Here is a 57,671-nt window from a genome sequence, read left to right as displayed (position 1 = left end):
GATTGCGCCTGGACTCCTTGTTCGGTCGCCTGTTTGGCGTGCTGCTGCTGGCGATTGTCCTGGCGCATCTGTTGGCCTTTGCCTGGTTTTTCCATTACGACCAACCGCCACCTCCCGGGCCGCCGCCTGGAATGAGCCAGCAAGGCGACGGTACCCCGCGCTTCGAGCCGCCCCCCAACCGCCGTTCACGCCCCTGGTTCGGCGGCCCGGTGGTGCCGCTGACGTTTCAATTCGTGTGCCTGATCATCGCGGCCTGGTACGGCGCCAAGCTTCTGACCCGACCGATCCAGCGCCTGAGCGATGCCGCCGAGCGCCTGAGTGAGAATCTCGACAGCCCGCCGCTGGAGGAAAACGGCCCTCGTGAGGCACGGCAGGCGGCCCATACGTTCAACCTGATGCAGCAACGGATCCGCGAGCAGGTGCAGCAGCGTTCGCGCATGCTCGGCGCGGTGTCCCATGACCTGCGCACACCGCTTTCGCGGCTCAAGCTGCGCCTGGAGCAGATCGATGACGTCAAGCTGCAAGGCCAGATGCGCCAGGACCTGGACGACATGATCGGCATGCTCGATGCCACCCTGACCTACTTGCACGAACAGCGCACCAGTGAAGCGCTGCAATGGATGGACGTGCAGGCCTTGGCCGAATCATTGAGCGAAAACGCCCAGGACCAGGGCTCGGATGTGCAGGTCAGCGGGACCTGCGCGCCGCTGCAGGTGCAACCGATGGCACTGCGCTCGTGCCTCAACAACCTCATCGACAATGCCCTGCGCTACGCCGGCCATGCCTTGATTACCTTGCAAGACCAGCAACACCAGGTACTGATCCGGGTCATCGACCACGGCCCCGGTATTGCTGCGGACAAGCGCGAGGCGGTGTTCGAACCCTTTTTCCGCCTGGAAGGTTCGCGCAATCGCAACTCCGGCGGTGTTGGCCTGGGCATGACCATCGCCCGGGAAGCCACCGAACGCCTGGGTGGGCAGTTGAGCCTGGAAGAAACGCCGGGCGGTGGGTTGACGGCGGTGATCTGCTTGCCTCGTCCCTAAGCCCGCTTATCTTTCCTGTGGGAGCTTGCTCGCGATGAGGCCCTGTCAGCCAACATCGATATTGACTGACATACCGCTGTCGCGAGCAAGCTCGCTCCCACAGGGGCGGCGTTGATCTGAAGGCTTTGTGGAGCCTGGGCCAGCATTGATCTGGAGGCTTGTGGAGCCTGATGGGCCAGCATTGATCTGGAGGCTTTGTGAAGCCTGATGGGTCGGCGATCACCCTGTGGCGAGGGAGCTTGCTCCCGCTGGGCTGCGCAGCAGCCCTGAAACCAGGCACTGCGGAGTATCAGGCTGACCGAGGTATTGGTTTGGGGTCGCTTCGCAACCCAGCGGGAGCAAGCTCCCTCGCCACAAGGTGCTCGGCATTCAAACTACCGCGCCTGGCTTTTGCTCCAGTCCGTCAACAGGCTGTACGCCACCGCCAGTAGGGTCGGGCCGATGAATAGGCCGATGAAACCGAAGGCGATCAACCCGCCGAACACTCCCAACAGCACAATGACCAGGGGCAGGTTGCCGCCACGGCTGATCAGGTAGGGTTTTAGCACGTTGTCCACGCCACTGATGATGAACGTGCCCCAGATGCCGAGGAACACCGCCATCCCGTATTCGCCCTTCCACACCAGCCACGCCGTGGCGGGGATCCAGACCAAGGGTGGCCCCATGGGAATCAGGCTCAGCAGGAACGTGACGATCCCCAGCACCAATGCCCCCGGCACCCCGGCGATCAGGAAACCGATCAGCGCCAGCACGGCCTGGGCCGCCGCGGTGCCGATCACGCCGTTGACCACCCGTTGCACCGTACCGGCCACCAGTTCGATGTAGTAACCGGCACGGTCGCCGATCAGACGTTCCAGCAGCCCATGGACGAACACCGCCAGACGCGGGCCATCACGATAGAAAAAGAACACGAACACGATGCTCAGGGTCAGTTCGAGTATGCCCCCGCCGATCTGCGCGCTACGTGCCAGCAGCCAGTTGCCGACCTGTCCCAGGTACGGCCTGATGGACACCATCATGGCCGCGCCCTGCTGGTCGATGCTGTTCCAGATGCCGACCAGTCGTGCGCCCACCAGCGGCACGCCCGCCAGCCAGTCGGGCGCTTCGGGTAAGCCGTCGACCTGCACATCCCTGATGAAGGCCGTGGCATCGCGCACATGGTCGGCCAGGTTGAAACCCAGCCACACCAGTGGCACCGCCACCAAGAGCATCCAGCCCACCGTCAACAAGGCCGCCGCCAGGGATTCGCGGCCATTGACCCAGCGGGTCAGCAGGCGCATCAACGGCCAACTGGCGAACGCCAGCACCGCGCCCCAGAACAGCGCCGACCAGAACGGCGCCATGACCCAGAGGCTTGCGCCGAACAACACCAGGAGCAGGATCTGCACCAACAGCCGATCGTTATTGAGCATGTAGGGTCTCGAAAAAATGAACAGGACCGAGACAGCGATGTGAATCCCGCTGCCCCGACACAGCTTAGCGCAGCAGTTCCAGGCGCAAGCCCACCGCCTCGCCGCTGGCGGCCTCCATGCGCGCCGCCCGGACGCCCTGGCCAGCCAGTGCCACACGCCAGTCCTCGGCCCGTGGACCGGCGATACCGACCCGCAGGCCCGTGTCCAGGTTCAGCGCCCGGGACAATAGACGCAACCAGGTATCGTCCGGCTCACCGGCAAGACGCGGCAAGTCCAGGACGCCGGTGTCCTTGAGCTGGCGCAACAGCGTGGCCGATGTCGGCAGCAAGTTCCCCAGCGCGGCGTTCGCCTCGAACTGCTCGACATGCAGGTAGGCCTTGCGATTGCCGCGGGTGATGGAATAAAGCGCGATCAGCGTGTTGTCCGTCGGCGGCGCCAGGCGCAGCAGCAGGAAGGCTTGGCCGTTGTCGGCGCCATAGAGCTTGGCATTGCCGAAGACATCGTTGGCCCACAGGCTGCTTTCGCCACAATCACGGGCCTGGCACCAGAACAACAGCTCGGCGCCCTGTTTCTGCAACGCTTCGCGAGCCGCGGTAAAGGCTTGGGTGGCGGAATGTTCCGGCGGCAGTTCATAGGTGACCGACGTGACATTCCCACGGGCATCGACCTGGCCGTCAAAGCGCAACTGGCCGCTGATCTTGCGGATCGAGCCCATGGGGTAGACGCGCTCCAGGTCGCTGCCTTGCCGGTAATCGACGATCTGGGCATCGGGCATGCGCGGCACGCGTTCCAGGTCGCGACTGCCCGGCACATCGGCGGCGAACGACGCCGGGCTGAGGCAGGCCAGCGCCAGCAGGACGAGTGAGTGAATGGATAATTTCATCGGATCGGCTTGGCCTGGGAAGCGTGAACGCAACGGGCGTCGTCGATGCAATGCGAAGCTGGCAAACAGAGGTCTGTCATGGTTGTCTCCCTTTCAACCCGCCCAGCCTCGACAGTTGCCCGGCGCAAGTCAAGGAACGGTGAAGAACCGATTGAAACAGTCTGCTACAAGCCCGGCACCGACTTCGTCGTTCAGGTGCAGATGATGGCCGCCGGGCAACTGCTCATGACTGAAGGGTAGACGCTCCAGCAGCTCCGGGTGTTGACCAAGCATGCCGTCGGCCGCCACCACCAGATGCGCCGGACAAGCAACCCGGGCAACGAACGCCATGGCCTGCTCTTCGGTCAGGCGCAGGGGCGATGGCAGGGTCAGGCGATTGTCGGTGCGCCAGGTGTAGCCTCCCGGCACTGGCATCAGGCCGCGCAGGGCCAGCAACTCGGCAGCCTCGCGGCTGACCGCCACCAGCCCCTTCATGCGTGCTTCGATGGCTCGGTCGAGGGTTTTGTAGACCGGCTTGCGTTTTTGCTGCAAATCCAACTGGGCTTGCAGGGCCATGCCCATGCGTTCGGCCGCGTTATCGCCTTTGGCTGTAGGAGGAATCACCCCGTCGATCAGCCCCAGGTGCGTCACCCGTTCCGGCAGGGAACCCGCCAGCACCAGCGACACAATAGCGCCCATGGAATGCCCCAACAGGGCGAAACGCTTCAAACCCAGTTGTTCGGCCACTTGCAGCACATCGTGGGCATAGTCCCACAAGGCGTAGCCGGCACCCGGCGGCCGATGCCCGGAGTGACCGTGGCCGGCCATGTCCAGGGCGATCACCCGCAGCCCTTCGAGCCTGGGTGCCAGGCGGGCGAAGCTGTTGGCGTTGTCCAGCCAACCGTGCAGGGCAATCACCGGCAGCCCGTCTTCCGGGCCGAACAAGTGAGCCGCCAGTTCGATGTGAGGCAGGCTCAGGCGGACCTCTTCGACCACACTCATGCGCTGCGCCCTTCCCAGCGCTGGAAGAGGCTCTTGAGCAGGTTCGCCGTGTCTTGTGGACGTTCGAGGGGGAACATGTGACCGCCGGGCATGCTCAGGGATTCGCCATGGAGCATGCGTCCCACCGAACGAGTGTGATGCCGCATCACCACGCGACTCTGCCGGCCGCGCACCACGGCCAATGGCACCTTGAGCTTACGGGGACGACCAGGGCTGGTGTGCGGCACGCCGCGGTAAATACTGATTTCCGTGGCCGGGTCGAAGCGCAGCCGCAGCCGATCGCCGACTGGTTGCAGGCCGTGTTGCAGATAAGCGTCGAAGCAATCCGGGTCAAAACCGCGAAACAGTGTCTTGCCGGCGAAATACTGCCGGGCCGACTCCAAGTCGGCAAACTCCTCACGTCGCCCCAAGGTCCGGCCGGCCGGGGTCAGGCGATCGATGAATCCCAGGCGCTTGGCGGCCAGGATGACCCATTGATCAGTACGGGTCAGCACTGGCGAATCGAGCATGACCACGCCGCGATACAGCTCGGGGCAGCGCAGTGCCGCGTGCAGGTGCAGCACACCGCCCAGGGAGTGGCCGACGCCCCACACTGGCGCCGGTTGCTGTTCCAGGTGATGGATCAACTCGTCAACCAGGTTGTGCCAGTTGTCATCTACCGGAAAGCGCGGGTCATGGCCGTGCAATTCCAGGTGCGCAACCTGGTACTGCGGCGCCAGCGCGGCGAACAACTTGCCGTAGGTGGCCGAGGGAAAACCATTGGCGTGGGCGAAAAAAATCTGTTGCGACATGACAGCCGATCCATTGGGGAACTGCGGCAGATTGTCCGCAGAACCCGACGGCGCGGCAATGACCGTAACTGACAGGAATGATGACAGTCGGGCTTGGGCTATAGGCTTAGGAAACTGTGAGCACATACCCCATGTGGTGAGGAAATTTGTGGGAGCAAGGCTTGCCCGCGATGGCGGCGATGCGGTCTTACAAAAAATCGAGTCGCCTGTATCGCGGGCAAGCCTTGCTCCCACAGAAAAAAATCCTCGCCTGCGGATTGCGTCCAACTAATAGCCTCAACGCGCCGGTGGTTGCTCACCCAGCGGCACCACCGCCATGGTCAGGCGCGACACGCAATTGAGCTTGCCCTCGTCATTGACCAGGCGAATGTCCCAGACCTGTGTGGTACGGCCCAGGTGAACCATCCGGGCCGTGGCCGTTACCCGTCCGCTGCGCACACCGCGCAGGTGGTTGGCATTGATCTCCAGGCCCACGCAATAGAACTTGCTGGCATCGACACAGAGGTAGGCAGCCATGGACCCGACCGTTTCGGCCAGCACCACCGAAGCACCGCCGTGCAGCAGGCCGAATGGCTGGTGGGTACGTTGATCGACGACCATGCTGGCGGTCAGGGAGTCGTCGTCGAAGGACTCGAATCGAATGTCCAGCACTTCGCTGATGGTGTTTTTACCGGCGGCGTTCAGTTGCTCGATGTTGGGGGTGGTGCGCCACAGACTCATCGTTGCCCTTCCTGTGTGGTTTTTATTGCATTCAATCCTGCACAGCACTGTGGGAGCAAGGCTTGCCCGCGATGCAGACGCTGGGGTGGATCAGCTATTACAGGCGCTTGAGCTTCATTGCTCCGGCCAGCGGCATATCGCCTTCCAGCTTGGCCAGGCCAGCCGTTTGCACTTGCTCGGGTCGTTGCAGATGGCCGTGCTGCAGCAAGCCCAGGAGGCTGCCCACCAACGGGTTGTGGCTGACCAGCAGCACATCGTCCTGGTCCTCCAGATGCCTCAGGACCTCCGTCGGCCGGGTCTCCGGCGTGAGCCAATCGACGGTAATCAGTTCAGGTTCGAAACCCAGTGCTTCGCGCACCAGTTGCGCGGTCTGCTGGGCACGCACATAAGGGCTGGCATAGATGGCCCGCAATGGCTCGCCCATCAACCGACCAGCACTGAGCAACACCTCCTCGCGGCCATGCACCGTCAAGACCCGCTCCGGATCGGGACGGGCACCATGGGGCTCGGCCTCACCGTGACGCAACACCCACAACTTCATAGCTTCGGCTCCTCGTCCCGGACCGGATGCGGCGCCGGCGCCACGGCGTGAGGCGCTTCACCTTCCGGTGTGCGCGGGGTCGGCCAGTCCGCGAACGGCCAAGGCTTCTGGTCGCTGTGAAAGGTGCCGAAACGGCCGATCTGCGCCAGGAACTGACTCAGGCTGTCGCCGAAATTCATCAGGCTCGCGCTGGGCGCGCCGTAGATCAGCCGATAGATCAATTGCACCAGCACCACGGCGCCGAGGATGAACTGCGCCACCTGCCAGACCAGCAGGTAAATCACCATCCACAGCACACGCAGCAGGATGGATTCGTATTGGGGTTGTCCTTGCGGATCGTTCATGGCTCGCTCCTGCTTGCGGTCAATAGCGGTTCAGTTGAAGCCGCTGGTGGAAATGAAATCAACGTCGGTCTTCGGTTCGCCACGCATCAACAGCTCGATCACCTGCTCCAGCGTGCGCCCTTCGAACAGGATCGCGTGCAGCCCGGCGACCAGCGGCATGTACACCCCGGCCTCCTGGGACTTGGCCTTGAGCACCTTTAGAGTATTGACCCCTTCGGCCACTTCACCCAGGCGCGACACGGCCTCGTCAAGGCTCAAGCCTTGGCCGAGGGCAAAGCCGACCTGATAGTTGCGACTCTTGGGCGAGGAACAGGTGACGATCAGGTCGCCCACCCCGGCCAGTCCCAGGAAGGTCATCGGGTTGGCGCCCTGGCTGACGGCGAAGCGGGTCATTTCCGCCAGCGCGCGGGTGATCAGCATGCTCTTGGTGTTCTCGCCCATGCCCAGCGCCACCGCCATGCCGGCGATGATGGCATAGACGTTCTTCAGCGCACCGCCCAACTCCACCCCGAAACGGTCGGCACTGGCGTAGACCCGAAAGGTGCGGCCATGCAGTGCGGCCTGGACCTGTTGGCACAGTTCCTCATCCTCACTGGCGACCACCGTGGCGGTCAGCGCGTGCTCAGCGATTTCCCGCGCCAGGTTCGGGCCGGAAATCACACCGATCCGCGCCTTGGGGGCGATTTCTTCGAGAATCTCGCTCATCAGCTTGAACGTCTGGGCTTCGATGCCCTTGGTCAGGCTCACCAACAGCTTGCCACTCAAGCGCTCGGCGTGGGGGGCCAACACCGAACGCAAGGCGCTGGACGGCAAGGCGACGAAGAACAGGTCGCTACCCTCCAGGGTGGCCTGCAAGTCAGTCACCGGCACCACTTCCGGCCGGATCTTGATGCCCTTGAGGTAACGCGGGTTCTCGCGGTTGACCCGGATGGCCTCGGCCTGTTCCGGGTCACGCATCCACTGGCGCACCGGGTGGCCATTCTCGGCCAGCAGGTTAGCCACGGCGGTACCGAAACTCCCGCCCCCCAGGACCGCAATCGGGCGCTGTTCAGTCATATGCAATCCGTTCTTCCATACCAAGTGGCAATGCGGGGCATTATACGGAGCGGCCGGATGGCGACCAGCCCCGGAAACAATTACCGACTGCTGTAGGAAGCTGACCACCAATTCCTAGGAAAATGCTGTCAACGTGAATGGAAAAGTCGTTCAGCTCAGTTAACATGCCCGTCATCCGTCCATTCTCATAGGCTGTGCCGTGTCCGTTGGCCCTTCCCGCTCAGGTTCGTCCCTGCTCTTGGCACTGATCATCAGCCCGCCAGTGCTGGCCGACGACTTGTTCGTGGACAGCCAGCCCCTGCCCCAGGTGCTAACCGCCACGCGTCTGAAGCAATCGCCAGCGGCGGTGCCAGGCAGCATGACCGTGCTCGACAGCGAGCTGATCAAGGCCAGCGGCGCCCGGGACATCAGCGAGCTGCTGCGCCTGGTGCCGGGCATGATGGTCGGCAACATCACCGGCAACCAGGCCGCCGTGAACTACCACGGCACCAACGCCAGCGAAGCGCGGCGCATGCAAGTGCTGATCGACGGCCGCTCGGTGTACCGCGCCGGCCTGGCCACGGTGGACTGGAGCGATATCCCGGTGGCCATGGAAGACATCGAGCGGATCGAAGTCTTCCGCGGCCCCAACACCGTCAGCTATGGCGCCAACGCGCTGATGGCGGTGGTCAACATCATCACCCGCGCCCCGGCCGACAGCCATGGCACCCGACTGAAAATCACCCGGGGCCAGCGTGGCATCAGTGACTGGTACGCCAGCCAGGGCAGCGGCTGGGAAGGCGGCAACCTGCGGCTGTCGCTGTCCGGCCAGGAAGACGATGGCTTCGACATCGACCGCAACGGCGCCGATTACCGCGACAGCCGCCGCCTGAACCGCTTCAACCTGTCCGTCAGCCAGACCCTGGACGAACGGCAGAGCATCGACTGGCAATTGAACGCCAAGGACGGGACCAACCAGCGGCCTTACACCTACCGCCCCGTGTTCGCCGGGATTACTGCCGCTGGGGACAACTCCGACGTCATCGCCAAGGACTACGCCGGCTCACTGCGCTGGAACCTGGACCTGGACCCCAATCACAGCCTTTATGTGCAGGGCTCGATCCAGCACTGGGATCGCCAGCAGACCTGGCGCGCCTGTGACGCCGAAGTGTCCTTCAGCCCGCAACTGGCTGACCTGTGGCAACTCAACCCCAACTACGCCGAGAAGCTGGCGCGCAATATCCCCAGCTACATCGGCAGCGGTGCGCCAGCCGGCACCCCGCAGGAACAGGCACTGGCCAACCAGGTGCTCGACCAGTGGCGCAACGGCGCCTCGCAAACCCTGTGCGGCGACATCGACCAGAGCGCCCGGGAATCGCGCTACGACTTGGAGATCCAGGACACCCTGAGCCTGTCCGACAGCCTGCGACTGGTCACCGGCGCCAATTATCGCTACGACCGGGCCGACTCGGAGACGTACTTCAACGGCACCCTCGACGACACCACTTGGCGCCTGTTCGGCCAGCTTGAATGGCGAGCCACCGAGCATTGGCTGTTGCAGGGCGGCGCGATGTTCGAAGACACCCAACTGACCGGCAGCTCGCTGACCCCACGGGTCGCGGTCAACTACTTGATCACCCCTCGCCACGGCCTGCGGGCGGTGTACTCCGAAGCCGTGCGCTCGCCGGACATGTTCGAGAACAACGTCAACTGGAGTTATCAGGTCACCAACCTGCAGCCTGCCGCCTTCGGCCAGAGCAGCGCTCGTTACTTCGTCCAGACCCGCGGCCCGGGCAACCTTGAGCAAGAGCACATGCGCTCCCGGGAACTGGGCTACAACGGTTACTTCGTGGACCTGGGCCTGGCGGTCGATGTGAAACTGTTCCATGACGAAATCACCGGCATGATCAGCGAGCCGCTGCGCAACAATCAGTACATCGCCAGCAACGCCAACGAATCACAGTTCTCCGGGGTCGAGACCCAGTTCGACTGGCGCATGACCAGCGCCGACCGTTTGCGCCTGACCTATGCTTATGTAGACGCCCAGGCCAGCAACCCCCTCGACGAACAACTGACCGCCCGCAACAGCGGTTCGGCCGGCTGGCTACGGGATTGGGGCCAGGGCTGGAACAGTGCGCTGTTCTACTACGCCGCCAACGACCTCAACGGTTATCGCTTCGAACGGGTGGACACCCGCCTCGCCCGGCGCATCCCCCTGGGCAAGGCCAGCCTGGAACTGGCGGGCGTGCTGCAACAGCGCCTGGACAACCAGCCCATGACCTTCGTCGACAACCGCTACGACTCCCGCCATGTGGTGTACTTCAGCGCGGAGCTGTCGTTCTAGATGTCCCGCCACTCACCCCGCAAGACGCCATTTCATGGCCGCCTGACGCTGGCCTTGTGCCTGGTGTTTGCCGGCTGGCTGGCAACCCTCCAGGCCCGGGCCGCCGAGATCCTGTTGACCGGTGCCGAGGACAGCCCCGGCGTGCAGTCTTTCACCCAGGCCCTGAAAAACCTGCGTCCCGAAGACAGCGTGCGGTTTACGCCGCTGGCCGACCTGCCGGCGCCGGCCAAGTTGCCCGGCAACGTGCGCCTGATCCTGCTTGACCTGCCCAGCCTGGAGTGGCGCCTGCAAGACGCACGGGGCCCGGCCACCCTGGTCCTGCGCATCAGCCGCCAGCAAGCCCGCGACCGCCTGGGCGATGCGACGCCCGCGCACCTGAGCCTGCTGTGGAGCGATCCACCGATGGCGCGGCAGCTGCGGCTGATCCGCACCATCCTGCCGCAAGTGCGACGGGTCGGCGTGTTGTACGACGCCCACAGTGAGTTCCTGCTCAAGGACCTCCAACAGGCCGCAGCACCGCTGGGCCTGGTCATCGTCAGCGAACGTTGGGACGACACCAGCGACAGCCGTCCCCTGCAAAACCTGCTGGGCCAAAGCGATGTGCTGCTGGGCCTGGATGACCCCGATTTGTACAACCCCAAGACCGTGAAAAACCTGTTGCTCAGCAGCTACGCCCGGCAACGCGCGCTGATCGGGCCCAGCGCCGCATTCGTCAAGGCCGGCAGCCTGGCCAGCACCTACAGCGACCAACACGACTGGCTGGCGATTCTCGACGACCTGCTCGACCGCCCCGCCACGACCTGGCCGCGCACGCTGTACCCGGACCGCTTCAAAGTCCTGGGCAACCGGCAGGTCTCCCGCTCGCTGGGGATCGAACCGATTGACGCCGAATCCGTCGCGGCAACGTTGGCCGAAGGAGAACACCGCCCATGACCTTGCGTCGCCGTTGGGACATCAACACCCGCACCCAGCTCATCGCCCTCGGCCCGGCGTTGCTGCTGACCTTGCTGCTGATCAGTTTCTTTACCTTCGTGCGGATCCAGGACTTGCGCCAGGAGCTCAATCACACTGGGCAACTGATCGCCAACCAACTGGCCCCAGCCACGGAGTACGGGGTGATTTCCGGCAACAAAGAGGTACTGGAAAGCCTGCTCACCGCAACCCTGGCAACCCCGCACGTGCGCTTCCTGGAAGTCCAGGACAGCGCCGACAAGGTCCTGGTGTACGTCGAACAACCCGAGCAGGTCCACAGCCGCGCCCAGCAGATCGAAGTGTTCCAGGCCCCGGTGCGCCTGCAGCGCATCGCCCTGAACAATGATTTCCTGCAAGGCAACAGCACCGCCATGGAGGCGTCGGGAGAAGATTACCTGGGCCGCGTGATCGTCGGCATGTCCAGCGACGCCTTCAGCCAGCGGCAACAGGAGATCCTGTTCAAGGCCGCGATCCTGGCGTTGTTCGCCCTGCTGTTCACCTTCCTGGTGGCGCGTCGGCTGGCGACCAACCTGTCTCGGCCGATCCGCGACATCGGTAACGCGGTCAAGGCCATCCAGCAAGGCGACTACAGCACCCCGCTGCCCATCGTCGATGACGCCGAACTGGGGGCCTTGTCGCGGCACATCAACAACCTGGCCAGTGGCTTGGAACAGGCCAGCCGCGAACAGCAGCAGGCCATGGCGCAGTTGATCAAGACCCGCGAAGAAGCGGAAAAAGCCAACAGCGCCAAGTCCGAGTTCCTGGCGATGATGAGCCATGAGCTGCGCACGCCCATGAACGGCGTGCTGGGCATGTTGCAGTTGCTGGAAACCACCCGCATGACCGACGAACAGCACGAATACACGGCGCTGGCCTCGGAATCCACCGAACACCTGTTGAAGGTGATCAACGATATCCTCGACTTCTCGCGCATCGAACGCTCGGCCCTGGAACTGGAGCACATCCCGTTCAACCTCGCCGAACTGGTGGGCAGTTGCGCGCAGTCTTTCCAGCACAGCGCCGCGCAGCGCAAGCTGGGCCTGGACCTGCGGGTCCCGGACGACATGCAGGCCTTGCAGGTCCAGGGCGATCCGACACGGATCCGGCAGATCCTGGTGAACCTGATCGGCAACGCGCTGAAATTCACCGAGCAAGGCCGTGTCACCGTGCAATGCCAGTGGCAAGCCCTGGACCACGAACTGCTGTGGTTCACCTGCACGGTGCGCGACAGTGGCATCGGCATCCCCGCCGAGAGCCTGGAGCGCATGTTCGACGCCTTCCAGCAGGCCGACAGTTCAATTTCCCGGCGCTACGGCGGCACTGGCCTGGGCCTGCCGATCGCCCGCACCCTGGCCGAACGCATGGGCGGGACGCTGCGGGCCCAGAGCGAAGAAGGCCAAGGCTCGGTGTTCACTCTCGAGATCCCGCTGGCCCTGTCGCGCCAGACACCACCGACCCTGGCGCCGCGCCTGTCCACTGGCAGCGGCAGTGGCAGTGGCGAAGGCCGCAACGTGTTGCTGGTGGAAGACAATCCGGTCAACCAGACGGTGGTCGAAGCCATGCTGCGCAGCCTGGGCTTCACCGTCAGCATCGCCACCGATGGCGCCCAGGCCGTACGTAGCGCCGAAAGCCTGATTTTCGAAGCGATCCTCATGGATTGCCGATTGCCCATCATCGATGGCTACGAAGCCACGCGGCAGATCCGCCAGTTGCCGGGCTGCGACCAGGTGCCGATCATCGCCCTGACGGCCAACGCCTTGCAGGGCGACCGCGAAGCCTGCCTCGCGGCGGGCATGAACGATTACCTGGCCAAGCCGTTCAAAAGGAACGACCTGCAACAGATTCTGCAGCGCTGGGTGAATTAGAACAGCTCGCCAGACCATCTGTGACTGGCGTGAAAGGCGAAAGTGCGGCAGTCTTAGGCACCCGAACGAGCCTCGATTGGGGCTTGAATAAAAATTTCAGTGCACAGGTGTACATTCATTTCCCGTGTGCTGTGACTTTCACTACAACGCAATAGTCTATGAGTAGGCTGTCGATTCGAGGCATGAACGCTTCGATCGGCCGGGAAGATTTGCCCCACCCTGCCGCATGGGACTATTGAGGAGCTCGCATGACCAAACAAAACGCCTTTACCCGGGAAGATCTGCTGCGCTGCAGTCGCGGTGAGCTGTTCGGCCCAGGTAACGCGCAACTGCCCGCCCCGAACATGCTGATGGTGGATCGCATCACCCATATCAGCGAAGAGGGTGGCAAGTACGGCAAAGGTGAATTGGTCGCCGAGCTGGATATCACTCCAGACCTGTGGTTCTTCGCCTGCCACTTCGAAGGTGATCCGGTGATGCCGGGCTGCCTGGGCCTGGACGCCATGTGGCAACTGGTCGGTTTTTTCCTCGGCTGGCAAGGCCTGCCGGGTCGCGGTCGCGCCCTGGGTTCGGGCGAAGTGAAGTTCTTTGGTCAGGTCCTGCCGACCGCCAAGAAAATCACCTATAACATTCATATCAAACGCGTCCTCAAGGGCAAGCTGAACATGGCCATTGCCGATGGTTCGGTTGCCGTGGACGGTCGCGAGATCTACACCGCCGAAGGCCTTCGGGTCGGCGTTTTCACCTCCACTGACAACTTCTAAGGGTTATCCGCATGCGCCGCGTCGTTATCACTGGTCTGGGCATCGTTTCGTGCCTGGGCAATGACAAAGAGACCGTCTCCGCTAACCTGCGTGCAAGTCGCCCTGGCATCCGGTTCAACCCGGAATATGCCGAAATGGGTCTGCGTAGCCAGGTTTCCGGCTCCATTGACCTTCCCCTCGAAGAACTGATCGATCGCAAGATCTACCGTTTCGTCGGCCATGCGGCGGCCTACGCCTACCTGGCCATGAAGGACGCCATCGCTGACTCCGGCCTGACCGAAGAGCAGGTTTCCAACCCGCGCACCGGCCTGATCGCCGGCTCCGGCGGCGCCTCCACCTTGAACCAGATGGAAGCGCTGGACATCCTGCGCGAAAAAGGCGTCAAGCGTGTCGGCCCGTACCGCGTCACGCGGACCATGAGCAGCACCGTTTCGGCCTGCCTGGCCACGCCGTTCAAGATCAAGGGCCTGAACTACTCCATCGCTTCTGCCTGCGCCACCAGTGCCCACTGCATTGGTACCGCCATGGAACAGATCCAGATGGGCAAGCAGGACATCGTGTTCGCCGGCGGCGGTGAAGAAGAACATTGGAGCCAGTCGTTCCTGTTCGACGCCATGGGCGCCCTGTCCAGCAAGCGTAACGACACGCCAGAAAAAGCTTCCCGTGCCTACGATGCCGACCGTGACGGCTTCGTCATCGCTGGCGGCGGCGGCATGGTCGTGGTCGAGGAGCTGGAACACGCCCTGGCCCGTGGTGCGAAGATCTACGCGGAAATCGTCGGCTACGGCGCCACGTCCGATGGCTACGACATGGTCGCGCCAAGCGGCGAAGGTGCGGTGCGCTGCATGCAGATGGCCATGTCCACCGTCGATGCACCGATCGACTACCTGAACACCCACGGCACCTCGACCCCGGTCGGCGACGTCGCGGAAATGAAGGGTGTGCGCGAAGTGTTCGGCGACAAGGCCCCGGCCATCAGCTCCACCAAGAGCCTGTCGGGTCACTCCCTGGGCGCCGCCGGCGTTCACGAAGCGATCTACTGCATGCTGATGATGGAAGGCAACTTCATGGCAGGTTCGGCCAACATCGACGAGCTGGACCCGGAAGTGGCCGACCTGCCCATCCTGACCAAGACTCGCGAAAACGCCACCATCAACACCGTGATGAGCAACAGCTTCGGCTTCGGTGGCACCAACGCCACTCTGGTGATGAAGCGCTGGCAGGGCGCGTAGAAGCTGCCGCAGGCTGTAATCTTTTAAAGCGAAAGATCGCAGGCTTCGCCAGCTCCTACAGGAGCCAACAAAAAACGCCCCGGCTGGTTCGGGGCGTTTTTTTGTCCGGCGGATTGCCTAAACACCTTGTGGGAGCGGGCTTGCTCGCGAATGCGGTGGGTCAGACGGCACATTGCTAGCTGACACACCGCATTCGCGAGCAAGCCCGCTCCCACATGAGATCTGCAGTGGGTGGAATTCAGCGCACGACAAACCGCTGCTGTGTCAGCAGCCGATCACCCTGGAACACCATGAACCGCCACTCCCCCGGCACCACTTCGTGGCTTTCGGTGAATTCGTAGGCCATGACATCCTGGGGTGCGCCGGGTACCAGTTTCTGGATGACCTCGAACTTGTCGTGGCGCACGCCATCGGGGGTGCGGATACCGGGGGTGAAGTACAACAGGGTCAACGGCTGGTCGTCAGCAACCTTGCCGGCCAACTGATAGCGCATGCCGAACTTGGTGCCCAGCTTCGCCGGTACGCTCTCGGTCTGACGGATCTGCTCGTTGCTGCGCCGCAGGACCCGCTCTCCCGACTGCAGCTCGGCTTGCGGCCCTTCGAAGACGCCATATTCCACCGGGCCTTCGACACGGACTTCGGCCTGTGCCAGGCCGCAGGTCAACAACAGCGCGACCAGTGCGCTTGAACGGGTGAGGTGCATAGTGCGCTCCTTGATTGAGATGAGCGCGAGGGTATGACGCGGGAGTGACAGGCTGATGACAAAGCCAAGTTCACCATGCCACCAATAGCTGGGGATAGGATTGACCTGTGGCGAGGGAGCTTGCTCCCGCTCGACTGCGCAGCAGTCGCCAGGTTTTGGGGCTACTGCGTAGCCCAGCGGGAGCAAGCTCCCTCGCCACGAAAGCGGATTTAGCGGGCCACTGAGCGCGGCAATACCGAAAGAAAGTTATCCCGCGCCACTCTCCTCGCCACGTCTTCCGGCAAGGCATCGAGGAACGGATCGAAGCCGCGCAGCTCCTTACCCACCTTGTTGAAACGCCCGACCACATCCGACCCCACCATGAAGCGCTCAGGAAAGCGCTCCACCAGCTGTACCCACTCAACCCGAGGCTTGCCCGCCTCATCCAGCAAGTACGGCGTGAGTACGCTCCAGGACAGGTCGACGTAGAGATTGGGGTAGGCCTCGAGCAGGCGGGTCAGGGTCGGTAGCAGAAAATCCAAACGGGTCTGGTGACGATGGATTTCCATGCTGGTGCCGGCATGGGCCCAGATGAAGCGCGTGTGCGGGTGATTGCGCAACGGTTCCTCGATTTCCGCCAGGTACAGCGGATTTTTCTCACGCTTGGACGTGATATTGGAATGCAGCATCACCGGCAGGTCGTTCTCGGCCGCCAGATGATAGATCTTAGTCATGGCTTCGTTGTTGGCCCGTGGCGTATCGCCCGAGGTCAGCGCCGTCAGGTCGTCATGGCGGGTGAAGACTTCACCGATGCCTTGCCACAAGCCCGGATAGAGATCGAGCATGCGTTGGATGTGGGCGGCGGAGTTCTTGTCGTTGGGATTGAAGCCCGACAGGAACGGATGGAAGTGCTGGCGCTGTTCGTCGGTCAGCTTGCTCACCGCCGCGGCGACAATCACATCGGTGGCACTGTACCAATAGGCGTCCGCGTCATCACCGGCGTAATAACGCGGGCGCTTGGGCTCGTCCTCATGCCATTTCTTGGCCACCGGCACACCGGAAATCATCACGTGCTCGATGCGGTTGTCCGCCATCGCCTGGAGCAGCTTGGGCATGCCGGCGCTTTCCTGGAAGAAATCGACGTAATGCAGGTGCGCATCGCTGTAGGCATATTCGCGGGCCATGGCGGCGGCGCTCGAAACGACCAACAGCCAGGCAAGGATCAAACGGGTCAAAGGCACGGGCAGTCTCCAGAAGCCATGAACAGCGTAGACCCTCGCCGTCCCGCCTGGGTTCAAGGTGCATGTGCAGTGTCTGCCGGCGGCGGGTTATGCTTCGGCCAACCGTTGTTCAACCTGGAAGACAACATGACCGCTCCCCTGACCGTTCGTCCCCGCGCCGAAGACGTCGAAGGCCAGCCGATCCTTCGCCCGCTGCCGTCCGCCAAATGCCGCAGCGTCGGGCCTTTCGTGTTTTTCGATCACATGCTGCCAACCACCTACCCGGCCGGCAAAGGCATGAACATCCGTCAGCATCCACACATTGGCCTGTCCACCCTCACCTACCTGTTCGAAGGCCAGCTCCAGCACAAGGACAGCCTGGGCTCCGACCAGGTGGTGGACGCCGGCGATGTCAGCTGGATGACCGCCGGCAGCGCAATCGCCCACGTCGAGCGCACCCCGGAGTCATTGCTGGGCAGCCCTTTCGTCATGCACGGCTTGCAAGTCTGGCTGGCCTCGCCCAAGTCCCACGAAGAAGGCCCGGGACACTACAGCCATCATCCCGCGCAAAGCCTGCCGGTCAGTGAGAACCTGGGGGTCAGCATCCGTATGATCGCCGGGTCAGGCTTTTGCCTGGAATCCCCGGTACCGGTGCTGTCGCCAACGCTATACGCCGAGCTGAACCTGCAGACCGCAACGACCTTGCTGATTCCCACCGAGCATGAAGAACGGGCCTTGTATGTGCTGAGCGGCGAGGCGCTATTGGATGGCGAGCCGGTAGAAGCCCATTCCCTGGTGATATTGCCAGCCGGGGAAGCAATGACACTGTTTGCCGAAAGCGATTGCCATGCCGTGTTGTTCGGCGGCGCGCCCCTGGACGGGCCACGGCGGATGAACTGGAATTTCGTCGCCAGCGACCCGGCCCGGATCGACGAAGCCCGCCGACGCTGGGCGGCTGGGGACTGGCCGACGGTGCCGGGGGAAAGCGAGCGGATCGAACTGCCCTGAGTTCAGGGTTGTCTGGCTGGGCCCCTTCGCGAGCAAGCCCGCTCCCACAAGGACCGAGTCGCCCGCAGCACTGTGGGCATCGCAGATCCACTGTGGGAGCGGGCTTGCTCGCGAAGGGGCCAGTCCTGACACCAACAATGCTCAGTACCCGCCCCGACCTCAGCCCTTGAACACTTCATCCAACAAGTTATGCATCGACCGGAACGCCCGTCCGGCGACCTTGGCGTCGTACATCATCTTGCCCGGCACGTTGGCCTGCGGATCAGTGAACGAGTGCACCGCACCGCCGTAGCTCAGCAGTTGCCAATCCACCCCGGCGGCATTCATTTCATCTTCAAAGGCCGGTAGCTGCTCTTTCGGCACCAGCGGGTCGGACGCGCCATGCATCACCAGCACCGCGCCCTTGATGTTCTGCGCATCGGCCGGGTTCGGGGTATCCAAGGTGCCGTGGAAGGAAATCGCGGCCTTGAGCGGTGCGCCTGTGCGTGCCAACTCCAGTGAACAGCAACCGCCGAAGCAGAAGCCGAACGTGGCCAGCTTCGTCGTGTCGACCTCGGCTTCGCCCTGGCTCTGCAACTGCTCGAATGCCGCCTGCATACGCTTGCGCAACAACGCCCGATCATTCTTGAGAGGCATCATCGCCGCCCCCGCCTCATCGGCATTGCTTGGACGAACCGTTTGCCCATACAAGTCGGCGATCAACACCACATAACCATTGGCCGCCACCGACTTGGCGATGTCTTCGGCACCCGCCCCGACCCCCATCCAGTTCGGCGCCATCAGCAAACCCGGGCGCGGGCCCTGCTGGTTGACGTCGAAGGCCAGGCGGCCTTCATAACTTTGACCATCGATCTGATAGACCAGCGAACGAACCGTAACCTGACTCATGACGGACTCCTTTTTGACTGAACACCAGAAATGAAAAAACCCGCCGAAGCGGGTTTTTCCTGCACTTGTTTAAGCTGACAGTTCAACCAACAGCTTGTTCAGGCGACGCACATACGCCGCCGGATCCTTCAGGCTGTCGCCGGCCGCCAGGGCCGCCTGGTCGAACAGGATGTGCGACAGATCGCCGAAACGCTCTTCGCTCTGCTCGTTGTCGAGTTTTTCCACCAGCGGGTGGGCCGGGTTGAATTCGAAGATCGGCTTGGAGTCCGGGACTTTCTGGCCGCTGGCTTCGAGGATCTGGCGCATTTGCAGGCCCAGGTCCTGCTCACCGATGGCCAGGATCGCCGGGGAATCGGTCAGGCGGTGCGAGACACGCACTTCGCTGACGGCGTCGCCCAGGGCGGTCTTGATCCGCTCGACCAGGCCTTCCTTGCTCTTGGCGACTTCTTCGGCGGCTTTCTTGTCTTCTTCCGAATCCAGGTTGCCGAGGTCCAGGTCACCCCGGGCCACATCGACGAAGCTCTTGCCGTCGAACTCGTTGAGGTAGCTCATCAGCCACTCGTCGATGCGGTCGGTCAGCAGCAGCACTTCGATGCCTTTCTTGCGGAAGACTTCCAGGTGCGGGCTGTTCTTGACCTGCGCATAGGTTTCACCGGTCAGGTAGTAGATCTTGTCCTGGCCTTCCTTGGCGCGGGCCAGGTAATCGGCCAGGCCAACGATCTGCTCGCCATCGTCACCCTGGGTCGACGCAAAGCGCAGCAGGCCGGCGATTTTCTCTTTGTTGGCGAAATCCTCGGCCGGACCTTCCTTCATCACTTGGCCGAAGTTCTTCCAGAAGCTCTTGTACTGCTCGGGCTCGTTCTTCGCCAGTTTTTCCAGCATGTCCAGCACGCGCTTGGTCAGTGCCGATTTCATGGAATCGATGATCGGATCTTTCTGCAGGATTTCCCGCGAAACGTTCAGCGACAAATCGTTGGAATCCACCACACCCTTGATGAAGCGCAGGTACAGCGGCAGGAACGATTCGGCCTGGTCCATCACGAACACACGCTGCACGTACAGCTTCAGGCCCCGTGGCGCTTCGCGCTGGTAAAGGTCGAACGGTGCGCGGGCCGGCACGTACAACAGCGAGTTGTATTCCAGCTTGCCTTCAACCTTGTTATGGCTCCAGCTCAGCGGGTTCTCGTAGTCGTGGGCGATGTGCTTGTAGAACTCCTGGTATTCCTCGTCTTTCACTTCGGTGCGTGGACGGGTCCACAGGGCACTGGCGCGGTTGACGGTTTCCCACTCCACTTCAGGCTTTTCTTCGCCTTCGGCGGCGGTGACTTCCTTCGGCAGCTCGATCGGCAGCGCGATATGGTCGGAGTACTTCTTGATGATATTGCGCAGGCGCCAGCCATCGGCGAACTCGTCTTCGCCGGACTTGAGGTGCAGCACGATGCGGGTACCGCGATCAGCCTTGTCGACGGTGGCGACTTCAAACTCACCTTCGCCCTTGGAGGACCAATGCACGCCTTCGCTCGCAGCGAGGCCGGCACGGCGGCTGAACACTTCGACCTGGTCGGCCACGATGAACGCCGAATAGAAACCGACGCCGAACTGACCGATCAGGTGGGAATCTTTCTTCTGGTCGCCGGACAGGTTCTTCATGAAATCTGCCGTGCCGGACTTGGCGATGGTGCCCAGGTGCGTGATCACCTCTTCGCGGCTCATGCCGATGCCGTTGTCTTCGAGGGTGACGGTTTTCGCGTCCTTGTCGAAGCTCACACGGATTTTCAGCTCGGCGCCGCCTTCCAGCAGTTCAGGCTTGGACAGGGCTTCGAAACGTAATTTGTCGACAGCGTCAGAGGCGTTCGAAATCAGCTCGCGAAGGAAAATTTCCTTATTCGAATACAGCGAGTGAATCATCAGGTGCAGCAGTTGCTTCACCTCGGTCTGGAAGCCCAGGGTTTCCTTTTGAGTTTCCACGCTCATGGTCATCAAACTCCAAGTGGATGGTGGTGTCCGCCTCGCTGAGATTGGCGGCGGGATGTCCTCAAGGTGGGGGCGACGCGGATGATTTCAAGGGCGATCGGGTTTTGAGGGTTCCTGGATCTTGAAATGTGCCCGGGCGGTGGCGATGGGTTGTGCCTCGACTTCTTGCCAGGCGGTGATCGCGACGTTCGCCACCCGCCGGCCCTGACGCCAGACCTGGCATTTGGCATAGGTGTCGCGAAACTGCCCGGTGCGCAGGTAATCGAGGGAAAAGTCGATGATTTTCGGTATGCCTGGCGTGCCGGTGGCGATCAACAGGTGAACGGCGGCCGACAGCTCCATGAAGCCGGCGATGACCCCGCCGTGGATGGCCGGCAGTAAAGGGTTACCAATGTTGTCTTTGTTGGCCGGCAGGCGAAACACCAAGTCGTCGCCCTGGCGCGTGCATTCGACGCCGATGAGTTGGGCATAGGGGATCGAGGCGAGCAGCAGCGCGTAGTCGCCCTGCTCACAGGCGCGGCGCAGGTGTTCCTGGGTGATATCGGTCATGGTTGGCCCGCGGTGGTTATCGGACTGGCCTTGCCCATTCCCCTGGCATGCTGGCCGAGGCGCATGAACGTGCCCACCACATGGGCGATGGGCTGCTCGGGGTCGTCCTGGTAGGCGAACCCCCGGGTGAAAATCACGTCCGGGGTCACCCGATAACATTGAGCGAAGCCGTAGACGTCCTTGTGGGGCTCGGCGGCGTGCATGTAGTCGATGCGCAGGTCGAGGGTGGGGCAGACTTCGAATTGCGGCAGCACGCATAGGGTCGACATGCCGCACGCAGTGTCCATCAATGAGGTCAGCGCGCCGCCGTGGATGATGCCCGTCAGAGGGTTGCCGACGATTTTCGGGCTGAACGGCAGGATGACCGTCAGCCCGTCACGACTGGCGCTGTGCAGCTTCAAGCCCAGCACCTGACAATGCCTGAGTGCGGATAAAAAGCGTGTCGCACGCTCAAAAACGGGGTCTTCGGCCATTTGATTAACGCTCCAGTGAGTGACGAGACCTGGCGACAGGCGCGATCCACAAAGTTCCGCTGCAGTGCAAAGTTATATATCTGTTACGCAACAGGAACTTAATCCGAGGGGTGGCGTTCAAAAGGCCAGTAGTTATTTCCATAAGGAGAAACACCCCATGCGTAAGACTTTTGCTATTGCCTTGATGTTGGCCGCTTCCCTCGGCCTCGCTGCCTGCGATAAAAAATCCGAGGACAAAGCTCAAGATGCCAACCAACACGCTGAGCAAGCTCAGCAAGACATGAACAAAGCACAGGATAAAGTGAACGACGCGGCGAAAGAAAACGCCGAAGCCGCCAAAGCTCAGGCCGAATCGAACGAAGCAGCCGCGAAAGAAGCAGCCCCTGCTACTCCAGCTGACCCAGCTGCCCCAGCTAAAACCAACTGATACGGTTTTAGCGGCAAAAGAAAACCCGCCTGGTGCGGGTTTTCTTTTGCCTGCGATTCGGGAAAGCAGCCGAGCGGTCAGGCCGCTTCCTTGCCAACCTCGGGCGCTGGCGCTTCCGTGGGGGTATAGACCATCACGTCCAGCACATCGGAATGAAACTCGCGCTGATACAGCACAAACACCACGCCAGCACTCATCAGCATGAATAACCAAGGGCTGACGAACCACGCCAACATGGTCATGCCAAAGTAATAGGCACGCAGGCCAAAGTTGAACTGGTTGGCGGCCATGGAGATCACTCGCGCCGCCCTGAGTGCAAAGGCCTTGCGCTCCTGCTCCGAGACATGGCGCTCGCCGATCATCGGCGCCGAGCCAATCAGCACCGCCGCGAAGTTGTATTGGCGCATGCACCAGCTGAACGTAAAGAACGCATACACGAACACCAGTGCCAGACACAGCAACTTGACCTCCGCCATGCCCTGGGAAGCCTGTTGCACCAAGGGGATGTCCGCCAGCAACGACACGGCCCGATCCGACGCCCCAAGCACCGTCAGGATACCGGCCAGGATGATCAGCGTACTGGAAGCGAAGAACGACGCGTTGCGCTCCAGGTTACCGATCACGCTGGCATCGGCGATGCGGTTCTCACGCAGCAGCATGCGGCGCATCCAGTCTTCGCGGTACAGGTGCATCACACTGGCCAGGCAGGCTGTATCGCGGGCCTTCCAAGTGGCGTAACGGGTGTAGCCCGCCCAGCAGATGATGAACCAGGCGGCGGCAAGCAGATGGATCAGGTTGGCTTGGATGAATGACATTCGATTCCTTGTATGACAAAAACATGGAGCATCTTGCAGTGAACCCTGTGGGAGCGGGCTTGCTCGCGAATGCGGTGTATCAGCTACAAATGTGCCATCTGACACACCGCATTCGCGAGCAAGCCCGCTCCCACAAAGATATGTGTAAGCCTTTCGACGTTAGTTCATGGAAAAAGACACCGCACTCAAAAAAAATGCCCCGTATCGATTGATACGGGGCATTTCGATTTTATCGGCGGGCCTGCGTGAAGCAGATCAGGCCAACGCTTCGCTGCGCTTGCCCAGCAGGCGATCACACACCACCGCGACCGCCAGGGTCATCACCGAAGGCACCAGCCAGGCCAGGCCTTGCTCGCTCAGCGGCAAGTGAGCCAGTTGCGTCGGCATCCAGTCCGCCAGCCCCGCGCCCTTGAGCGCATCGATCAGGCCAAACAGGAACGACACCAGCATCACCGGGCCGACGATGCGCCCCTGCTCATGCCAGAAGTCCTTGCAGAAGCTCAGGGCCACCAGGGCGATGCACGGTGGGTAGATCGCGGTGAGGACCGGAATCGAGAAGGCGATCAGCTTGGTCAGGCCCAGGTTGGACACCAGCAGCGAAAAGGCCGCCAGGATCACCACCAAGGTCTTGTAGGACAGCGGCAACACGCGGCTGAAGTACTCCGCGCAGGCGCAGGTCAAACCGACCGCAGTCACCAGGCACGCCAGGGAGATCAGCACCGCCAGGAAACCGCTGCCCAGGCTGCCGAAGGTGTGTTGCACGTAGGCGTGCAGCACGGCGGCGCCATTGGTTGCACCCGCGGCCACTTCATGGCTGCCCGAACCCAGGCGGAACAGGCTGACGTAGACCAGCGCCAGGCCCACCCCGGCAATCAGCCCGGCGATGATCGCGTAGCGGGTGATCAGGGCCGGCGACTCGACGCCCCGGGAGCGGATCGCATTGACGATGACAATGCCGAACACCAAGGCGCCCAGGGTATCCATGGTCAGGTAGCCATTGATGAAGCCTTGGGAAAACGGCGCCGCCACGTATTCAGGCGTGGCCACGCCGATATCGCCGGCCGGCAAGGCAAACGCAGCGATGCCGAGCACGGCCAGGGCGATGATCTTCAGGGGAGCAAGGAAACGTCCGACGGTGTCCAGCAGGCGGCCCGGGTAGAGCGAGATGAAAAACACCAGCAGGAAATACACCGCGCTGTAGAGGAACAGCGCCAGCGGGCTTTCGCCGGTCAGAGGCGCCAAGCCGACTTCGAACGAAACGGTGGCGGTACGTGGCGTGGCGAACAGCGGGCCGACTGCCAGGTAGCACACCGCCGCCAGCAACCCACCGGCGATTTTACCGATGGGGCTGCTCAGGGCATCCATTGCGCCACCGACCTTGGCCAACGCAACGACCGTGATGACCGGCAGCCCGACCGCGGTGATCAAGAAGCCCAGCGCTGCCATCCAGACATGGGGCCCGGACTGCAAACCGACGATAGGCGGGAAGATGATGTTGCCAGCCCCGACGAACAGGGCAAATGTCATGAAACCAAGCGCCAGGATGTCCTGGCCTTTCAACACTTTCATTAAGGAAACCACACTACTGAATCGGAATTTAGAGAGGGATTTCCCCGAGGGTAGAGGGAAATGCTGCCGATCCGTATGGGACCGACCCGTTTAGCGCGGCGCTTCCTTTTGGGCAGCGATCGCAAAAATGGCTGCTAGCCTAACGAATTTGGCGATAAAACGCACTGTAAAGGGGCAAACTATCCGATGCACGACGCTCCCGTGTCGCGTTTACGTATCTATTTTTCCTGCGCAGGACCCTGTGGCGAGGGCATTTATCCGTGGGAGCAAGGCTTTGTGGGAGCAAGGCTTGCCCGCGATGCAGGCGACCCAGTTCTATCTGTCAGATCAAGCTGATGCCATCGCGGGCAAGCCTTGCTCCCACAGAGTGGACTGCACCCCAAAAACCTTGCTTCTGTGGCCCCAGAAACGACAAAGGCCACCCGGAGGTGGCCTTTGTTGCTGGAACGAAAAGGTCAGCCGTAGCTTACTTCTTCATTTCCCAGCCAGTCAGCTCGGCCAGGGCCTTGCCGATGTCTGCCAGCGAACGCACGGTTTTTACGCCTGCGTCTTGCAGCGCAGCGAACTTCTCGTCTGCAGTGCCTTTGCCGCCAGAGATGATTGCGCCAGCATGGCCCATGCGCTTGCCCGGAGGAGCAGTCACACCAGCAATGTAGGAAACAACCGGCTTGGTCACGTTGGCCTTGATGTAGGCAGCGGCTTCTTCTTCAGCCGAACCGCCGATCTCACCGATCATGACGATCGCTTCGGTCTTCGGGTCTTCCTGGAACAGCTTCAGGATGTCGATGAAGTTCGAGCCTGGGATCGGGTCACCGCCGATGCCGACGCAAGTCGACTGACCGAAACCGGCGTCAGTGGTCTGCTTCACAGCTTCGTAGGTCAGGGTGCCGGAACGGGACACGATACCGACCTTGCCTGGCAAGTGAATGTGACCTGGCATGATGCCGATCTTGCATTCGCCTGGAGTGATCACGCCTGGGCAGTTAGGGCCGATCAGGGTGATACCCAGCTCGTCGCACTTGACCTTGGCTTCCAGCATGTCGATGGTCGGGATGCCTTCGGTGATGCAAACGATCAGCTTGATGCCGCCGAACGCTGCTTCAAGGATGGAGTCCTTGCAGAAAGGAGCTGGAACGTAGATCACGCTGGCGGTGGCGCCAGTGGCGGCTACAGCGTCTTTCACGGTGTTGAACACTGGCAGGCCCAGGTGCTCGGTGCCGCCCTTGCCCGGTGTTACGCCGCCAACCATCTTGGTGCCGTATTCGATGGCTTGCTGGGTGTGGAAACTACCTTGCGAACCGGTAATACCCTGGCAGATAACCTTGGTGTCTTTATTGATCAGGACGCTCATTATTTGCCCTCCGCAGCTTTAACGACTTGTTGAGCAGCGTCGGTCAGGCTGGTAGCAGCGATGATGTTCAAACCGCTTTCTGCCAGTACTTTAGCGCCCAGCTCAGCGTTGTTGCCTTCAAGGCGAACAACAACCGGGATTTTCACGCCGACTTCTTTCACGGCGCCGATGATGCCTTCGGCAATCATGTCGCAGCGAACGATGCCGCCGAAGATGTTGACCAGTACTGCAGCGACGTTGGTGTCGGACAGGATGATCTTGAACGCTTCGGTAACGCGTTCCTTGGTAGCACCGCCGCCCACGTCGAGGAAGTTGGCTGGCTTGCCGCCATGCAGGTTGACGATGTCCATGGTACCCATGGCCAGGCCGGCACCGTTGACCATGCAGCCGATGTTGCCTTCCAGGGCTACGTAGTTCAGTTCGAACTTGGCAGCGTGCGCTTCGCGCGGATCGTCTTGCGACGGATCGTGGAAAGTCTTCAGCTTAGGCTGACGGTACATGGCGTTGGCGTCGATGTTGATCTTGGCATCGAGGCAGTGCAGGTCGCCGTCGGCCTTGATCACCAGCGGGTTCACTTCCAGCAGCGCCAGGTCGTGGTCCTGGAACAGCTTGGCCAGGCCTACGAAGATCTTGGCGAACTGAGTGACCTGCTTGCCTTCCAGACCCAGCTGGAATGCCAGCTCGCGACCCTGGAATGGCTGTGCGCCAACCAGTGGATCGATGGTGGCCTTGAGGATTTTCTCAGGGGTATCGTGAGCGATTTTCTCGATGTCCACGCCACCTTCGGTGGAAGCCATGAACACGATGCGGCGGCTCGAACGGTCAACGACCGCGCCCAGGTACAGCTCTTTAGCGATATCAGTGCACGATTCAACCAGGATCTTGGTGACTGGCTGGCCGTTGGCGTCAGTCTGGTAAGTCACCAGACGCTTGCCCAGCCACTGCTGTGCGAAGGCTTTGGCGTCTTCTTTGCTGCGAACCAGCTTGACGCCGCCCGCTTTACCGCGACCACCGGCGTGAACCTGGGCTTTGACAACCCATTCGCTGCCGCCGATTTTGTCGCAAGCTTCTGCTGCCGCTTCCGGGGTGTCTACCGCGTAGCCGGTGGATACTGGCAGGCCGTACTCAGCGAACAGCTGCTTACCCTGATACTCGTGAAGATTCATGCTTATTACCGTCTTCGTTAGGTACTGCGCATTCGGTGCTGCACCGTTGTGGTGCCGCACCACCTGTGACTGCTGCTTGCGTAGCGTTCCGGTGAACCGGTGTCGCTACGCAAGGCTGCGTCCAGCGGATATTCCGCGGTGAGTCTTGCTCGCAAGGCTCACGACGGGCCATACCGCCGTGGTTTCTTATTGTCTATTAACGCTTCTTGCGGTTGGCCACATGGATGGCGCCGCCATTTACGGCCAGGGCCGCTTCGTGCAAGGCTTCAGACAGGGTCGGATGGGAGAAGACCATCATGCCCAGGTCTTCAGCGCTGGTGCCGAATTCCATGCCGATCGCGCCTTGCTGTACCAGCTCGGCAGCGCTTGGGCCAATCACGTGAACACCCAATACGCGATCCGTCTTGGCATCGGCGATGACTTTCACGAAACCGCCGGTATCGTTGGCTGCCATGGCACGGCCGGAGGCTGCGAACGGGAAGGTGCCGACGTTAACTTCAACGCCTTCGGCTTTCAAGGCCTGCTCGGTTTTACCAACCCATGCGATTTCCGGGTGGGTATAGATAACCGATGGGATCAGGTCGTAGTTCATCTGGGCTTTGTGGCCCTTGATGCGCTCGACAACCATGATGCCTTCTTCGGATGCCTTGTGGGCCAGCATCATGCCGCGAACCACGTCACCGATGGCGAACACGCCCGGTACGGCGGTAGCGCAATGGTCATCGACCGCGATGAAGCCGCGCTCGTCGATTTCCACGCCGCTGTCGGCAGCCAGCAGGTCGGTGGTCACCGGACGACGGCCGACCGCAACGATCAGCTTGTCGAAGGTGATGGTCTGTTCGCCCTTGGCGTCGGTGTAGGTCACCACGACTTCTTCGCCATTGACCTTCGAACCGGTCACGCGAGCGCCCAGCTTGATGTCCAGGCCCTGTTTGGTCAGGGTTTTCAGCGCTTCCTTGGAAACCGCGGTGTCAGCGGCCATCAGGAAGGTGTCGAGGGCTTCGAGCACGGTCACTTCAGCGCCCAGGCGCGACCATACCGAACCCAGCTCGAGGCCGATCACGCCAGCGCCGATCACGCCCAGGCGTTTTGGTACAGTCTGGAATTCCAGGGCGCCGGTGGAGTCGACGATCACATTCTGGTCGACCGGAGCCGGTGGAATGTCGATTGGACGCGAGCCTGGTGCCAGGATGACGTTTTCGGCTTCGATCACTTCTACCGAGCCGTCCGGCTTGGTCACTTCGACTTTCTTGCCCAGCAGCAGCTTGCCGTGGCCCTGGATCGAGGTCACGCCGTTAGCCTTGAACAGGGTGGCAACACCGCTGGTCAGGTTCTTGACGATGCCGGCCTTGCGGCCAACCATCGCGGCAACGTCCATCTTCACTTCACCGGTAGAGATACCGTGAACGTTGAAGCTTTCTTTCGCTTCCTTGTACTTCCAGGAGCTGTCCAGCAGCGCCTTGGATGGAATGCAGCCGACGTTCAGGCAGGTACCGCCCAGAGCCAGCTTGCCCTCGCCATCGGTGTATTTCTCGATGCAGGCAGTGGAGAGGCCCAGTTGCGCAGCCTTGATGGCCGCTACGTAGCCGCCAGGGCCCGCACCAATCACTACCACGTCGAATTTCTGAGTCATAAAAGGTTCCTTTTAGCTGCAAGCTTCAAGCCGCAAGCTGCAAGTGGAAGCCGTCCTTGCTCGCTTTGAGCTTGAGGCTTGCCACTTGCAGCTTGCAGCTGCTTTTTTAAATATCCAGGAGCAGACGAGCCGGATCTTCAAGCAGGTTCTTGATGGTGACCAGGAACGTCACGGCTTCTTTGCCGTCGATCAGGCGGTGATCGTAGGACAGAGCCAGGTACATCATCGGACGAATCACGACCTGACCGTTGACCGCCATCGGACGTTGCAGGATGTTGTGCATGCCCAGGATAGCCGCTTGTGGCGGGTTGACGATCGGGGTCGACATCATCGAACCGAATGTACCACCGTTGGTGATGGTGAACGTACCGCCGGTCATTTCTTCGATGGACAGCTTGCCGTCACGGGCCTTCTTGCCGAAGGTGGCGATGCCGCCTTCGATTTCGGCCAGGCTCATCAGTTCGGCGTTGCGCAGTACCGGAACCACCAGGCCACGGTCGCTGGAAACAGCAACACCGATATCGGCGTAGCCGTGGTAGACGATGTCGGAACCGTCGATCGACGCGTTGACGGCCGGGAAGCGTTTCAGCGCTTCGGTGGCAGCCTTGACGAAGAACGACATGAAGCCCAGGCGTACGCCGTTGTGGGACTTCTCGAACAGGTCCTTGTACTTCGAACGCAGCGCCATGACTTCGGTCATGTCGACTTCGTTGAAAGTGGTCAGCATCGCCATGTTCGACTGGGCTTCAACCAGACGCTTGGCCACGGTGGCGCGAACGCGGGTCATCGGAACGCGTTTTTCAACGCGGTCACCGGCAGCGAACACTGGCGCGGAAGCGGCAGGCGCGGCTGGCTTGGTTGGCGCCGCGGCTGGCGCGGCTTTCTTGGCGGCAACGGCTGCCACCACGTCTTCCTTGGTCACACGACCGCCCTTGCCGGTGCCGGCAACGGAAGCGATGTTGATGCCGTTCTCTTCAGCCAGTTTGCGAGCAGCCGGAGCGGCGACTGGATCGTCTTCGCCCGAAGCAGCAGGCGCGGCGGCCTGAGCGGCAGCCGGTGCGGCAGCGGCGGCTGGAGCGGCAGCAGCAGCGCCGCCCTCTTCGATCGAGCCCAGGACCTGGTTCGACAGAACGGTAGCGCCCTCTTCGGCAACGATTGCGCCCAGCACGCCGTCAGCTTCGGCCAATACTTCCAGCACGACCTTGTCGGTCTCGATGTCGACGATCAGGTCGTCACGCTTGACGGCCTCGCCTGGTTTCTTGTGCCAAGTGGCAACGGTGCCATCGGCAACCGATTCCGGGAATGACGGGGCTTTGATTTCGATAGCCATTATCTGTGGGTCCTTAAAATTCGGTTTCAGTCAGCGCGAAGGCGTTAAACAGTGAAGGCATCTTGCAGCAGTTTTTCCTGCTGCTCGGCGTGCATCGACGCATAACCACACGCAGGTGCAGCAGAAGCATCACGGCCGGCATATTCCAGGCCCAGGGCCTTGTTATGGTTGCCGATGCTGCGACGCAGGTGATGCTGGCTGCTGTACCACGCGCCTTGGTTCATCGGTTCTTCCTGACACCACACCACATGGGTGAGGTTGGTGTAAGGCGCGATGGCCTCCATCAGGTCTTCTTCCGGGAACGGGTAAAGCTGCTCGATACGCACGATGGCGATGTCTTCGCGGCCTTCGGCACGACGTTTTTCCAGCAGGTCGTAGTAGACCTTGCCGCTGCACAGGACCAGGCGAGTGACCTTCGCCGCGTCCAGGGTATCGATTTCCGAAATGACGGTCTGGAACGAGCCTTCGGCCAGGTCCTCGAGCGTGGAAATCGCCAGTTTGTGACGCAGCAGGGACTTCGGTGTCAGCACGATCAGCGGCTTGCGCAGCGGACGGATGACCTGGCGACGCAGCAGGTGGTAGATCTGCGCCGGAGTCGTCGGTACGCAAACCTGGACGTTGTGCTCGGCGCACAGCTGCAGGTAGCGTTCCAGACGTGCCGACGAGTGCTCCGGCCCCTGCCCTTCATAACCGTGTGGCAGCAGCATGGTCAGACCGCAGAGGCGGCCCCACTTGTGCTCGCCGCTGGTGATGAACTGGTCGACAACCACCTGGGCACCGTTGGCGAAGTCGCCGAACTGGGCTTCCCAGATCACCAGGGCATTTGGCTCGGTGGTGGAATAGCCATATTCGAACGCCAGGACGGCTTCTTCGGACAGCAGCGAATCGTACAGGTCGAAACGTGGCTGGCCCTTGTACAGGTGTTGCAGCGGGATGTAGGTGCTGGCGTCTTTCTGGTTGTGCAGCGCCGCGTGGCGGTGCGAGAAAGTGCCGCGGCCTACGTCCTGGCCGGTGATGCGAATCGGGTGACCTTCGAACGCCAGGGTCGCGTACGCCATGGTTTCAGCGTAACCCCAGTTGATCGGCAGGCCACCGGCTTGCATCTTCTGCCGGTCTTCGTAGATTTTCGCAACCTGGCGCTGGACCACGAAGCCTTCCGGAATTTCCAGCAGCTTGGCGGACAATTCCTGCAGGGTCTTGAGGTCGAAACGCGTGTCGTGACGAGCGGTCCAGGCGTGGCCCAGATACGGACGCCAGTCCACGAACAGCTCTTTGTTCGGCTCTTTGACCAGGCTTTTTACAACGTGCAGGCCGTTGTCCAGGGCGTTGCGATATTCATCGACTTTTTCCTGGACGCGGGCAGCATCCAGGACACCGCCCTGGGTCAGGCGCTCGGCATACAGCTCACGGGTGGTGCGCTGCTTGGCGATCTGCTGGTACATCAGCGGCTGGGTGCCGCTTGGCTCGTCGGCCTCGTTGTGGCCGCGACGACGGTAGCAGACCAGGTCGATCACCACGTCGCGCTTGTACTGCATGCGGTAGTCGATGGCCAACTGGGTCACGAACAGCACGGCTTCCGGGTCATCGCCATTCACATGGAGAATCGGCGCCTGGATCATCTTCGCGACGTCGGTTGCGTACTCGGTGGAACGCGAGTCCAGCGGGTTGCTGATGGTGAAACCGACCTGGTTGTTGATCACGATGTGCACGGTGCCGCCGGTCTTGAAACCGCGGGTCTGCGACATCTGGAAGGTTTCCATGACCACGCCTTGACCGGCGAATGCCGCGTCACCGTGGATGGAGATCGGCAATACCTTCTCACCGGTCGGGTCGTTGCGACGATCCTGGCGGGCACGGACCGAACCCTCGACCACCGGGGAAACGATTTCCAGGTGGGACGGGTTAAAGGCCATGGCCAGGTGGACTTCGCCACCGGTGGTCATCACGTTGGACGAGAAGCCCTGGTGGTATTTCACGTCACCGGAGCCCAGCTCGACCTTCTTCTTGCCTTCGAACTCGTCGAACAGCTCGCGCGGGTTCTTGCCGAAGGTGTTGACCAGTACGTTCAGGCGGCCACGGTGGGCCATGCCGATGACGACTTCCTTGGTGCCGTAGGAACCGGAACGCTGGATCAGCTCGTCGAGCATCGGAATCAGGCTCTCGCCGCCTTCCAGGCCGAAACGCTTGGTGCCCGGGTATTTGGTCCCCAGGTATTTTTCCAGGCCTTCACCGGCGGTGACGCGCTCGAGCAAGTGGCTCTTGATGTCGGTGGAGTACGTCGGACGACCACGAACGCTTTCCAGACGCTGCTGGAACCACTGGCGCTGCTCGGAATCGGTGATATGCGTAAATTCAGCGCCGATGGTGCGGCAATATGTCTGCTGCAACGCTTCGTGAATTTCGCGTAGGCTCGCTTCCTCTTTGCCGATGAACAGGTCGCCGGCACGGAAGGTCGTATCAAGGTCGGCATTGGTCAAGCCGTAGTGAGTGATCGACAGGTCTGCAGGTGCAGGACGCTGCCACAGCCCCAGCGGGTCAAGCTGGGCTGCCTGGTGGCCACGCATCCGGTAGGCCTGGATCAGTCGCAGTACTTCAACTTGCTTCTTCTCATGCTCGGAGCTCACGCTGCCGGCAGACACCGGTTGAGCGCGGCGCTGGTTCTTTGCCAGCAGCACGAAATGATCGCGAATCGTCGAGTGCGAAACATCGGTGGCAGAGTTACCGTCAGCCGGCAACTTCTGAAAGTAGGTGCGCCACTCTTCTGGCACAGCGTTAGGGTCGTGCAGGTAGAGCTCATAGAGCTCTTCCACATAGGCAGCGTTACCACCGGAGAGGTGGGCACTGTTCCACATGCGCTGCATCACGCTTTCTTGCATGCTTGGTCACCCTCGATTAGGGGAACACCACCGGCGAAAACACCGAGCAAACTTGCAGAAGTCCGAGTGCAGCGACTAAAACAAGCCACTTAGGATCACGCTGATAGTCCGGGTACCAGCCCGGATGCCCCTGCTTGTCTCATTTCTTCAAAATAAGAACCGCCGCTTTGTAAGCGGCTGTTCTGGTTATAGCCATGACGCGGGTTGAAGCCCGCGCCCTGGCCTTTACGGGTACAGCGGTTCTACGGGTACAGCAGCTGAATCACACGCCGTTTTGCAGCAGCATGTTACGTACGTGACCGATGGCCTTAGTCGGGTTCAGGCCTTTCGGACAGACGTTGACGCAGTTCATGATCCCGCGGCAGCGGAATACGCTGAACGGGTCATCCAGTGCAGCCAGACGCTCGGACGTCTTGGTGTCACGGCTGTCTGCCAGGAAGCGGTACGCTTGCAGCAGGGCGGCCGGACCCAGGAACTTGTCCGGGTTCCACCAGAACGATGGGCACGAGGTCGAGCAGCAAGCGCAAAGGATGCACTCGTACAGACCGTCGAGCTTCTCACGTTCTTCCGGAGACTGCAGACGCTCGATGGCCGGAGCCGGCGTGTCGTTCTGCAGGAATGGCTTCACCTTCTCGTATTGCTTGTAGAAGATGCTCATATCGACGACCAGGTCACGGATAACCGGCAAACCTGGCAATGGACGCACCACCAGCTTGTTGCCCTTGACCACGGCCGACAACGGCGTGATGCAGGCCAAGCCGTTCTTGCCGTTGATGTTCATGCCGTCGGAGCCGCAAACGCCCTCACGGCAAGAGCGACGATAGGAGAAACCCTCGTCCTGCTCTTTGATCAGAGCCAGCACGTCCAGCACCATCAGGTCTTTACCACCGGTATCGACCTGGAAGTCCTGCATGAACGGCGCAGCGTCCTGATCAGGGTTGTAGCGATAAACACTGACTTGCAACATAGCGGTCACCCTTAATAAGTCCGGACTTTTGGTTCGAAAGTCGGAACAGTCTTCGGCGAGAAGTTCACGGCACGCTTGGCGACGCGTTTTTCACCCGGGAAGTACAAGGTGTGGCACAGCCAGTTTTCGTCGTCACGGTCTTCGAAGTCTTCGCGGGCGTGGGCGCCACGGGACTCTTTACGCACTTCTGCGGCGATGGCGGTGGCTTCGGCCACTTCCAGCAGGTTCTGCAACTCCAGCGCTTCGATACGGGCAGTGTTGAACGCCTGCGACTTATCGTTGATCTTCACGTTGGCGATTCGTTCACGCAATTGCGCCAACTGGGCGATACCCTTCTGCATGTATTCGCCGGTACGGAACACACCGAAGTAGTTCTGCATGCAGTTTTGCAGCTCGCGACGCAGGGTCGCCACGTCTTCGCCTTCGGTACGCTCGTTCAGAGCGGACAGACGCGCCAGGGCGGCTTCGATGTTGGCGTCGGTGGCATCGTCATATTCGATGCCGTCGGACAGCGCTTTCTCCAGGTGCAGGCCGGCAGCACGACCGAAGACCACCAGGTCGAGCAGCGAGTTGCCGCCCAGGCGGTTGGCACCGTGGACCGATACGCAAGCCACTTCACCCACTGCGAACAAGCCAGGGATGATTTCGTCCACGCCTTCGCCGTTCTGGGTGATCGCCTGGCCATGGATGTTGGTGGCAACGCCGCCCATCATATAGTGGCAGGTTGGAACCACCGGCACCGGCGCAACGACCGGGTCTACGTGTGCGAAGGTCTTGGACAGTTCGCAGATCCCTGGCAGGCGGCTGTGCAGCACTTCCTCGCCCAGGTGATCGAGCTTGAGCATCACGTGGTCGCCGTTCGGGCCACAGCCGTTGCCGGCGATGATCTCTTTAACCATCGAACGAGCCACGACGTCACGACCGGCAAGGTCCTTGGCGTTCGGCGCATAACGTTCCATGAAACGCTCGCCGTGCTTGTTGATCAGGTAACCACCTTCACCACGGCAACCTTCGGTCACCAGTACACCGGCGCCGGCGATGCCGGTCGGGTGGAACTGCCACATTTCGATGTCTTGTACCGGCACGCCAGCGCGCAGGGCCATGCCGACGCCGTCACCGGTGTTGATCAGGGCATTGGTGGTGGATGCGTAGATACGGCCTGCACCGCCGGTCGCCAGTACGGTGGCCTTGGCGCGGATGTAGGTGGTTTCGCCGGTTTCGATGCAGATCGCGATCACACCGACGAAGGCGCCGTCCTGGTTCTTCACCAGGTCAACGGCGTAGTACTCGTTCAGGAACGTGGTGCCGGCTTTCAGGTTGCCCTGGTACAGGGTGTGCAGCAGTGCGTGACCGGTACGGTCGGATGCCGCGCAAGTACGCGCAGCCTGGCCGCCCTTGCCGTAGTCCTTGGACTGGCCACCGAACGGACGCTGGTAGATACGACCTTGCTCGGTACGCGAGAACGGCATGCCCATGTGGTCCAGCTCGAACACCGCGGCCGGGCCTTCCTGACACATGTATTCGATAGCGTCCTGGTCACCGATGTAGTCGGAACCCTTGACGGTATCGTACATGTGCCAGCGCCAGTCATCGTTCGGGTCGGCCGAAGCGATGGCGCAGGTGATGCCACCCTGGGCGGAAACGGTGTGCGAACGCGTCGGGAAAACCTTGGTGATCACGGCAGTCTTGTGACCGCCCTGTGCCAGTTGCAGCGCAGCGCGCATGCCGGCACCGCCGCCACCAATAATGATGGCGTCGAAAGAAATCGTTGGAATGTTAGCCATGGATCAGATACCCCAGAGAATCTGCACACCCCAGACGAAGTAAGCGAACATCGCAACGCCGCATACCGCCTGGAAAAGGAAACGTACGGCAGTCGCCGACTTGCCGAACGCCATTTGCGTCAGGTAGTCGGTCGCAATGGTCCACATGCCGACCCAGGCGTGAGCGCCCAGTGCAACAAGGGCCAGCAGACTGAAGATACGCATCCAGTTGTTTGCGAACAGTTCATGCCATTGGGCGTAGCCAATGCCAGGGTTTGCCACGACATATCCGATCAGGAAAATGAAGTAAGCCGCGAGAACGACCGCAGACACACGCTGGGCCATCCAGTCATAGAGGCCCGAACGCGAAAGGTTCGTGACGTTGGTTACCATATCCAGACTCCTGCCAGAACGATCAGCACCGCAGACACGGCGATAATGATTTTCGAGCCCAGCTTGCCGCCTTCCAGCGTCTCACCGATGCCCATGTCCATGATCAAGTGGCGCACACCGGCAACCAAGTGATACAGCAAGGCGGACAGGATGCCCCAAATCACTAGCTTGGCTAGCGGACTGGTCAGACACGCTTTCACCTGACCGAAGCCTTCTTCCGAATCGAGCGACTTGTCCAATGCATAAAGCATGATGGCCAGGCTGACGAAGAGGATGACACCGGAGATACGGTGAAGAATGGACGTGTAAGCAGTGACTGGGAGTTTGATGGTCCTTAGGTCTAGGTTTACAGGTCGTTGGCTTTTCACGGCTTTTTTTTCACACTGAAGAGCCCCTAACAATCAGGGCAAAGTTGTTGGGGCGCGCACTGGTCAGGTACTCACCACCCAGGGAGTGACGACCCCCAAGAAAGCAGGCCCAAAAGCCCCTGGCGGTCGGTGGCCGAGTATAGACAGTTAGGCTACTAATGACAACGCGTTCACCTTCCCCTAATAGCGCATTGCACATAGGGCGCAAAAGGCGTAAACGGCAGGCAATTTCGCGGAAAAAGTCCGGTTAAAGCCTTCTGGAGCAAGACTTTAGGCAAATTGACATTCGGATTTATCTCACTATAGTGGTGCGGGCCCTGCGTGGGGGGTCTGTCTGATGATTCCAAGCATTAATAGGAGGCCACATGGCTGACAAAAAAGCGCAGTTGATCATCGAGGGCGCAGCCCCCGTCGAGCTGCCCATTTTAACCGGCACCGTTGGTCCCGATGTAATCGACGTACGGGGCCTGACGGCCACGGGCCGTTTCACCTTTGACCCAGGTTTCATGTCGACCGCCTCGTGCGAGTCGAAAATCACCTACATCGACGGCGACAACGGCATCCTGCTGCACCGCGGCTACCCGATCGAGCAACTGGCTGAGAAATCGGACTACCTGGAAACCTGCTACCTGCTGCTCAACGGCGAGCTGCCAACCGCAGAGCAAAAGGCCCAGTTCGTCAGCACTGTGAAGAACCACACCATGGTTCACGAGCAGTTGAAGACCTTCTTCAACGGTTTCCGTCGCGACGCCCACCCGATGGCCGTCATGTGCGGCGTTGTCGGCGCCCTCTCGGCCTTCTACCACGACTCCCTGGACATCAATAACCCCCAGCATCGCGAAATCTCCGCGATCCGCCTGGTGGCGAAGATGCCGACCCTGGCAGCCATGGTCTACAAGTACTCCATGGGCCAGCCCATGATGTACCCGCGCAACGACCTGACCTATGCAGAGAACTTCCTGCATATGATGTTCAACACCCCGTGCGAGATCAAACCGATCAGCCCGGTGCTCGCCAAGGCCATGGACCGGATCTTCATCCTCCATGCCGACCACGAGCAGAACGCCTCCACGTCCACCGTGCGCCTGGCCGGTTCGTCGGGTGCCAACCCGTTCGCCTGTATCGCTGCCGGTATCGCCGCACTCTGGGGCCCAGCCCACGGCGGTGCGAACGAAGCGGTACTGACCATGCTCGATGAAATCGGCGATGTCTCGAACATCGACAAGTTCATCGCCAAGGCCAAGGACAAGAACGATCCGTTCAAGTTGATGGGCTTCGGTCACCGGGTCTACAAGAACCGCGACCCACGCGCCACCGTCATGAAGCAGACCTGCGACGAAGTGCTCAAGGAACTGGGGATCACAAACGATCCGCAACTCGAACTGGCCATGCGCCTGGAAGAGATCGCCCTGACCGACCCGTACTTCATCGAACGCTCGCTGTACCCGAACGTCGACTTCTACTCGGGGATCATCCTCAAGGCGATCGGCATTCCAACCAGCATGTTCACCGTGATCTTCGCCCTGGCGCGGACCGTGGGCTGGATCTCCCACTGGAAGGAAATGCTCTCCAGCCCGTACAAGATCGGCCGCCCGCGCCAGCTGTACACCGGCTACGAGTCGCGTGACATCACCCAGCTGGAAGATCGGCACTAAACCCCAGCCCTAAAAAAACGGCCTCTTGATGAGGCCGTTTTTTTTGGGCTGGGGTTTAGTGAGCTGCAAGCTGCAAGCTCAGAGCAAAAGCCAAAGCAAAAGCAAAAGCAAAAGCAAAAGCAAAAAAATACCCCTGTCTCTCAACAGGGGCATTTCTGTACACCAGCTGCTTCTAACTTGCAGCTTGAAGCTTGCAGCTCGAAGCTGCCTCAGTGACTCACCGCCCCACTTGCCCCCAGGCCAGTCTGCGAACGCACGAACTGCGGGAAGAACAGCGCCCGCTCGTTTGCACCTTCAACCGACTTGTCGGTGACAGAGAAGAACCAGATGCCAACGAAGGCAATGGCCATCGAGAACAGCGCTGGGTATTCATACGGGAAGATCGCTTTCTCGTGACCCATGATCTGCACCCAGATGGTCGGACCGAGCACCATCAGGCCCACGGCACTGACCAGGCCCAGCCAGCCGCCGATCATGGCGCCACGGGTGGTCAGCTTCTTCCAGTACATCGAAAGCAGCAGGACCGGGAAGTTGCAGCTCGCCGCGATGGAGAACGCCAGGCCCACCATGAACGCGATGTTCTGCTTCTCGAACAGGATGCCCAGGCCGATCGCCAACACCGCCAGACAGATAGTGGTGATTTTCGAGACGCGAATCTCATCCTTCTCGTTGGCCTTGCCTTTCTTGATCACGCTGGCATACAGGTCATGGGACACCGCCGAGGCACCGGCCAGGGTCAGGCCTGCTACGACTGCCAGGATGGTCGCGAACGCCACCGCCGAGATGAAGCCCAGGAAGATGCTGCCGCCAACCGCGTTGGCCAGGTGCACCGCCGCCATGTTGTTACCGCCCAGCAAGGCACCTGCAGCGTCCTTGAAGGCCGGGTTGGTGCTGACCAGCAGGATCGCGCCGAAGCCGATGATGAAGGTCAGGATGTAGAAGTAGCCGATGAAGCCAGTGGCATACAGCACGCTCTTGCGCGCTTCCTTGGCGTCGCTCACGGTGAAGAAGCGCATCAGAATGTGTGGCAGGCCAGCGGTACCGAACATCAGCGCCAGGCCGAGGGAGAAGGCCGAGATTGGATCCTTCACCAGGCCGCCGGGGCTCATGATCGCCTCGCCTTTAGGGTGAACCTTCACCGCTTCGGCGAACAGCATATTGAAGTCGAAGTTGACGTGCTTCATGACCATCAGGGCCATGAACGAAGCACCCGACAGCAGCAACACCGCCTTGATGATCTGTACCCAGGTGGTGGCCAGCATGCCGCCGAACAACACGTAGAGGCACATCAGGATACCGACCAGGATCACCGCAACGTGATAGTCCAGACCGAACAGCAGCTGGATCAGCTTGCCGGCACCGACCATTTGCGCGATCAGGTAGAACGCCACCACCACCAGCGAGCCGCAGGCGGACAGACTGCGGATCTGGGTTTGCCCGAGGCGATAGGACGCCACGTCGGCAAAGGTGTATTTACCCAGGTTGCGCAGGCGCTCGGCGATCAGGAACAGGATGATCGGCCAGCCCACCAGGAAGCCGATGGAGTAGATCAAGCCATCGTAGCCGGAGGTGAACACCAGCGCGGAAATGCCCAGGAAGGACGCCGCCGACATGTAGTCGCCCGCGATTGCCAGGCCGTTCTGGAAACCGGTGATCTTGCCGCCGGCCGCATAGTAGTCGGCCGCCGAGTTGTTTTTCTTCGACGCCCAGTAGGTGATATACAAAGTCGCGCCAACGAAGGCCACGAACATCAGGATCGCCGCGACGTTGAGGGGTTGTTTCTGCACGGCGCCGGTCAGGGCGTCAGCCGCCCAGGCGCCCGGTGCGAACGCTGCGATGCTCAATAGAGCCAGTAGACGCCGGATCATTGCTGAGCCTCCTTGAGAATCGCATTGTTCAGGTCGTCGAACTCGCCGTTGGCACGTCGTACGTAGATACCAGTCAGGACGAAGGCCGAGAGAATCAGGCCGACGCCGATGGGAATGCCCCAGGTGATGGTGGACTCGGGAGACATTTTAGCCCCGAGAATGTGTGGCCCGTAGGCGATCAGAAGAATGAAGCCGGAATACAGCCCAAGCATGATCGCCGAGAGAATCCAGGCGAACCTTTCTCGTTTCTTTACCAGCTCCTTGAAGCGCGGGCTGTTTTGAATCGAGAGGTAAATGCTGTCGTTCATTGTTTTTATCCTCGCAGCACAGATTTAATTGGAACGACCCTACTCTATGCGGCTCAAGGCCAGGTTCCAGACGACCTTAGTATTAGAACGACATGACGGTTTGCCAGCTTTCTACAGTTTTCGTAGTTTCCCTTGTGGGAGCGGGCTTGCTCGCGAATGCGGTGGGTCAGTCAACAGATAATTAACTGACACACCGCATTCGCGAGCAAGCCCGCTCCCACAGGGGTTGCGCAAGATTAAGGATCGGCAGGCAAAAAAAAACCGCATGACTCAAAAGCCATGCGGTTTTCGGAACAGTCAAACCAGGCCGATTACTTGCCGGTCCACTCCTTCACGCGGTCCGGGTGCTTGGCGACCCAATCCTTCGCTGCAGCGTCCGGCTTGGCGCCTTCCTGGATGGCCAGCATGACTTCGCCGATCTCGTCTTTCGAAGCCCATTGGAACTTCTTCAGGAACTCAACCACTTCCGGGGCCTTGGTGCCCAGCTCCTTGCTGCCGATGCTGTTTACAGTCTCAGCCGCGCCATAGACGCCTTTCGGGTCTTCCAGGAAGCGCAGTTTCCATTTGGCGAACATCCAATGCGGTACCCAACCGGTGACGGCGATGGATTCGTTTTTCTTCTCGGCACGGGTCAGCTCGGCGATCATGCCGGCGCCAGAACTGGCCTTGAGTTGATAACCGGTCAGGTCGTAATCCTTGATCGCCTGTTCGGTCTTGAGCATCACGCCTGAACCGGCGTCGATGCCGACGATGCGCTTCTTGAACGAGTCGTCGGTCTTGAGATCCTCAAGCGACTTGGCCTTGACGTACTCCGGCACGATCAGGCCGATCTTGGCGTCCTTGAAGTTGGGGCCGTAGTCGACCACGTTGTCCTTGTTCTTCGTCCAATAGTCGCCGTGAGTCACTGGCAGCCAGGCCGAGAGCATCGCGTCGAGTTTGCCGGTGGCCACGCCTTGCCACATGATCCCGGTCGCAACCGCCTGCAGCTTCACGTCATAACCGAGTTTTTGCTTGATCACTTCGGCGGCCACATGGGTGGTCGCGACGCTGTCGGACCAGCCGTCAACGTAACCGATGCTCAGGGTTTTGGTTTCGGCGCTGGCCAAGGTGGAACTGATGGCCAGTACCAGTGCGGCACCTGCGCCCAAGAGTCGTCGCATCTTCATCGTTACTTCCCCGAAAGTGCTGCGCCCGACGGATGCCGGACGGCGTCAACGTATAGTTATGATGCTCAGCGCCCCCATCACGCTCGCCCTCAAACCGGTCTGAACGCCAGTGGAGTACTGACAGGATCGATCATCAACCTGTGCCGTTCCGCAACCTGCTCTGCCTGCGACGTCGAAGCAACGAGAAACGACATCAGAACGCCAGCTACCGATTCCGGGCAATTGGCGCCATCCTCACACGTGAGTTTTTCCGGCCAAACCCGGCAAATGCCAGATAACTAGCCGCCACTGCGCATGACCGTGTATCGTCCCGCTACTATCGCGCCCCGTCCGTGCCTGTTTCGTGCCTCATGGCACTTGGCTCCGCTTCGGTGGTCATAGCCTGCGAACCTCATTCGGCACCTTCCTCTAAGGGATCCAGTCATGCTCCGTTCCTTGCGCTTCGCTGCCCTCCTCGGCGGCCTTATCCTGAGTGCGTCCGCGCTGGCGGCAGATATTGACGCCGCCAGCTATGGCTATCCCTTGACCAACCCGTTCGAGGCGACCATCGCCACCACGCCGCCGGACCTGCGTCCGGAACTGCCGCTGATCGAAGACATCAACCAGGCGGACCACAGCCTGACCCTGCGCCCGGAACGCGAGTTCATCCTGCCGGACAACTTCTGGCCGGTAAAAAGCCTCACCTACCGCATGGCAACCCAGGACAAGCCCGCGCCGCTGATCTTCCTGATCGCAGGCACCGGTGCGCGCTACGACAGCACCCTCAACGAGTACCTCAAGCGCCTCTACTACAAGGCCGGCTACCACGTGGTGCAGTTGTCCTCGCCCACCAGCTTCGACTTCATGAGTGCCGCTTCGCGCTTCGCCACGCCGGGCATCACCAAGGAAGACGCCGAAGACATGTACCGGGTGATGCAGGCGGTACGCGCCCAGAACCCGAAAGTACCCGTTACCGAGTACTACCTCACCGGCTACAGCCTCGGCGCCCTGGACGCGGCCTTCGTCGCCCACCTGGACGAAACCCGGCGCAGCTTCAATTTCAAGAAAGTGCTGCTGCTGAACCCGCCGGTGAACCTCTACACCTCGATCACCAACCTGGACAAACTGGTCCAGACCGAGGTCAAGGGCATCAACAACACCACGACCTTCTATGAGCTGGTGCTGAACAAGCTGACCCGCTACTTCCAGCAAAAAGGCTACATCGACCTCAACGATGCCCTGCTGTATGACTTCCAGCAGTCCAAGCAGCACCTGAGCAACGAGCAGATGGCGATGTTGATCGGCACCTCGTTCCGCTTCTCGGCGGCCGACATCGCGTTCACCTCGGACCTGATCAACCGGCGCGGCCTGATCATCCCGCCGAAATTCCCGATCACCGAAAGCACCAGCCTCACGCCATTCCTCAAGCGCGCGCTGCAATGCGATTTCGACTGCTACCTCACCGAGCAGGTGATCCCGATGTGGCGCGCGCGCACTGACGGCGGCAGCCTGCTGCAACTGGTCGACCAGGTCAGCCTGTACGCACTGAAGGATTATTTGCAGGCCAGCCCGAAGATAGCGGTCATGCACAACGCCGACGACGTCATTCTCGGCCCGGGTGACCTGGGCTTCCTGCGCAAGACCTTTGGCGATCGCCTGACGGTTTATCCGCTAGGCGGCCACTGCGGCAACCTTAACTACCGCGTCAACAGCGACGCCATGCTGGAGTTCTTCCGTGGCTAAATATCTGCTGCTTATCGCTGCGTTACTCAGTGCGGGCATGGCCCAGGCCGACAACAGCAAGGCCAATGCGCCCGTGGTGGTGGATTCGGACGGTTTCAAGGAACCGCTGACCAAGCTCAAGTTCAACCCGGGACTGGACCAGCGCGAGTTCGAGCGTTCGACCCTCAACGCCCTGAATGTCTATGACCCGCTGGAATCCTGGAACCGCCGGGTCTATCACTTCAACTACCGCTTCGACCAATGGGTGTTCCTGCCCGTGGTCGATGGTTATCGCTACATCACCCCCGGCTTCGTGCGCACCGGCGTCAGCAATTTCTTCAACAACCTGGGGGACGTGCCGAACCTGATGAACAGCCTGCTGCAATTCAAGGGCAAGCGTTCGATGGAAACCACGGCGCGCCTGCTGCTCAACACCACCGTCGGCATCGCCGGCCTGTGGGACCCCGCCACCGCCATGGGCCTGCCGCGCCAGAGCGAAGATTTCGGCCAGACCCTGGGCTTCTATGGTGTGCCGGGCGGCGCGTATTTCGTGTTGCCGATCTTCGGTCCGTCGAATCTGCGCGACACCTCGGGCTTGTTGGTGGACTACACGGCCGAATCGGCGATCAACTTCCTGAACGTCTCGGAAGTCAGCTCCAACCACCCGGAAGTGCTGCTCCTGCGCGGCGTGGACAAGCGTTACCAGACCAGTTTCCGCTACGGCCAACTGAACTCGCCATTCGAATATGAAAAGGTGCGCTACGTGTACACCGAGTCGCGCAAGTTGCAGATAGCCGAGTAACCCTTTAAGCCAACACGCCCGATCTGGCGTGTTGGCTGCTGTACCCTTGCGCGACGCCCCTCTCCCGCCGACCTAATTTTTTCTGGTCGTTCTTCGTTTAACAAAGACAATACGCGCGCAATTGCACCACCAAGGTGATCCAAGGGCAGTCGATTTTCGATTGTGAATTTTTTATTAACATTTTGTGACACGTCGTGTAGGATTGGATCCACATGAAAAGGACGCAGTATTCAAGGATCAAGGATCGATATGAAAAACACTTCTCTTCCCTTGCCGCGCATCATCAGATGCTGATGATCGGCTAACTTCGACATCCACCTGCGTTTACTAAACAAGTGACCGAGCACGACGTGTTCAAGAGTCACTCAGTAGCGCCTGCCCTTCGTTAAACTCCAGACGCTCAAGTCTCGCGGTTTGCGTTTCCTTACCTCACTGTCATGCGCCAAGCATTACATCCAGTGTGATTATTTATGCTCGCCTTCCAACGTGCCCGCTTTAAATACTATTTCTCATCGCTGCCATTTTTTATATGGATGCTGTTCATTGGCACCTTTCTGACGCGCGCTACGTCAATGATGGTCTGGCCATTCATTTCGGTTGTTCTTTATTCGCGGTTCGGTTTCAGCACTTCGACCATCGGCCTGATTCTGACGTGCTCTATCGCACTCTCTTCGCTGGTCAGCTTCTACAGCGGGTACCTTTCCGACAAGATCGGGCGGCTTAAGATCATCGTCGTCGGTTGCGTTGTGGCGATGGTCTCCTACTTGCTGCTGGGTGTCAGCACTCATGCCGAGGGCTATATCGCCGGAACGCTGTTGGCTAACCTCTCCTGGGCCCTGGTCAACAATCCAATCAAGACGGTGATCGGTGATGTCATCGAGTCTCGCTCTTTGGTGGAACGAGCCATGCATCTGCGCTACTTCTTTCTCAATGCCGGGGCCGCCGTAGGCCCTTACTTCGGGCTCAAACTGGGCATTTCCGCGGATTCCCTGTCCTTTGTGCTGGTGACGGCATCCTATTTGGCCCTGCTGGCGGGCGTCATGGTGTTCGGTCGCGGTATCACCCTGGAAGCCATCAACACCACTTCCTTTCGAAGCACCCTGCAAATCCTTTCCCGGGATCATGTGTTCCTCCTGCTCGTGATCAACAACATCATCATGATGTTCATCTTCGGCAGCTTTGATTCCAGCGTTCCCCAATTGATGGCTTCGCTGGCATTCGAGGGGTACCTGCCCTTTATCGCCAACCTGATCGTGTTGCATGCCACGGTGATCGTGCTGTTTCAACTGCCACTGGCCAGGGTCCTGGCATCGGCGACACTAGAGACGAAGATTCATATCGGCTCTGTCTTACTGGTGTTAAGCCAGGCCGGCATGGCACTGGCGGCGCACTTTTATCAAGTGCAGTTATTGTGGTACGGCGCGGTTCTGCTACTGAGCCTTAGCCAAGCCCTACTGTTTCCATGTTTGAATCTTTTTGTCGACAGCCTGGCGCCTCGAAACCTCAGGGGCGCCTACTTTGGCGCCGCCTCGCTCTACAGTATCGGCTTTTCCGTGGCGCCCATTGTCGGAGGCTTTTTCATACAAGCATTGAGCGGAACGGCGCTGTTCATTTTCCTGACGCTGAGCAGTCTCATCATGGCCGTTACCTTCGCTGGTATTTTCACTCGACTGCGACATCGCAACTTAACTAACGACAAACATAAAACCTGCATCACCGGCCAGGAACTCCCTGTCGGCCAGTAACGCCTGACGCGTGAAACCCTCCATTCCGTTGAGGTCACTTACAACGACGTCAGGTATTTCTGCGCCTTGAAATTATTGTTTTAAATATCAATCTCGCCACTGGAGAAAGAATGAACAAGGACGACTACGACATTATTTTATGCGGCGCGGGCCCGGCAAACATTTCATTGTTGCCCGACCTCATCCAAAAGGAAGATGTCCATCGCTGTTTGATTCTGGAGAAATCCAACACCTTGGGCAGCGGTGCGATCGGACAATACCGTATTACCGCCAACTCGCTGGGCGGGGTGTTCTTGGAAAAGTTCCAGGACAAGCAGGATGAACTCAGCCAATACATGCGTACCACGGCGGAATGGAGGTATTTCAGCGAACGACGTGACGAGGCGGTCGAGTTGCGCTACGTAGGACGGTTCCTGGAACACATTGGCACCTTTGTCCAGCAGCACAAGACGCTGTACAAGCGCTTCGAAGTATCGACCTTGTCCACCGTCGAAGAAATCCAACTGACCGGCGATGGCCGCTATGTCGTGCGCTATACCGTCGACGGCCAGGCCCGAGAGGCGCTGTGCAGGAAAGTCATGGTCAACCTGGGTGGACAAGTCAACAACGTTGCCTTGCCACACCTGAATGCCATCGATAGCGACGCCATGCTCAAAGGCCAATATGACGAACAGATCAAGGCCGGCCATTACCAGAACATCGCCATTCTGGGCTCATCCCACAGTGCCGTTTCCTGCCTGATCCGCCTGATCGAACAATTGGACTTTCAAGGCCCTGTCCAACTGCTGGTCAAGCGTGACTTCAAGCTCTTCTTTGACTCGCCACAAGCGGCACTGGCCCAGGGCTACCCTTTTGTCGATGCGGATGTTTGCCAGGCCAGCCAGCGTGTCAATCGCTACTCTGGCCTCCGGTACGACTCGCTCACGTTCGCTCGCAAGATCCAACGGGGAGACATTCCCAACCTGACCGTTGTGAATATCAGTGCCGAGGATCCAGAGGCATTGCGCAAACGCCTTGACTCGGTCGACCTGGCAATCAAATGCACCGGTTTCAGCGCAACGCCAGTCAGGCTGCTCGATATCGACGGCACCCCCATCACGCTGCGCCATGACGCCCATGGTCTGATCGTGGATCACCGACTGAATCCCAGCACGGTAACGGATCGAACCTTGGAAAACTTCCACGCCTTCGGCTTGGGCGCCGGCATCAAGACCGGGGGAGACAGCGGTGGCGAGGAAAGCTTCAGCGGCCGGATAGACGGCGTGTGGATATACCAACACGTGGTGCCCCGACTCGCTTTTCATTAATAAGGACATTCAATGAACACTGGAACAGCCATTATTCTCTGCGCCGGTCGCGGCAGCCGCTTGGCCAATCGCACCCTTCACATGCCCAAACCCCTGGTCAAGACCAATGGCATCGCATTCCTGGATAACGCTTTGAGCAATATTCAACTGCATGGCATCAAGCGGGTCGTGGTGGTAGTGGGTTATCAGGCCGAGATCATCACCGGGCACCTGGACAACCTGGAGACCCTGCTGGATATCGAGTACGTGCATAACCCGGACTGGGAGACGACCAATAACATCTACTCCTTGTACCTGGCTCGCCAACACATCGGCCAGGACACGCTCATCGTTGAAGGTGACATCTTTTTCGCCGAAGCCTGCCTGGAAAAGCTGCTGCAAACGTCAAGCGACCTGGTTGCACTGGTTTCGCCACTGGGGAAAAACATGGAGGGCACCTATGCAAACCTTCATGAGGGGCGGCTCCAGAGTTTCGGCTCGACTAAAGATCGTGATCATCAGCCGCAGGAAGGACAGTACAAGACCGTCAACTTGTATCGGATAGGCTCCCCGCTGTTCGCCAGCCATGTGCGCGAGCAACTGGAGGCCCAGGTCGCAGAAGGCAACCTGAACGCCTATTACGAAGACGTCTTCAAACAAGCATGCAAGACCGGAAAGTGGGACATCGAGGCGGCGGTGGTGTCTTCGACCGAATGGTACGAGGTCGATAATTATTATGACCTGACGGTGTGCAACTACATTTCCAGCCGTGATCGCCTGGCCTTTCTCCAGAGCCGCCACGGTGGCTACTGGCGCTACCCCGTCCTTGATTTCGCCCTGATCTATAATTTCCACTTTCCTCCCCAGCAGATGAAAGACCGGATCAAGGAAAACTTCGACGATATTCTCCTCAACTATCCTGGCGGCCGGAAACTCATTGAAGAGTCGCTGAGCGAATTCATTGGCGTCCCCGCCCGTCACCTTTGCGTGTCCAATGGCGCAGCGGAAATTATCAAATTACTGCCCTCTGTCTACTCAGGCAAAGTGCTAGTCACCGTTCCGTCCTTCAACGAATACGCCAATGTTTTCGGTGAGGAGCGCACGCTCAGCCATCACACCCATGCAGACCAGGGCTTCAACATCGATCTGGATGCTGTGTTGCAGACCTGCCGAAAAGAACGCCCCTCGGTCGTCGTCATCGAGTCGCCAAACAATCCGACCGGCTGCCTCACGCCAGCCGCAGCACTCTCGGAACTGGCCAGCCAACTGGCTGAACTGAATATCGCGCTGATTGTCGACGAGTCGTTCCTGGACTTTTCACCCAGCGCCGCAAACACCCTCCTGTCTGCGCTGGACCAGCATGCGAACCTTGTCGTTATTCGCAGCATGAGCAAGACATTCGGCATCGGGGGGATCCGTATCGGTTACCTCGCCAGTGCAAATCACAGCTTGCTGGCGCAGATCAATTCGCTACTGCCCATTTGGAACCTCAATGGCTTTGCCGAGGAAATGTTGCTGCATTTGCCGCAATACAAACAGGAATACCTCGAGAGCTGCCAGCAGGTTATCCGTGACACCCAGGCATTGCGCCAGGCGCTGGACGACATCGAAGGCATCACAGCCTTTGCGACCGACTCCAACTTTGTCTATTGCCGGACCGAGCAGGTCCCGGCACAAACTTTGTGTCGCCTTCTGCTTGAACACAACCTTTACGTCAAGGAATGTTCTGGCAAGCGCAACACCGACTCAGACCACTACCTGAGAATTTCCTGCCGCACCCGTCAGGAAAACGCCCAACTCATAAGGGCATTGAAATCGACTCTGCAGGCGCTGACAGCATCGAGAAATGCGCATCTTAAGAAGGAGCTGTCCCATGCCTAAACAGGTCGTGATCTGCGGTAAGGGTGAACTGGCGATTTTTGCCTGTGAATACTTCAATGCCTCGTCCGAACACCGGATTTCTTATGTCGTTGCGGACCCGTTCGAGCCAGTGAGCAGCGAACTCACGTTGGTCGAGTACTGCCGGAACAAGGGCATTCCCCTCATTGAAAGCGGCAAGATCGAAGACCTGCCTGGCTACAAGGAAGGGCTCTTTTCATGCGATCTGTGCCTGGTGATCTTTCACAAACGAATATTGCCTCGGGCCTACATCGATTGCTGCAAACGCATCGTCAACCTGCACTTGTCGTACCTGCCCCATTACCGCGGGGTGCGTCCCATCAACTGGGCGCTAAAGAACAGCGAGCGCCAACATGGGGTGACCCTCCATGAAATCAATGAAGGCATCGACGACGGTCCGATTCTCAACCAGGTGTCGTTCTGTATTTATCCGGAATTCGAAGAAGTCATCGACACCTACAAACGGGCAATCGCTTACGCCCGCCAGTTGTTGATCGACACCTTGCCGCTGCTCGACAGGATTACCCCAGTTGAGCAACGTCACGAGGAGATGAGCATCTATTTCGAAAAGGACAACGCCCGGCTGGAAGAACGGATGACGTTCACCCGCGAGCAGTCACTGAAGTTGCTTGGCCAACATTGATCTACCGTGCCGGGCCACAGCCCTTGGTTGTGGCTCGGCAGCCTATTCGAGGAACACCATGTATTCATTGATTGCTTCGGACCTGGACGGAACCTTGCTCTTGCCCGGCGATAGGCTGGGCAACTACACCCGGACGGTGATGCGACACCTTTACGATGCCGGCCTGCATGTGGTGTTGGCAACGGGCCGCCAACAGGCCGACGTCGAGACGTTGCTCGACGACAGTTCGCCCCCCTTGCACCTGATCACCTCCAACGGTGCCAGGATCAGCAGCGCCTGTGGCGAATTGATGCGTTGCCAAGCGCTGCCTGACGACGTTGTCCAGGGGCTGATTGAAGAAGCCCGCCACATCCCTGACCTGATCATCAACCTGTACGGTCCGTGCGGCTGGTTAATCGGCTGCGAGCATGATGTCAGCGACTTCAACCGCAACCCGCATTTCCAACCGACCGTGATCCGACCCGATTCGTGGCCTACGGAAAACGTCGAAAAGGTGTTTTTCTTTCAGAAGGAAAAAAATCACCAGGCTTTATTGGCTTTGCAGAAGCGGCTGGAGCGGCGATTCGCCAACCGCATCAGCACGGTGTTCTCGTTTACCTGGTGCCTGGAAGTGATGGCCAGCGACGTTTGCAAGGGCCACGCCCTGAAACAGCTGGCCGCGTTTCTTGATGTCCCCATTGGCGCCTGCATCGCCTTTGGTGACGGCATGAATGACCTTGGCATGCTCTCAGTGGCAGGCAAGGCGGTCATCATGGGAACCGCTCACCAAGACGTGACCCAGGCGCTGCCCGATGCTCAGATCATTGGCGCCTGCAGTGACGAAGCCGTGGCCCGATACCTCTCGAAGCATGTGCTGGTGCCGATTCACTCGGTCACGCAATCCTGAGGTTCAGGCTCGTACCGCTTTCCAAAGCTTGGCCACGGCCATGACGCCCAGCAACACCACGCCACCGGCGACAATGCCCGCCACCGCATTGAGCAACATCGGCACGATAAACCCGGCGCCACCGGCGCTGGCCGTCACGCCTTCGATCCAGTGATGCACCGCTGGCACGCCGTGGGTAAGGATACCGCCGCCGACCAAGAACATGGCCGCGGTGCCGATCACCGACAGGCTTTTCATCATGTAGGGTGCTGCACGCAGGATCGCCCCGCCGATGCTTTTGGCGACCTGCCCTGGCTTCTGCGTCAACCAGAGCCCCAGGTCATCGAGCTTGACGATGCCCGCCACCAGGCCGTACACACCGACGGTCATGACAATCGCAATGCCCGACAGCACGATCACCTGTTGAGTCAGCGGCGCATCGGCGACGGTGCCGAGGGTGATGGCGATGATTTCCGCCGAAAGGATGAAGTCGGTGCGCACGGCGCCCTTGATCTTGTCCTTTTCGAAGGCCACCAGATCGACCGCCGGATCCGCCACCGCCTCGACCAGTTGCGCATGTTCAGCCTGGTCCTCGGCCTTGCTGTGAAGGAACTTGTGGGCCAGTTTTTCGAACCCTTCGAAACATAGGTAGGCGCCGCCGATCATCAACAGCGGCGTCACCAGCCAAGGGACGAAGGCGCTGATCGCCAGCGCCGACGGCACCAGGATCAATTTGTTGATGAACGACCCCTTGGCCACCGCCCACACCACCGGCAGCTCGCGCTCGGCGCGCACACCCGACACTTGCTGGGCGTTGAGCGCCAGGTCATCGCCGAGCACGCCGGCGGTTTTCTTGGCGGCCATCTTGGTCATCAAAGCGACATCGTCAAGCACGGTGGCGATGTCGTCGATCAGTACCAGCAAACTGCTTCCAGCCATGGAGGGGCTCCTTGAATAATAATGCTGCGCAGCATACCGCGAGGCGCGGGGCCTTGGGGCCTGTACGGTTAATTCGAGTACTCAAATTCGAGTGCCAGTGCTTGCCAGGCAAGGCGCCATGACGAGTCGTAGCCCGCTACGGCGAGGAATGGTAACGCAGCTGGGCAAGCACTGGCGCCGAAGTTGAGTGCACGAATTAGCCACACAGGCCACCAGGGGCATTCTTGAGCGCCGCGCGAGGCCGGTGCTACCATGCGCCACCGCCAGAACAGGCAAGGAACCCCTGGGTTTATGAGCACAATCCGCGAGCGCAACAAAGAATTGATCCTGCGTGCCGCCAGCGAAGAATTTGCCGACAAGGGCTTCGCCGCGACCAAGACCAGCGACATCGCGGCCAAGGCTGGCCTGCCCAAGCCCAACGTCTACTACTATTTCAAATCCAAGGAAAACCTCTACCGCGAGGTGCTGGAAAGCATCATCGAGCCGATTCTCCAGGCTTCGACACCGTTCAATGCCGACGGCGTACCCGGTGAGGTGCTGAGCCACTACATCCGCTCCAAGATCCGCATCTCCCGCGACCTGCCCTTCGCCTCGAAAGTCTTCGCCAGCGAAATCATGCACGGCGCCCCGCACCTGAGCCCCGACCTGGTGGAACAACTCAACGCCCAGGCCCGGCATAACATCGACTGCATCCAGACCTGGATCGACCGCGGCCAGATCGCCCCCATCGACCCCAACCACCTGATGTTCAGCATCTGGGCCGCCACCCAGACCTATGCCGATTTCGACTGGCAAATCAGCGCCGTGACCGGCAAGGCCAAGCTCGATGAAGCGAATTACGAAGCGGCGGCGCAGACGATTATTCGGTTGGTTTTGAAGGGGTGTGAGGTGGATCGCTAGCTAGGCTCGGGACCGAGTTGCGGCTTTCGCGAGCAGGCTCGCTCCCACAAAGGACTCAGGTTGTTTGCAGACTCTGTATTCACCACAAAACCCTGTGGGAGCGAGCCTGCTCGCGAAAGCCGCAACTCGATTTCAAGTCAAAGCCAAATGGCATCCCACAGCGGATAGTCGCCAAGCCGCCCTACCAGGCCTGCCCGAAGTGGATTTGCCACAACATAGCGAGCCAGCTTTACCAAATCCTCTTCCCGCCGCAGCGCTCGGTCATGAAATCCTTGTTGCCAAAGGCTGACTTTATTATCCAGGCGCAGATTTACAGCTTTAGTAGTCAATGATTTGGTCCTTTGCATCAACTCACTCAAAGACCCCTTGCGCAACTCAATCAGCCAATGGAAATGATCAGGCATGACCACCCAGGCCAATGAATCAGCCCAGCCTTGCTCCTGAGCTTTTCGAAATTGATCAACAACCAGCCTCCCCAGAATAACGTCCTTAAAAACGGGTGCACGGCACAATGTATTGGTGGTCAGTAAATAGATCCGGCTGGATTCGGCGTAGCGGCCGAGGCGCAGTCTATGTGAAGCAGGTGAACCAGGCATTCCTTGCCCCTTCGATGATTTGATTCATGGAGAAGGCTAGACCTGTGGATGCCTGGATGGGAGGCAGACTTTTGGCTGGATGTGTCTGGTAGATAGCTATCGCGAGCAGGCTCGCTCCCACAGTTTAGATCTGCGGCGTTTGCAGAGTGTCTGCCCACCTCAACCCTCCTGTGGGAGCGAGCCTGCTCGCGATAGCGGAAGCTCAGTCAATACAAAATCAAGCCCCAGCATCCGCCCTCAACCGCACCGCCTCCACCGCCCTCACCGCCACCTGCTCATCCACATCCGAAACATCCCCACTCACCCCAATCGCTCCCAGCACTCTCCCGGCCTGATCCCTGATCAACACCCCACCCGGGGCCGGCACGACGTTGCCTTGGCCCAATCCATTCAACGCGGCGAAGAACGCCGGGCGTTGCTGGGCGTCCTGGGCGAGCAGGCGCGAGCCTTTGCCCAGGGCGATGGCGCCCCAGGCCTTGCCGATGGCGATCTGCGGGCGTAGCAGGCTGGCGCCGTCTTCGCGCTGCAAGGCAACCAGGTGCCCGCCACTGTCCAGGACCGCGACGGTCAAGGGTGCGGCGCTGATTTCACGTCCTGCGGCAAGCGCTTGCCCGGCCAGGTTGATGGCGATTTTCAAGGTTAGAACGCTCATGGGTACTGTCCTTCTTTTGTTATGGGAAAGCCTTGCGGGCTTCACTTTCAGAAAACCGAACAAAACAAATAGAACACAACAAAACATATTTTTGTATACAATAATTTTCACAACTAACCTTTGACGACAAAAGGCCGCAGCAAAACCTGGCCTTCCGACGAATGAAACAGGTGCTTGAGGAAATGGATTGACCTGCGTCGTTCGCCGTGAATACACTCTGCGCAAAGCCACTTGTATACAATTACAAAACGTAAGAGGCACAAAACTATGAGCAAAATGAGAGCAATCGAAGCCGCCGTTCTGGTGATGCGCCGTGAAGGCGTGGACACCGCCTTCGGCATCCCGGGTGCAGCGATCAACCCGCTGTACTCCGCCCTGCAAAAGGTGGGTGGCATCGATCATGTCCTCGCTCGCCACGTTGAAGGCGCCTCGCACATGGCCGAGGGCTACACCCGGACCAAGGCCGGCAACATCGGCGTGTGCATCGGCACCTCGGGCCCGGCCGGCACCGACATGGTGACCGGGCTCTACAGCGCTTCGGCCGACTCGATCCCGATCCTGTGCATCACCGGTCAAGCGCCCCGCGCCCGCATGCATAAAGAAGACTTCCAGGCCGTGGACATCACCAGCATCGTCAAGCCCGTGACCAAGTGGGCGACCACCGTGCTGGAACCGGGCCAGGTGCCGTATGCCTTCCAGAAGGCGTTCTTCGAGATGCGCTCCGGTCGGCCGGGCCCGGTGCTGATCGATTTGCCGTTCGACGTGCAGATGGCCGAGATCGAATTCGACATCGACGCCTACCAACCGCTGCCCCTGGCCAAACCCGCGGCCAACCGCGTGCAGATCGAGAAAGCCCTGGCGATGCTCAATCAGGCTGAACGCCCCTTGCTGGTGGCTGGCGGCGGCATCATCAATGCCGATGCCAGCGACCTGCTGGTGGAGTTCGCCGAGCTGACTGGCATTCCGGTCATTCCGACCTTGATGGGCTGGGGCACGATCCCGGATGACCATCCGTTGATGGTCGGCATGGTCGGTCTGCAAACCTCTCACCGCTACGGCAACGCCACCTTGCTCAAGTCAGACGTGGTGCTGGGCGTCGGCAACCGCTGGGCCAACCGTCACACCGGTTCGGTGGACGTCTACACCGAAGGCCGCACGTTCATTCACGTGGACATCGAGCCAACCCAGATCGGCCGGGTGTTCACTCCCGACCTGGGTATCGTCTCCGATGCCGCCTCCGCCCTGACAGTGTTCATTGAAGTGGCCCGCGAGTGGCAAGCCGCCGGCAAATTGAAGAACCGCAACGCCTGGTTGCAGGATTGCCAGCAACGCAAGGCCAGCCTGCAACGCAAGACCCACTTCGACAACGTGCCGGTCAAGCCACAACGGGTATACGAGGAAATGAACCAGGTGTTCGGCAAGGACACCTGTTATGTCAGCACCATCGGCCTGTCGCAGATCGCCGGCGCGCAGTTCCTCCACGTCTACAAGCCACGCCATTGGATCAACTGCGGCCAGGCCGGGCCTTTGGGCTGGACCATTCCGGCGGCGCTGGGGGTGGTCAAGGCCGATCCGAGCCGCAAGGTCGTGGCGCTGTCGGGCGACTATGATTTCCAGTTCATGATCGAAGAGCTGGCGGTGGGTGCCCAGTTCAAATTGCCGTACATCCACGTTGTGGTAAACAACTCCTACCTGGGCTTGATTCGCCAGGCCCAGCGCGGCTTCGACATGGACTATTGCGTACAACTGTCGTTCGACAACCTCAACGCCCCGGAACTCAACGGTTATGGCGTGGACCACGTAGCCGTGGCCGAAGGCCTGGGCTGCAAGGCGCTGCGGGTGTTCGAACCGGCCGGTATCCAACCGGCGCTGCGCCAGGCCCAGGCAATGATCGAGGAGTTCAAGGTGCCGGTGATCGTCGAGATCATCCTGGAGCGGGTGACCAACATCTCCATGGGCACCGAGATCAACGCCGTCAATGAGTTTGAAGACCTGGCGCTGGTGGGCAACGATGCACCCACAGCCATCTCATTGCTCGACTGAGGTTTTTTGTGGGAGCGAGCCTGCTCGCGAAGATGTATCTGTCATTCAGTGCTGACTGACACACCGCTTCGCGAGCAGGCTCGCTCCCACAGGGGACTTCACCAATATTCACAGGAGACCACCATGCCGCGTTTCGCCGCCAACCTGTCCATGCTGTTCACCGAGCAGGATTTCCTCGCCCGTTTCGAAGCCGCCGCCAAGGCCGGTTTCAGTGGTGTCGAATACCTGTTCCCCTATGACTACAGCTCCGCCGAACTCAAGGCCTTGCTCGACGCCAACGACCTGACCCAGGTGCTGTTCAACCTGCCGGCCGGCGACTGGGCCAAGGGCGAGCGCGGCATTGCCTGCCTGCCGGACCGGGTCGAGGAATTCCGCGCCGGTGTCGACCTGGCAATCGCCTATGCCCAGGTCCTGGGCAACACGCAGGTCAACTGCCTGTCGGGGATTCGCCCGCAGAACTGCAGTGAGACCCTGGTGGAAAAAACCTTCATCGCCAACCTGAAATACGCCGCCGAGAAGCTGCAGGCCAAAGGCATCAAGCTGGTGATGGAAGCCATCAACACCCGCGACATTCCCGGTTTCTACCTGAACAACACCGCCCAGGCCCTGTCGATCCGCGAGCAGGTGGGCAGCGCCAACCTGTTCCTGCAATACGACATCTACCACATGCAGATCATGGAAGGTGACCTGGCCCGGACCCTGTCGGCGCACTTGGGCGAGATCAATCATGTGCAACTGGCGGACAACCCGGGCCGCAACGAGCCGGGCACGGGCGAAATCAACTACCGCTTCCTGTTCGAACACCTGGACCGCATCGGCTACCAGGGTTGGATCGGCTGCGAATACAAGCCACTGACCACCACCGAAGCGGGCCTGGGTTGGCTGAAAACCCATAACGCGACCTGACTGGCGCGGGCTTTTGTGGCGAGGGAGCTTGCTCCCGCTCGGCTGCGAAGCAGACGCATGATTTTTCACCCTACATGGATTTCTGGGGCCGCTTCGCGGCCCAGCGGGAGCAAGCTCCCTCGCCACAGAAACCCGGGACATTTCAATAAGAGAGGATTTTCCCATGGCTAAAATCGGATTCATCGGCACCGGCATCATGGGCCACCCCATGGCACTGAACCTGCAAAAGGCCGGTCACAGCCTGTTCCTGTCCCAGCACCACGACCCGGCCCCGGCCGACCTGCTGGCCGGCGGCGCGGTGGCCTTGGCCAACCCGAAGGAAGTGGCCCAGGAAGCCGAGTTCATCATCGTCATGGTCCCGGACACGCCGCAGGTCGACGACGTGCTGTTCCGCGCCGACGGCGTCGCGGCGGGCGTGGGCGCGGGCAAGGTGGTGATCGACATGAGCTCGATCTCCCCCACCGCCACCAAGGCGTTCGCGGCGAAGATCAATGAAAAAGGCGCGCAGTACCTCGATGCCCCAGTCTCCGGTGGTGAAGTCGGTGCCAAGGCCGCCACCCTGAGCATCATGGTCGGTGGCGACAGCGCCGCCTTCGAACGCGCGCTGCCACTGTTCCAGGCCATGGGCAAGAACATCACCCTGGTGGGCGGCAACGGTGACGGCCAGACCGCCAAAGTGGCGAACCAGATCATCGTCGCCCTGAACATCCAGGCGGTGGCCGAAGCGCTGTTGTTCGCCTCGAAAAACGGTGCCGACCCGGCCAAGGTCCGTGAAGCGCTGATGGGTGGTTTCGCGTCGTCGAAGATCCTCGAAGTGCACGGCGAACGCATGATCAAGGGCACCTTCGATCCGGGCTTCCGCATCAGCCTGCACCAGAAGGACCTGAACCTGGCCCTGCAAGGCGCCCGGGAGCTGAACATCAACCTGCCCAACACCGCCAACGCCCAACAAGTGTTCAGCACCTGCGCGGCCATCGGCGGCAGCAACTGGGATCACTCGGCGCTGATCAAGGGGCTGGAGCATATGGCCAATTTCTCGATTCGAGATAACTGACACACCACAAAAAACTGTGGGAGCGAGCCTGCTCGCGATAGCGGACTTTCAGTCGACATCGATATTGAATGTCAGGCCCTCATCGCGAGCAGGCTCGCTCCCACAGGTAACCGAGTCGCCTCAGCCAATAATAAAAACCGGGAGCCCGCCATGTCGGTCGATCCGCAACAACTGCTGCGCGAGCTGTTTGCCACAGCCATCGACGCGGCCCATCCGCAGCAAGTCCTTGAACACTACCTGCCCAGCGACCGCAGCGGCCGGGTG

51 protein-coding genes (1 of these 51 running past the window's edge) are annotated in these 57,671 nt (G+C 60.3%); 20 read left to right on the top strand and 31 right to left on the bottom strand.

Annotation, left to right across the window (positions count from 1 at the left end; translation table 11 throughout):
• A protein-coding gene (locus J3361_RS11850) for a HAMP domain-containing sensor histidine kinase (RefSeq protein WP_207964760.1) crosses the window boundary here: on the top strand, positions 1 to 1,043 show its 3' portion. The gene continues 4 nt to the left of window position 1, outside the view; the window shows 1,043 of its 1,047 coding nt (coding positions 5–1,047); the start codon falls outside the window, past its left edge; its stop codon occupies positions 1,041 to 1,043.
• 374 nt (positions 1,044 to 1,417) lie between these two features.
• Here the strand turns inward: J3361_RS11850 and J3361_RS11845 are convergent, their stop codons facing one another.
• The 8 genes from J3361_RS11845 to J3361_RS11810 form a co-directional block, all read right to left on the bottom strand.
• The gene (locus J3361_RS11845) at positions 1,418 to 2,455 is read right to left on the bottom strand and encodes an AI-2E family transporter (RefSeq protein WP_207964759.1); all 1,038 of its coding nucleotides are present in this window, start codon (positions 2,453 to 2,455) and stop codon (positions 1,418 to 1,420) included.
• 64 nt (positions 2,456 to 2,519) lie between these two features.
• Entirely contained in the window at positions 2,520 to 3,338 is an 819-nt protein-coding gene (locus J3361_RS11840; RefSeq protein WP_243458841.1) for a DUF4892 domain-containing protein, read from the bottom strand.
• A 129-nt stretch (positions 3,339 to 3,467) separates the two neighbouring features.
• Entirely contained in the window at positions 3,468 to 4,319 is an 852-nt protein-coding gene (locus J3361_RS11835; RefSeq protein WP_207964758.1) for an alpha/beta hydrolase, read from the bottom strand.
• Positions 4,316 to 5,110, bottom strand: coding sequence for an alpha/beta hydrolase (locus J3361_RS11830; RefSeq protein ID WP_207964757.1), 795 nt, complete (start codon positions 5,108 to 5,110; stop codon positions 4,316 to 4,318). Before J3361_RS11830 ends, J3361_RS11835 begins: the two co-directional genes overlap by 4 nt.
• A 276-nt stretch (positions 5,111 to 5,386) precedes the next feature.
• Complete coding sequence (locus J3361_RS11825) at positions 5,387 to 5,830, bottom strand: hotdog fold thioesterase (RefSeq protein WP_207964756.1); 444 nt, start codon at positions 5,828 to 5,830, stop codon at positions 5,387 to 5,389.
• Between the two features lie 97 nt (positions 5,831 to 5,927).
• Positions 5,928 to 6,371, bottom strand: coding sequence for a phosphohistidine phosphatase SixA (gene sixA, locus J3361_RS11820; protein ID WP_207964755.1), 444 nt, complete (start codon positions 6,369 to 6,371; stop codon positions 5,928 to 5,930).
• On the bottom strand, positions 6,368 to 6,715 hold the full coding sequence (locus J3361_RS11815; RefSeq protein WP_046063632.1) for a DUF4389 domain-containing protein: 348 nt from the start codon (positions 6,713 to 6,715) through the stop codon (positions 6,368 to 6,370). The genes sixA and J3361_RS11815 overlap by 4 nt, the downstream gene beginning before the upstream one ends.
• Before the next feature lie 30 nt (positions 6,716 to 6,745).
• Complete coding sequence (locus J3361_RS11810; RefSeq protein WP_053186346.1) at positions 6,746 to 7,771, bottom strand: NAD(P)H-dependent glycerol-3-phosphate dehydrogenase; 1,026 nt, start codon at positions 7,769 to 7,771, stop codon at positions 6,746 to 6,748.
• Positions 7,772 to 7,970: 199 nt separating this feature from the next.
• On the opposite strand from J3361_RS11810, the gene J3361_RS11805 reads away from it, so the two are divergent.
• The 5 genes from J3361_RS11805 to fabB all read left to right on the top strand — a co-directional run bounded on the left by J3361_RS11805 (position 7,971) and on the right by fabB (position 14,927).
• Positions 7,971 to 10,094, top strand: a complete 2,124-nt coding sequence (locus tag J3361_RS11805) for a TonB-dependent receptor (protein ID WP_207964754.1) — start codon at positions 7,971 to 7,973, stop codon at positions 10,092 to 10,094.
• On the top strand, positions 10,095 to 11,027 hold the full coding sequence (locus tag J3361_RS11800) for an ABC transporter substrate-binding protein (RefSeq protein ID WP_207964753.1): 933 nt from the start codon (positions 10,095 to 10,097) through the stop codon (positions 11,025 to 11,027).
• Positions 11,024 to 12,931, top strand: coding sequence for an ATP-binding protein (locus tag J3361_RS11795; protein ID WP_207964752.1), 1,908 nt, complete (start codon positions 11,024 to 11,026; stop codon positions 12,929 to 12,931). Before J3361_RS11800 ends, J3361_RS11795 begins: the two co-directional genes overlap by 4 nt.
• 248 nt (positions 12,932 to 13,179) lie before the next feature.
• On the top strand, positions 13,180 to 13,695 hold the full coding sequence (fabA, locus tag J3361_RS11790; protein ID WP_003204400.1) for a 3-hydroxyacyl-[acyl-carrier-protein] dehydratase FabA: 516 nt from the start codon (positions 13,180 to 13,182) through the stop codon (positions 13,693 to 13,695).
• 11 nt (positions 13,696 to 13,706) lie between these two features.
• Positions 13,707 to 14,927 (top strand): beta-ketoacyl-ACP synthase I, encoded by a 1,221-nt coding sequence (fabB, locus tag J3361_RS11785; protein ID WP_207964751.1) that lies wholly within the window; start codon positions 13,707 to 13,709, stop codon positions 14,925 to 14,927.
• A gap of 238 nt (positions 14,928 to 15,165) precedes the next feature.
• Here fabB and J3361_RS11780 read toward each other — a convergent pair whose 3' ends face one another.
• Positions 15,166 to 15,630: a DUF3859 domain-containing protein gene (locus J3361_RS11780; RefSeq protein ID WP_018610122.1), complete on the bottom strand. Its 465-nt coding sequence runs from the start codon at positions 15,628 to 15,630 to the stop codon at positions 15,166 to 15,168.
• Between the two features lie 209 nt (positions 15,631 to 15,839).
• A complete protein-coding gene (locus J3361_RS11775; protein WP_207964750.1) occupies positions 15,840 to 16,850 on the bottom strand; it encodes an amidohydrolase family protein in 1,011 nt (336 codons plus the stop codon).
• Positions 16,851 to 16,976: 126 nt separating this feature from the next.
• Here J3361_RS11775 and J3361_RS11770 point away from each other — a divergent pair, with 126 nt between their 5' ends.
• Positions 16,977 to 17,837 carry a pirin family protein gene (locus J3361_RS11770; RefSeq protein ID WP_207964749.1) on the top strand — a complete coding sequence of 287 codons (861 nt, stop codon included), beginning with the start codon at positions 16,977 to 16,979 and terminating at the stop codon, positions 17,835 to 17,837.
• Between the two features lie 159 nt (positions 17,838 to 17,996).
• On the opposite strand, the gene J3361_RS11765 is transcribed toward J3361_RS11770, so the two are convergent.
• The 4 genes from J3361_RS11765 to J3361_RS11750 all read right to left on the bottom strand — a co-directional run bounded on the left by J3361_RS11765 (position 17,997) and on the right by J3361_RS11750 (position 21,721).
• Positions 17,997 to 18,725, bottom strand: coding sequence for a dienelactone hydrolase family protein (locus J3361_RS11765; protein WP_207964748.1), 729 nt, complete (start codon positions 18,723 to 18,725; stop codon positions 17,997 to 17,999).
• A 69-nt stretch (positions 18,726 to 18,794) separates the two neighbouring features.
• Entirely contained in the window at positions 18,795 to 20,699 is a 1,905-nt protein-coding gene (htpG, locus tag J3361_RS11760; RefSeq protein ID WP_060743152.1) for a molecular chaperone HtpG, read from the bottom strand.
• Between the two features lie 87 nt (positions 20,700 to 20,786).
• Positions 20,787 to 21,248 (bottom strand): PaaI family thioesterase, encoded by a 462-nt coding sequence (locus tag J3361_RS11755; RefSeq protein ID WP_207964747.1) that lies wholly within the window; start codon positions 21,246 to 21,248, stop codon positions 20,787 to 20,789.
• Positions 21,245 to 21,721 (bottom strand): PaaI family thioesterase, encoded by a 477-nt coding sequence (locus J3361_RS11750; protein ID WP_207964746.1) that lies wholly within the window; start codon positions 21,719 to 21,721, stop codon positions 21,245 to 21,247. The genes J3361_RS11755 and J3361_RS11750 overlap by 4 nt, the downstream gene beginning before the upstream one ends.
• A gap of 157 nt (positions 21,722 to 21,878) precedes the next feature.
• Between J3361_RS11750 and J3361_RS11745 the strand changes: the two genes are divergently transcribed.
• Positions 21,879 to 22,148, top strand: a complete 270-nt coding sequence (locus J3361_RS11745) for a hypothetical protein (RefSeq protein WP_207964745.1) — start codon at positions 21,879 to 21,881, stop codon at positions 22,146 to 22,148.
• A gap of 77 nt (positions 22,149 to 22,225) precedes the next feature.
• Here J3361_RS11745 and J3361_RS11740 read toward each other — a convergent pair whose 3' ends face one another.
• The 11 genes from J3361_RS11740 to sdhC form a co-directional block, all read right to left on the bottom strand.
• Positions 22,226 to 22,963: a DUF599 family protein gene (locus J3361_RS11740; RefSeq protein ID WP_207964744.1), complete on the bottom strand. Its 738-nt coding sequence runs from the start codon at positions 22,961 to 22,963 to the stop codon at positions 22,226 to 22,228.
• A 255-nt stretch (positions 22,964 to 23,218) separates the two neighbouring features.
• Positions 23,219 to 24,532 (bottom strand): branched-chain amino acid transport system II carrier protein, encoded by a 1,314-nt coding sequence (gene brnQ, locus J3361_RS11735; protein ID WP_053123957.1) that lies wholly within the window; start codon positions 24,530 to 24,532, stop codon positions 23,219 to 23,221.
• Between the two features lie 466 nt (positions 24,533 to 24,998).
• Positions 24,999 to 25,883: a succinate--CoA ligase subunit alpha gene (gene sucD, locus J3361_RS11730; protein WP_003179236.1), complete on the bottom strand. Its 885-nt coding sequence runs from the start codon at positions 25,881 to 25,883 to the stop codon at positions 24,999 to 25,001.
• Complete coding sequence (gene sucC / locus J3361_RS11725) at positions 25,883 to 27,049, bottom strand: ADP-forming succinate--CoA ligase subunit beta (RefSeq protein WP_003179235.1); 1,167 nt, start codon at positions 27,047 to 27,049, stop codon at positions 25,883 to 25,885. The genes sucD and sucC overlap by 1 nt, the downstream gene beginning before the upstream one ends.
• Positions 27,050 to 27,245: 196 nt before the next feature.
• Positions 27,246 to 28,682 (bottom strand): dihydrolipoyl dehydrogenase, encoded by a 1,437-nt coding sequence (lpdA, locus tag J3361_RS11720; RefSeq protein ID WP_207964743.1) that lies wholly within the window; start codon positions 28,680 to 28,682, stop codon positions 27,246 to 27,248.
• A 106-nt stretch (positions 28,683 to 28,788) separates the two neighbouring features.
• Positions 28,789 to 30,012: a 2-oxoglutarate dehydrogenase complex dihydrolipoyllysine-residue succinyltransferase gene (gene odhB / locus J3361_RS11715; RefSeq protein WP_207964742.1), complete on the bottom strand. Its 1,224-nt coding sequence runs from the start codon at positions 30,010 to 30,012 to the stop codon at positions 28,789 to 28,791.
• Between the two features lie 44 nt (positions 30,013 to 30,056).
• A complete protein-coding gene (locus J3361_RS11710) occupies positions 30,057 to 32,888 on the bottom strand; it encodes a 2-oxoglutarate dehydrogenase E1 component (protein WP_207964741.1) in 2,832 nt (943 codons plus the stop codon).
• Between the two features lie 262 nt (positions 32,889 to 33,150).
• Entirely contained in the window at positions 33,151 to 33,855 is a 705-nt protein-coding gene (locus J3361_RS11705) for a succinate dehydrogenase iron-sulfur subunit (RefSeq protein WP_207964740.1), read from the bottom strand.
• An 11-nt stretch (positions 33,856 to 33,866) separates the two neighbouring features.
• On the bottom strand, positions 33,867 to 35,639 hold the full coding sequence (sdhA, locus tag J3361_RS11700; protein WP_053123969.1) for a succinate dehydrogenase flavoprotein subunit: 1,773 nt from the start codon (positions 35,637 to 35,639) through the stop codon (positions 33,867 to 33,869).
• Between the two features lie 3 nt (positions 35,640 to 35,642).
• On the bottom strand, positions 35,643 to 36,011 hold the full coding sequence (sdhD, locus tag J3361_RS11695; RefSeq protein ID WP_030138327.1) for a succinate dehydrogenase, hydrophobic membrane anchor protein: 369 nt from the start codon (positions 36,009 to 36,011) through the stop codon (positions 35,643 to 35,645).
• The gene (gene sdhC / locus J3361_RS11690; protein ID WP_003179220.1) at positions 36,005 to 36,379 is read right to left on the bottom strand and encodes a succinate dehydrogenase, cytochrome b556 subunit; all 375 of its coding nucleotides are present in this window, start codon (positions 36,377 to 36,379) and stop codon (positions 36,005 to 36,007) included. The genes sdhD and sdhC overlap by 7 nt, the downstream gene beginning before the upstream one ends.
• A 365-nt stretch (positions 36,380 to 36,744) precedes the next feature.
• Here sdhC and gltA point away from each other — a divergent pair, with 365 nt between their 5' ends.
• Complete coding sequence (gene gltA, locus J3361_RS11685) at positions 36,745 to 38,034, top strand: citrate synthase (RefSeq protein WP_207964739.1); 1,290 nt, start codon at positions 36,745 to 36,747, stop codon at positions 38,032 to 38,034.
• Positions 38,035 to 38,243: 209 nt separating this feature from the next.
• On the opposite strand, the gene J3361_RS11680 is transcribed toward gltA, so the two are convergent.
• The 3 genes from J3361_RS11680 to J3361_RS11670 form a co-directional block, all read right to left on the bottom strand.
• A complete protein-coding gene (locus J3361_RS11680; RefSeq protein WP_207964738.1) occupies positions 38,244 to 39,902 on the bottom strand; it encodes a cation acetate symporter in 1,659 nt (552 codons plus the stop codon).
• Positions 39,899 to 40,210, bottom strand: a complete 312-nt coding sequence (locus tag J3361_RS11675) for a DUF485 domain-containing protein (protein ID WP_207964737.1) — start codon at positions 40,208 to 40,210, stop codon at positions 39,899 to 39,901. Before J3361_RS11675 ends, J3361_RS11680 begins: the two co-directional genes overlap by 4 nt.
• Positions 40,211 to 40,521: 311 nt before the next feature.
• Positions 40,522 to 41,376: a glycine betaine ABC transporter substrate-binding protein gene (locus tag J3361_RS11670; RefSeq protein WP_207964736.1), complete on the bottom strand. Its 855-nt coding sequence runs from the start codon at positions 41,374 to 41,376 to the stop codon at positions 40,522 to 40,524.
• Positions 41,377 to 41,799: 423 nt separating this feature from the next.
• Here J3361_RS11670 and J3361_RS11665 point away from each other — a divergent pair, with 423 nt between their 5' ends.
• The 7 genes from J3361_RS11665 to J3361_RS11635 all read left to right on the top strand — a co-directional run bounded on the left by J3361_RS11665 (position 41,800) and on the right by J3361_RS11635 (position 50,338).
• Positions 41,800 to 43,098 carry a serine/threonine protein kinase gene (locus J3361_RS11665; RefSeq protein ID WP_207964735.1) on the top strand — a complete coding sequence of 433 codons (1,299 nt, stop codon included), beginning with the start codon at positions 41,800 to 41,802 and terminating at the stop codon, positions 43,096 to 43,098.
• Entirely contained in the window at positions 43,091 to 43,879 is a 789-nt protein-coding gene (locus J3361_RS11660; RefSeq protein ID WP_207964734.1) for a VacJ family lipoprotein, read from the top strand. Before J3361_RS11665 ends, J3361_RS11660 begins: the two co-directional genes overlap by 8 nt.
• A 470-nt stretch (positions 43,880 to 44,349) precedes the next feature.
• Complete coding sequence (locus J3361_RS11655) at positions 44,350 to 45,624, top strand: MFS transporter (protein ID WP_207964733.1); 1,275 nt, start codon at positions 44,350 to 44,352, stop codon at positions 45,622 to 45,624.
• A 110-nt stretch (positions 45,625 to 45,734) separates the two neighbouring features.
• Positions 45,735 to 46,931, top strand: a complete 1,197-nt coding sequence (locus J3361_RS11650; protein WP_207964732.1) for a hypothetical protein — start codon at positions 45,735 to 45,737, stop codon at positions 46,929 to 46,931.
• Between the two features lie 12 nt (positions 46,932 to 46,943).
• Positions 46,944 to 48,791 carry an aminotransferase class I/II-fold pyridoxal phosphate-dependent enzyme gene (locus J3361_RS11645; RefSeq protein ID WP_207964731.1) on the top strand — a complete coding sequence of 616 codons (1,848 nt, stop codon included), beginning with the start codon at positions 46,944 to 46,946 and terminating at the stop codon, positions 48,789 to 48,791.
• Positions 48,784 to 49,452 (top strand): formyltransferase family protein, encoded by a 669-nt coding sequence (locus J3361_RS11640; protein ID WP_207964730.1) that lies wholly within the window; start codon positions 48,784 to 48,786, stop codon positions 49,450 to 49,452. The genes J3361_RS11645 and J3361_RS11640 overlap by 8 nt, the downstream gene beginning before the upstream one ends.
• 58 nt (positions 49,453 to 49,510) lie before the next feature.
• Positions 49,511 to 50,338 (top strand): HAD-IIB family hydrolase, encoded by an 828-nt coding sequence (locus tag J3361_RS11635; protein ID WP_207964729.1) that lies wholly within the window; start codon positions 49,511 to 49,513, stop codon positions 50,336 to 50,338.
• A gap of 3 nt (positions 50,339 to 50,341) precedes the next feature.
• On the opposite strand, the gene J3361_RS11630 is transcribed toward J3361_RS11635, so the two are convergent.
• Positions 50,342 to 51,256: a DUF808 domain-containing protein gene (locus tag J3361_RS11630; protein ID WP_207964728.1), complete on the bottom strand. Its 915-nt coding sequence runs from the start codon at positions 51,254 to 51,256 to the stop codon at positions 50,342 to 50,344.
• Between the two features lie 291 nt (positions 51,257 to 51,547).
• On the opposite strand from J3361_RS11630, the gene J3361_RS11625 reads away from it, so the two are divergent.
• Complete coding sequence (locus J3361_RS11625; RefSeq protein WP_207964727.1) at positions 51,548 to 52,156, top strand: TetR/AcrR family transcriptional regulator; 609 nt, start codon at positions 51,548 to 51,550, stop codon at positions 52,154 to 52,156.
• 137 nt (positions 52,157 to 52,293) lie between these two features.
• On the opposite strand, the gene J3361_RS11620 is transcribed toward J3361_RS11625, so the two are convergent.
• Complete coding sequence (locus J3361_RS11620) at positions 52,294 to 52,752, bottom strand: transposase (protein WP_207964725.1); 459 nt, start codon at positions 52,750 to 52,752, stop codon at positions 52,294 to 52,296.
• Positions 52,753 to 52,969: 217 nt separating this feature from the next.
• On the bottom strand, positions 52,970 to 53,404 hold the full coding sequence (locus J3361_RS11615; RefSeq protein WP_207964723.1) for a heme-binding protein: 435 nt from the start codon (positions 53,402 to 53,404) through the stop codon (positions 52,970 to 52,972).
• Between the two features lie 267 nt (positions 53,405 to 53,671).
• On the opposite strand from J3361_RS11615, the gene gcl reads away from it, so the two are divergent.
• The 3 genes from gcl to J3361_RS11600 all read left to right on the top strand — a co-directional run bounded on the left by gcl (position 53,672) and on the right by J3361_RS11600 (position 57,407).
• A complete protein-coding gene (gene gcl, locus J3361_RS11610; protein ID WP_207964721.1) occupies positions 53,672 to 55,447 on the top strand; it encodes a glyoxylate carboligase in 1,776 nt (591 codons plus the stop codon).
• Between the two features lie 123 nt (positions 55,448 to 55,570).
• Complete coding sequence (gene hyi / locus J3361_RS11605) at positions 55,571 to 56,353, top strand: hydroxypyruvate isomerase (protein WP_207964719.1); 783 nt, start codon at positions 55,571 to 55,573, stop codon at positions 56,351 to 56,353.
• A gap of 163 nt (positions 56,354 to 56,516) precedes the next feature.
• Entirely contained in the window at positions 56,517 to 57,407 is an 891-nt protein-coding gene (locus J3361_RS11600) for a 2-hydroxy-3-oxopropionate reductase (RefSeq protein ID WP_186708162.1), read from the top strand.
• Positions 57,408 to 57,671: the final 264 nt, after the last annotated feature.

This window comes from Pseudomonas sp. OA65 (assembly GCF_017498305.1).
In the GTDB taxonomy this organism is placed as follows: Bacteria; Pseudomonadota; Gammaproteobacteria; order Pseudomonadales; family Pseudomonadaceae; genus Aquipseudomonas; species Aquipseudomonas zanjanensis.
Note: the sequence above shows the minus strand (reverse complement) of the source record. Positions and strands in the feature narration are given on the sequence as shown.

Excerpts from the sequence above, each read along its gene's own strand:
- gltA (WP_207964739.1), top strand. The coding sequence starts at position 36,745 with ATGGCTGACAAAAAAGCGCAGTTGATCATCGAGGGCGCAGCCCCCGTC.
- J3361_RS11675 (WP_207964737.1), bottom strand. The coding sequence starts at position 40,210 with ATGAACGACAGCATTTACCTCTCGATTCAAAACAGCCCGCGCTTCAAG.
- J3361_RS11770 (WP_207964749.1), top strand. The coding sequence starts at position 16,977 with ATGACCGCTCCCCTGACCGTTCGTCCCCGCGCCGAAGACGTCGAAGGC.
- J3361_RS11705 (WP_207964740.1), bottom strand. The coding sequence starts at position 33,855 with ATGTTGCAAGTCAGTGTTTATCGCTACAACCCTGATCAGGACGCTGCG.
- J3361_RS11845 (WP_207964759.1), bottom strand. The coding sequence starts at position 2,455 with ATGCTCAATAACGATCGGCTGTTGGTGCAGATCCTGCTCCTGGTGTTG.
- J3361_RS11745 (WP_207964745.1), top strand. The coding sequence starts at position 21,879 with ATGCGTAAGACTTTTGCTATTGCCTTGATGTTGGCCGCTTCCCTCGGC.
- J3361_RS11710 (WP_207964741.1), bottom strand. The coding sequence starts at position 32,888 with ATGCAAGAAAGCGTGATGCAGCGCATGTGGAACAGTGCCCACCTCTCC.
- J3361_RS11810 (WP_053186346.1), bottom strand. The coding sequence starts at position 7,771 with ATGACTGAACAGCGCCCGATTGCGGTCCTGGGGGGCGGGAGTTTCGGT.
- sdhD (WP_030138327.1), bottom strand. The coding sequence starts at position 36,011 with ATGGTAACCAACGTCACGAACCTTTCGCGTTCGGGCCTCTATGACTGG.
- J3361_RS11655 (WP_207964733.1), top strand. The coding sequence starts at position 44,350 with ATGCTCGCCTTCCAACGTGCCCGCTTTAAATACTATTTCTCATCGCTG.
- J3361_RS11815 (WP_046063632.1), bottom strand. The coding sequence starts at position 6,715 with ATGAACGATCCGCAAGGACAACCCCAATACGAATCCATCCTGCTGCGT.
- sucC (WP_003179235.1), bottom strand. The coding sequence starts at position 27,049 with ATGAATCTTCACGAGTATCAGGGTAAGCAGCTGTTCGCTGAGTACGGC.
- J3361_RS11650 (WP_207964732.1), top strand. The coding sequence starts at position 45,735 with ATGAACAAGGACGACTACGACATTATTTTATGCGGCGCGGGCCCGGCA.
- J3361_RS11830 (WP_207964757.1), bottom strand. The coding sequence starts at position 5,110 with ATGTCGCAACAGATTTTTTTCGCCCACGCCAATGGTTTTCCCTCGGCC.
- J3361_RS11635 (WP_207964729.1), top strand. The coding sequence starts at position 49,511 with ATGTATTCATTGATTGCTTCGGACCTGGACGGAACCTTGCTCTTGCCC.
- J3361_RS11795 (WP_207964752.1), top strand. The coding sequence starts at position 11,024 with ATGACCTTGCGTCGCCGTTGGGACATCAACACCCGCACCCAGCTCATC.
- hyi (WP_207964719.1), top strand. The coding sequence starts at position 55,571 with ATGCCGCGTTTCGCCGCCAACCTGTCCATGCTGTTCACCGAGCAGGAT.
- J3361_RS11615 (WP_207964723.1), bottom strand. The coding sequence starts at position 53,404 with ATGAGCGTTCTAACCTTGAAAATCGCCATCAACCTGGCCGGGCAAGCG.
- J3361_RS11680 (WP_207964738.1), bottom strand. The coding sequence starts at position 39,902 with ATGATCCGGCGTCTACTGGCTCTATTGAGCATCGCAGCGTTCGCACCG.
- J3361_RS11625 (WP_207964727.1), top strand. The coding sequence starts at position 51,548 with ATGAGCACAATCCGCGAGCGCAACAAAGAATTGATCCTGCGTGCCGCC.
- J3361_RS11780 (WP_018610122.1), bottom strand. The coding sequence starts at position 15,630 with ATGCACCTCACCCGTTCAAGCGCACTGGTCGCGCTGTTGTTGACCTGC.
- J3361_RS11825 (WP_207964756.1), bottom strand. The coding sequence starts at position 5,830 with ATGAGTCTGTGGCGCACCACCCCCAACATCGAGCAACTGAACGCCGCC.
- J3361_RS11665 (WP_207964735.1), top strand. The coding sequence starts at position 41,800 with ATGCTCCGTTCCTTGCGCTTCGCTGCCCTCCTCGGCGGCCTTATCCTG.
- gcl (WP_207964721.1), top strand. The coding sequence starts at position 53,672 with ATGAGCAAAATGAGAGCAATCGAAGCCGCCGTTCTGGTGATGCGCCGT.
- J3361_RS11840 (WP_243458841.1), bottom strand. The coding sequence starts at position 3,338 with ATGAAATTATCCATTCACTCACTCGTCCTGCTGGCGCTGGCCTGCCTC.
- J3361_RS11670 (WP_207964736.1), bottom strand. The coding sequence starts at position 41,376 with ATGAAGATGCGACGACTCTTGGGCGCAGGTGCCGCACTGGTACTGGCC.
- J3361_RS11835 (WP_207964758.1), bottom strand. The coding sequence starts at position 4,319 with ATGAGTGTGGTCGAAGAGGTCCGCCTGAGCCTGCCTCACATCGAACTG.
- sucD (WP_003179236.1), bottom strand. The coding sequence starts at position 25,883 with ATGAGCGTCCTGATCAATAAAGACACCAAGGTTATCTGCCAGGGTATT.
- J3361_RS11630 (WP_207964728.1), bottom strand. The coding sequence starts at position 51,256 with ATGGCTGGAAGCAGTTTGCTGGTACTGATCGACGACATCGCCACCGTG.
- brnQ (WP_053123957.1), bottom strand. The coding sequence starts at position 24,532 with ATGAAAGTGTTGAAAGGCCAGGACATCCTGGCGCTTGGTTTCATGACA.
- J3361_RS11645 (WP_207964731.1), top strand. The coding sequence starts at position 46,944 with ATGAACACTGGAACAGCCATTATTCTCTGCGCCGGTCGCGGCAGCCGC.
- J3361_RS11740 (WP_207964744.1), bottom strand. The coding sequence starts at position 22,963 with ATGTCATTCATCCAAGCCAACCTGATCCATCTGCTTGCCGCCGCCTGG.
- fabB (WP_207964751.1), top strand. The coding sequence starts at position 13,707 with ATGCGCCGCGTCGTTATCACTGGTCTGGGCATCGTTTCGTGCCTGGGC.
- fabA (WP_003204400.1), top strand. The coding sequence starts at position 13,180 with ATGACCAAACAAAACGCCTTTACCCGGGAAGATCTGCTGCGCTGCAGT.
- J3361_RS11640 (WP_207964730.1), top strand. The coding sequence starts at position 48,784 with ATGCCTAAACAGGTCGTGATCTGCGGTAAGGGTGAACTGGCGATTTTT.
- J3361_RS11755 (WP_207964747.1), bottom strand. The coding sequence starts at position 21,248 with ATGACCGATATCACCCAGGAACACCTGCGCCGCGCCTGTGAGCAGGGC.
- odhB (WP_207964742.1), bottom strand. The coding sequence starts at position 30,012 with ATGGCTATCGAAATCAAAGCCCCGTCATTCCCGGAATCGGTTGCCGAT.
- J3361_RS11800 (WP_207964753.1), top strand. The coding sequence starts at position 10,095 with ATGTCCCGCCACTCACCCCGCAAGACGCCATTTCATGGCCGCCTGACG.
- J3361_RS11620 (WP_207964725.1), bottom strand. The coding sequence starts at position 52,752 with ATGCCTGGTTCACCTGCTTCACATAGACTGCGCCTCGGCCGCTACGCC.
- J3361_RS11750 (WP_207964746.1), bottom strand. The coding sequence starts at position 21,721 with ATGGCCGAAGACCCCGTTTTTGAGCGTGCGACACGCTTTTTATCCGCA.
- J3361_RS11765 (WP_207964748.1), bottom strand. The coding sequence starts at position 18,725 with ATGAGTCAGGTTACGGTTCGTTCGCTGGTCTATCAGATCGATGGTCAA.
- lpdA (WP_207964743.1), bottom strand. The coding sequence starts at position 28,682 with ATGACTCAGAAATTCGACGTGGTAGTGATTGGTGCGGGCCCTGGCGGC.
- sixA (WP_207964755.1), bottom strand. The coding sequence starts at position 6,371 with ATGAAGTTGTGGGTGTTGCGTCACGGTGAGGCCGAGCCCCATGGTGCC.
- sdhA (WP_053123969.1), bottom strand. The coding sequence starts at position 35,639 with ATGGCTAACATTCCAACGATTTCTTTCGACGCCATCATTATTGGTGGC.
- J3361_RS11600 (WP_186708162.1), top strand. The coding sequence starts at position 56,517 with ATGGCTAAAATCGGATTCATCGGCACCGGCATCATGGGCCACCCCATG.
- htpG (WP_060743152.1), bottom strand. The coding sequence starts at position 20,699 with ATGAGCGTGGAAACTCAAAAGGAAACCCTGGGCTTCCAGACCGAGGTG.